The 44,762-nt window shown below is 67.7% G+C and carries 43 protein-coding genes; 31 read left to right on the forward strand and 12 right to left on the reverse strand.

What is annotated here, in order from left to right; translation table 11 throughout:
• From L810_RS15765 to L810_RS15800, 8 genes are all read left to right on the forward strand, one after another.
• A partial coding sequence (locus L810_RS15765) for a methionine ABC transporter permease (protein ID WP_042974898.1) occupies positions 1 to 470 on the forward strand: 470 nt, incomplete at its 5' end.
• A 54-nt stretch (positions 471 to 524) separates the two neighbouring features.
• Positions 525 to 1,376, forward strand: a complete 852-nt coding sequence (locus tag L810_RS15770; RefSeq protein ID WP_021159288.1) for a hypothetical protein — start codon at positions 525 to 527, stop codon at positions 1,374 to 1,376.
• Positions 1,373 to 2,584, forward strand: coding sequence for an acyl-CoA dehydrogenase family protein (locus L810_RS15775; protein WP_021159289.1), 1,212 nt, complete (start codon positions 1,373 to 1,375; stop codon positions 2,582 to 2,584). Before L810_RS15770 ends, L810_RS15775 begins: the two co-directional genes overlap by 4 nt.
• Positions 2,585 to 2,719: 135 nt before the next feature.
• On the forward strand, positions 2,720 to 3,928 hold the full coding sequence (gene zigA, locus L810_RS15780) for a zinc metallochaperone GTPase ZigA (RefSeq protein WP_060194046.1): 1,209 nt from the start codon (positions 2,720 to 2,722) through the stop codon (positions 3,926 to 3,928).
• Between the two features lie 58 nt (positions 3,929 to 3,986).
• Positions 3,987 to 4,907, forward strand: a complete 921-nt coding sequence (gene folE2, locus L810_RS15785; protein ID WP_042974922.1) for a GTP cyclohydrolase FolE2 — start codon at positions 3,987 to 3,989, stop codon at positions 4,905 to 4,907.
• Positions 4,901 to 5,479: a 6-pyruvoyl trahydropterin synthase family protein gene (locus L810_RS15790; protein WP_021159292.1), complete on the forward strand. Its 579-nt coding sequence runs from the start codon at positions 4,901 to 4,903 to the stop codon at positions 5,477 to 5,479. The genes folE2 and L810_RS15790 overlap by 7 nt, the downstream gene beginning before the upstream one ends.
• Positions 5,479 to 6,039 (forward strand): gamma carbonic anhydrase family protein, encoded by a 561-nt coding sequence (locus L810_RS15795; RefSeq protein ID WP_021159293.1) that lies wholly within the window; start codon positions 5,479 to 5,481, stop codon positions 6,037 to 6,039. Before L810_RS15790 ends, L810_RS15795 begins: the two co-directional genes overlap by 1 nt.
• A 3-nt stretch (positions 6,040 to 6,042) precedes the next feature.
• Positions 6,043 to 7,419, forward strand: coding sequence for a dihydroorotase (locus L810_RS15800; protein ID WP_042974901.1), 1,377 nt, complete (start codon positions 6,043 to 6,045; stop codon positions 7,417 to 7,419).
• Here the strand turns inward: L810_RS15800 and L810_RS15805 are convergent.
• The gene (locus L810_RS15805) at positions 7,416 to 7,880 is read right to left on the reverse strand and encodes an Lrp/AsnC family transcriptional regulator (protein WP_042974902.1); all 465 of its coding nucleotides are present in this window, start codon (positions 7,878 to 7,880) and stop codon (positions 7,416 to 7,418) included. The genes L810_RS15800 and L810_RS15805 overlap by 4 nt on opposite strands.
• 155 nt (positions 7,881 to 8,035) lie before the next feature.
• On the opposite strand from L810_RS15805, the gene L810_RS15810 reads away from it, so the two are divergent.
• Entirely contained in the window at positions 8,036 to 8,662 is a 627-nt protein-coding gene (locus L810_RS15810; protein WP_042974904.1) for a LysE family translocator, read from the forward strand.
• Positions 8,663 to 8,827: 165 nt separating this feature from the next.
• Here the strand turns inward: L810_RS15810 and L810_RS15815 are convergent, their stop codons facing one another.
• Positions 8,828 to 10,639 (reverse strand): YadA family autotransporter adhesin, encoded by a 1,812-nt coding sequence (locus L810_RS15815; RefSeq protein WP_021159294.1) that lies wholly within the window; start codon positions 10,637 to 10,639, stop codon positions 8,828 to 8,830.
• Between the two features lie 387 nt (positions 10,640 to 11,026).
• Complete coding sequence (locus L810_RS15820; RefSeq protein ID WP_021159296.1) at positions 11,027 to 11,875, reverse strand: helix-turn-helix domain-containing protein; 849 nt, start codon at positions 11,873 to 11,875, stop codon at positions 11,027 to 11,029.
• A 194-nt stretch (positions 11,876 to 12,069) separates the two neighbouring features.
• Between L810_RS15820 and L810_RS15825 the strand changes: the two genes are divergently transcribed.
• Positions 12,070 to 13,032 (forward strand): DUF2167 domain-containing protein, encoded by a 963-nt coding sequence (locus tag L810_RS15825; protein ID WP_042974906.1) that lies wholly within the window; start codon positions 12,070 to 12,072, stop codon positions 13,030 to 13,032.
• Positions 13,029 to 13,754: a site-2 protease family protein gene (locus tag L810_RS15830; protein WP_021159298.1), complete on the forward strand. Its 726-nt coding sequence runs from the start codon at positions 13,029 to 13,031 to the stop codon at positions 13,752 to 13,754. Before L810_RS15825 ends, L810_RS15830 begins: the two co-directional genes overlap by 4 nt.
• Before the next feature lie 65 nt (positions 13,755 to 13,819).
• Here the strand turns inward: L810_RS15830 and L810_RS15835 are convergent, their stop codons facing one another.
• Positions 13,820 to 15,199: an MFS transporter gene (locus L810_RS15835; protein ID WP_021159299.1), complete on the reverse strand. Its 1,380-nt coding sequence runs from the start codon at positions 15,197 to 15,199 to the stop codon at positions 13,820 to 13,822.
• Between the two features lie 245 nt (positions 15,200 to 15,444).
• On the opposite strand from L810_RS15835, the gene L810_RS15840 reads away from it, so the two are divergent.
• Together L810_RS15840 and L810_RS15845 are read left to right on the forward strand one after the other, a co-directional pair.
• Complete coding sequence (locus tag L810_RS15840; protein WP_042974907.1) at positions 15,445 to 17,022, forward strand: aldehyde dehydrogenase (NADP(+)); 1,578 nt, start codon at positions 15,445 to 15,447, stop codon at positions 17,020 to 17,022.
• 336 nt (positions 17,023 to 17,358) lie between these two features.
• Positions 17,359 to 17,910, forward strand: a complete 552-nt coding sequence (locus tag L810_RS15845) for a hypothetical protein (RefSeq protein ID WP_021159300.1) — start codon at positions 17,359 to 17,361, stop codon at positions 17,908 to 17,910.
• A 183-nt stretch (positions 17,911 to 18,093) separates the two neighbouring features.
• Here the strand turns inward: L810_RS15845 and kdgD are convergent, their stop codons facing one another.
• Positions 18,094 to 19,008, reverse strand: a complete 915-nt coding sequence (gene kdgD / locus L810_RS15850) for a 5-dehydro-4-deoxyglucarate dehydratase (protein ID WP_021159301.1) — start codon at positions 19,006 to 19,008, stop codon at positions 18,094 to 18,096.
• Between the two features lie 228 nt (positions 19,009 to 19,236).
• Here kdgD and garD point away from each other — a divergent pair, with 228 nt between their 5' ends.
• A complete protein-coding gene (garD, locus tag L810_RS15855; protein WP_021159302.1) occupies positions 19,237 to 20,790 on the forward strand; it encodes a galactarate dehydratase in 1,554 nt (517 codons plus the stop codon).
• A 66-nt stretch (positions 20,791 to 20,856) separates the two neighbouring features.
• Here garD and L810_RS15860 read toward each other — a convergent pair whose 3' ends face one another.
• A complete protein-coding gene (locus L810_RS15860) occupies positions 20,857 to 21,339 on the reverse strand; it encodes an Lrp/AsnC family transcriptional regulator (protein WP_042974910.1) in 483 nt (160 codons plus the stop codon).
• Between the two features lie 126 nt (positions 21,340 to 21,465).
• On the opposite strand from L810_RS15860, the gene L810_RS15865 reads away from it, so the two are divergent.
• The 5 genes from L810_RS15865 (at position 21,466) to L810_RS15885 (ending at position 25,833) form a co-directional block, all read left to right on the forward strand.
• The gene (locus tag L810_RS15865; RefSeq protein WP_042974912.1) at positions 21,466 to 22,617 is read left to right on the forward strand and encodes a branched-chain amino acid ABC transporter substrate-binding protein; all 1,152 of its coding nucleotides are present in this window, start codon (positions 21,466 to 21,468) and stop codon (positions 22,615 to 22,617) included.
• Positions 22,614 to 24,128 carry an aminotransferase class IV gene (locus L810_RS45230; RefSeq protein WP_021159303.1) on the forward strand — a complete coding sequence of 505 codons (1,515 nt, stop codon included), beginning with the start codon at positions 22,614 to 22,616 and terminating at the stop codon, positions 24,126 to 24,128. Before L810_RS15865 ends, L810_RS45230 begins: the two co-directional genes overlap by 4 nt.
• A 138-nt stretch (positions 24,129 to 24,266) precedes the next feature.
• The gene (locus L810_RS15875; RefSeq protein WP_021159304.1) at positions 24,267 to 24,668 is read left to right on the forward strand and encodes a nuclear transport factor 2 family protein; all 402 of its coding nucleotides are present in this window, start codon (positions 24,267 to 24,269) and stop codon (positions 24,666 to 24,668) included.
• A gap of 79 nt (positions 24,669 to 24,747) precedes the next feature.
• The gene (locus tag L810_RS15880; RefSeq protein ID WP_021159305.1) at positions 24,748 to 25,203 is read left to right on the forward strand and encodes an RbsD/FucU family protein; all 456 of its coding nucleotides are present in this window, start codon (positions 24,748 to 24,750) and stop codon (positions 25,201 to 25,203) included.
• 192 nt (positions 25,204 to 25,395) lie between these two features.
• Complete coding sequence (locus tag L810_RS15885) at positions 25,396 to 25,833, forward strand: DoxX family protein (RefSeq protein WP_021159306.1); 438 nt, start codon at positions 25,396 to 25,398, stop codon at positions 25,831 to 25,833.
• A gap of 107 nt (positions 25,834 to 25,940) precedes the next feature.
• Here the strand turns inward: L810_RS15885 and L810_RS15890 are convergent, their stop codons facing one another.
• On the reverse strand, positions 25,941 to 27,251 hold the full coding sequence (locus L810_RS15890; RefSeq protein ID WP_042974914.1) for an MFS transporter: 1,311 nt from the start codon (positions 27,249 to 27,251) through the stop codon (positions 25,941 to 25,943).
• Positions 27,252 to 27,575: 324 nt separating this feature from the next.
• The gene (locus L810_RS15895; protein WP_021159308.1) at positions 27,576 to 28,712 is read right to left on the reverse strand and encodes a branched-chain amino acid ABC transporter substrate-binding protein; all 1,137 of its coding nucleotides are present in this window, start codon (positions 28,710 to 28,712) and stop codon (positions 27,576 to 27,578) included.
• 307 nt (positions 28,713 to 29,019) lie between these two features.
• On the opposite strand from L810_RS15895, the gene L810_RS47280 reads away from it, so the two are divergent.
• Positions 29,020 to 29,232, forward strand: a complete 213-nt coding sequence (locus L810_RS47280) for a hypothetical protein (protein WP_155836278.1) — start codon at positions 29,020 to 29,022, stop codon at positions 29,230 to 29,232.
• Between the two features lie 195 nt (positions 29,233 to 29,427).
• Positions 29,428 to 30,222 (forward strand): AraC family transcriptional regulator, encoded by a 795-nt coding sequence (locus L810_RS15905; RefSeq protein ID WP_021159310.1) that lies wholly within the window; start codon positions 29,428 to 29,430, stop codon positions 30,220 to 30,222.
• 85 nt (positions 30,223 to 30,307) lie between these two features.
• Here the strand turns inward: L810_RS15905 and L810_RS15910 are convergent, their stop codons facing one another.
• Both L810_RS15910 and L810_RS15915 read right to left on the reverse strand, forming a co-directional pair.
• Positions 30,308 to 30,571 (reverse strand): hypothetical protein, encoded by a 264-nt coding sequence (locus L810_RS15910; RefSeq protein ID WP_021159311.1) that lies wholly within the window; start codon positions 30,569 to 30,571, stop codon positions 30,308 to 30,310.
• Positions 30,572 to 30,859: 288 nt separating this feature from the next.
• Positions 30,860 to 32,752: a bifunctional sugar phosphate isomerase/epimerase/4-hydroxyphenylpyruvate dioxygenase family protein gene (locus tag L810_RS15915; protein WP_021159312.1), complete on the reverse strand. Its 1,893-nt coding sequence runs from the start codon at positions 32,750 to 32,752 to the stop codon at positions 30,860 to 30,862.
• 257 nt (positions 32,753 to 33,009) lie between these two features.
• On the opposite strand from L810_RS15915, the gene aroQ reads away from it, so the two are divergent.
• From aroQ to L810_RS15930, 3 genes are read left to right on the forward strand one after another with little or no spacing between them, the layout of a single operon-like run.
• The gene (gene aroQ, locus L810_RS15920; protein WP_021159313.1) at positions 33,010 to 33,465 is read left to right on the forward strand and encodes a type II 3-dehydroquinate dehydratase; all 456 of its coding nucleotides are present in this window, start codon (positions 33,010 to 33,012) and stop codon (positions 33,463 to 33,465) included.
• Positions 33,462 to 34,316: a shikimate dehydrogenase gene (locus tag L810_RS15925; RefSeq protein ID WP_042974916.1), complete on the forward strand. Its 855-nt coding sequence runs from the start codon at positions 33,462 to 33,464 to the stop codon at positions 34,314 to 34,316. The genes aroQ and L810_RS15925 overlap by 4 nt, the downstream gene beginning before the upstream one ends.
• A 42-nt stretch (positions 34,317 to 34,358) precedes the next feature.
• Entirely contained in the window at positions 34,359 to 35,699 is a 1,341-nt protein-coding gene (locus L810_RS15930; RefSeq protein ID WP_042974918.1) for an MFS transporter, read from the forward strand.
• An 88-nt stretch (positions 35,700 to 35,787) separates the two neighbouring features.
• On the opposite strand, the gene L810_RS15935 is transcribed toward L810_RS15930, so the two are convergent.
• The gene (locus L810_RS15935) at positions 35,788 to 36,897 is read right to left on the reverse strand and encodes a 2-aminoethylphosphonate--pyruvate transaminase (RefSeq protein WP_021159314.1); all 1,110 of its coding nucleotides are present in this window, start codon (positions 36,895 to 36,897) and stop codon (positions 35,788 to 35,790) included.
• A 258-nt stretch (positions 36,898 to 37,155) separates the two neighbouring features.
• Here L810_RS15935 and phnS point away from each other — a divergent pair, with 258 nt between their 5' ends.
• Genes phnS through L810_RS15970 form a run of 7 tightly spaced genes read left to right on the forward strand, consistent with a single transcriptional unit; the run spans position 37,156 to position 44,441 of the window.
• Positions 37,156 to 38,244, forward strand: a complete 1,089-nt coding sequence (gene phnS / locus L810_RS15940) for a 2-aminoethylphosphonate ABC transporter substrate-binding protein (RefSeq protein ID WP_021159315.1) — start codon at positions 37,156 to 37,158, stop codon at positions 38,242 to 38,244.
• A 34-nt stretch (positions 38,245 to 38,278) separates the two neighbouring features.
• Entirely contained in the window at positions 38,279 to 39,382 is a 1,104-nt protein-coding gene (phnT, locus tag L810_RS15945) for a 2-aminoethylphosphonate ABC transport system ATP-binding subunit PhnT (RefSeq protein WP_042974920.1), read from the forward strand.
• Positions 39,360 to 40,280 (forward strand): 2-aminoethylphosphonate ABC transporter permease subunit, encoded by a 921-nt coding sequence (locus L810_RS15950; RefSeq protein ID WP_021159317.1) that lies wholly within the window; start codon positions 39,360 to 39,362, stop codon positions 40,278 to 40,280. Before phnT ends, L810_RS15950 begins: the two co-directional genes overlap by 23 nt.
• Positions 40,270 to 41,130: a 2-aminoethylphosphonate ABC transport system, membrane component PhnV gene (gene phnV, locus L810_RS15955; RefSeq protein ID WP_021159318.1), complete on the forward strand. Its 861-nt coding sequence runs from the start codon at positions 40,270 to 40,272 to the stop codon at positions 41,128 to 41,130. Before L810_RS15950 ends, phnV begins: the two co-directional genes overlap by 11 nt.
• Entirely contained in the window at positions 41,127 to 42,434 is a 1,308-nt protein-coding gene (phnA, locus tag L810_RS15960) for a phosphonoacetate hydrolase (RefSeq protein ID WP_021159319.1), read from the forward strand. The genes phnV and phnA overlap by 4 nt, the downstream gene beginning before the upstream one ends.
• Positions 42,431 to 43,885 carry a phosphonoacetaldehyde dehydrogenase gene (phnY, locus tag L810_RS15965; protein WP_021159320.1) on the forward strand — a complete coding sequence of 485 codons (1,455 nt, stop codon included), beginning with the start codon at positions 42,431 to 42,433 and terminating at the stop codon, positions 43,883 to 43,885. Before phnA ends, phnY begins: the two co-directional genes overlap by 4 nt.
• A gap of 4 nt (positions 43,886 to 43,889) precedes the next feature.
• On the forward strand, positions 43,890 to 44,441 hold the full coding sequence (locus tag L810_RS15970) for a phosphonate degradation HD-domain oxygenase (protein WP_021159321.1): 552 nt from the start codon (positions 43,890 to 43,892) through the stop codon (positions 44,439 to 44,441).
• Between the two features lie 102 nt (positions 44,442 to 44,543).
• Here the strand turns inward: L810_RS15970 and L810_RS48695 are convergent.
• Positions 44,544 to 44,762, reverse strand: a 219-nt coding sequence (locus L810_RS48695) for a hypothetical protein (RefSeq protein WP_218921734.1), incomplete at its 5' end; no start/stop codon positions are given.

The following is a 44,762-nucleotide window of genomic DNA, read 5'->3' on the forward strand; positions in this document are numbered from 1 at the left end:
TCCGCTCGACGCCGTTCATCATCCTGCTCGTCGCGCTGCTGCCGTTCACGCGCGTGCTGATCGGCACGACGATCGGCGTATGGGCGGCCGTCGTGCCGCTGTCGATCGCCGCGATCCCGTTCTTCGCGCGGATCGCCGAGGTGAGCCTGCGCGAAGTCGATCGCGGGCTGATCGAGGCCGCGCTCGCGATGGGCGCGAAGCGCCGCCACATCGTCTGGCACGTGCTGCTGCCCGAGGCGCTGCCCGGCATGCTCGGCGGCTTCACGATCACCGTCGTCGCGCTGATCGGCTCGACCGCGATGGCGGGTGCCGTCGGCGCGGGCGGGCTCGGCGATCTCGCGATCCGCTACGGCTATCAGCGTTTCGACACGACCGTCATGGCGACCGTGATCGTGATCCTGATCGCACTCGTTTCGGCCGTGCAAATCACGGGCGACCGCCTGGTCCGACGCGTGACCCGGCGTACCTGAGCGGCGCCACAAGCGCCGGCTCTTTTCATTGAAGACCCTGAGAGAACGATACCCATGACCTTACCCATCGGCGCGCCGCGCGAATGGAACGGACAATTCGAGGAAGCGCTGTTCCTGGACGTCGCGCGACGCCATCGTCCCGGCTTCCCGGACAAGCTGGCGACACCGCCGCGCGAGCCGCGCGGCGAAGACGAACTGGCCGCCGTCGCCGACTACTACACGAAGATGGCGTCGCACGACCTGTTCATCGTGCAGGTCGTCGCGAAGGCGATCGACACGCTGTTCCGCGACGACCCGCACTTCCAGCTGATCCTGTCGCGCCAGCTCGGCGACGACGGCGCGCACGCGGTGATCGGCCGTGAGCGCGTGACCGAACTGACGGGGCGCGATCCGCTGCCGGAAATCGACCGGCTCGTCGCCGCGCACTGGGCGCGCATCGGCGACATCGCGGTGCGCGACGTCGCGGGCTTTCTCGCGTTCGAGTGGCATTACGAGCTGCACATCCTCGCGAAGCTGTGGATCCAGCGCAAGACCGGCCGTATCGGCGACAGCGCGATGCGCGAGCATGGCGAGAACCGGATCCGGCCGGACGAGGAGTGGCATCGCGTGCAGATCGTCCAGTGGTGGTTCGACACGTTGAAGGCGCTGCCGGCGGCCGAACGCGACGCGCTGATCGATCGCGTGATCGCGGCCGACGAGGAAACGCAGGCGCGGCTCGACGGTTACCTGCACGACGAGTACGCGCACACCGCGCACGTGTTCGGTGCGGATATCGCCGAATACCGCGCGATCTACGACGACTGGCGGCGCGAGATCCTCGCGCGGTTGACCGGCAGGCGCGAACTGGGGAAACTCGTGCCGTTGTCGGAAGCTGTCTCGACCCAGGAACAGGAAGCCGTCGCATGAACGATCCCCGCGGCCCGGCGACGCTCGCCGCTGCAACGGATGTGTCAGCCGTCGATCCGGACGCACTGGCGTGCGTCATCGAAACGCTGCGCGAAACCGCCGCCGCGCGCGATCGCGCGGGCGGCCACGCCGCGCAGGAAAAGCAGTGGCTTGCCGACGCGGGCCTGCTGACGCTCGCGGTGCCGCGCGAATTCGGCGGGCAGGAAGCCGGGTGGCCGGCGATCTACGACACGATCCGGCGGATCGCGCGCGTCGACAGCGCGCTCGCGCATCTGGTCGGGTTCCAGATCCTGCAGGTGGTGAGCGTCGACGTGTGGGGCAGCGCGGCACAGCGCGAACGTTATCTGCGCGGCACGGTCGAGCATCGCTGGTGGTGGGGCAATGCGGTCAACCCGCTCGACACGCGGCTGGTCGCGACCGCGACGCCCGACGGCGGCTACCGGCTCGACGGCGTGAAGGGCTTCTGTTCGGGCACGCGCGGCTCGCAGCGCATGACGGTGTCCGCGCACGATCCGCAAGCGGGCCGCACCGTGTTCGGCGTGGTGCCGACCGATCGCGCGGGGATCACCGTCAACGAAGACTGGGACCCGATCGGCCAGCGCCAGACCGACAGCGGCAGCGTGAGCTTCGACGGCGTGACGCTCGCGCCGGACGAGGTGCTGCACCGCTCCGAGGCGCCGCCGACACCGCGCGCGACGCTGCGCACGCTCGTGTCGCAACTCGTGCTGACGAACCTGTTCGTCGGGCTCGCGGAAGGTGCGCTGGCGGAAGCGCGCGACTACGTGCTGAAGCATGGCCGCCCATGGATACAGTCGGAGGTCGCGCAGGCGAGCGACGATCCGTACACGCTGCAGCGCTTCGGCGACATGCGCGTGCGGGCGATCGCTGCGGCGGCGCTGGCCGATCGCGCGGCGGCCGCATTGCAGCGCGCGTGGGCGCGGCAGGATGCGCTGACGGCGGACGAGCGCGCCGAGGTGGCGCTCGCGGTATCGGAGGCGAAGATCGTCGCGCAGCGCGCGGCGCTCGACAACGGCGAGGCGCTGTTCGACGCATGCGGCGCGCGCGCGACGGCCGCGTCGCTCGGCCTCGACCGCTTCTGGCGCAACGCGCGCACGCATACGCTGCACGATCCGCTCGACTATCGGCTGCGTGACGTCGGCCGGTTCGCGTTGACCGGGGAATTGCCGCCGGCGTCGCTCTATACGTGACGGATTGACACCGGAGCGGGCGCGGCCTGCTCCGGACAACACCCTGCCGGCATGCTGGACGTCCGAAATGATATGTTATATCGTTGCGATACAATATATCATTCGTTCCTCAACGTCCTCTTCCGGAATCGCCCGATGAGCACCGCACTCCCTCCGTCCACGCGGCTTCCCGTGACCGTCCTGTCCGGCTTTCTCGGCGCCGGCAAGACGACGCTGCTCAACCACATCCTGAACAATCGCGAGGGCCGTCGCGTCGCGGTGATCGTCAACGACATGTCCGAGGTCAACATCGACGCCGCGCTCGTCCGCGACGGCGGCGCAGGGCTGTCGCGCACCGACGAGAAGCTGGTCGAGATGAGCAACGGCTGCATCTGCTGCACGCTGCGCGAGGATCTGCTGATCGAGGTCGACCGGCTCGCGCGCGAAGGGCGCTTCGACCAGCTCGTGATCGAATCGACCGGTATCTCGGAGCCGCTGCCGGTGGCCGAGACGTTCACGTTCGAAGGCGAGGACGGCCGCAGCCTCGGTGAAGTCGCGCGGCTCGACACGATGGTGACGGTGGTCGACGCGTTCAATTTCCTGCGCGACTACGCGTCGCGCGACAGCCTGCAGTCGCGCGGCGAATCGATGGGCGACGAGGATGCGCGCACGGTGGTCGATCTGCTGATCGACCAGATCGAGTTCTGCGACGTGATCGTGATCAACAAGATCGACCTGATCGACGACAGCGCACGCGAGCGGCTGGTCGCGCTGCTGCGCGGGCTCAACCCGCGGGCGAGGATCGAGATCGCCGAATTCGGCAAGGTGCCGCTCGAGCGCGTGCTCGACACGGGCCTGTTCGATTTCGACGCAGCATCGCGCGCGCCGGGCTGGCTGCAGGAGCTGCGCGGCACGCACACGCCGGAAACCGACGCATACGGCATCCGCAGTTTCGTCTACCGCGCGCGGCGGCCGTTCCACCCGCAGCGCTTCTTCGCGCTCGTCGAAAGCGAATGGCCGGGCGTCGTCCGCTCGAAGGGGTTCTATTGGCTGGCCACCCATCCGACCGTCGCCGGTTCGTGGTCGCAGGCCGGCGCGGTCGCGCGGCACGGGCCGGCCGGCCACTGGTGGGCGGCCGTGCCGCCCGAGCGCTGGCCGCAGGACGCGGAAGCCGTCGCGCAGATCCGCGCCCGCTGGGACGAGCGCGTCGGCGACGCGCGGCAGGAACTCGTGCTGATCGGCATGGACATGGACGAGCCCGCGCTGCGCGCGCGCTTCGACGCGTGTCTGCTGACCGACGCCGAGATGGCCACCGGCCCCGAACACTGGACCACGTGGGACAACCCGTTTCGCGACTGGCCCTGACCTGAACGCGCTTCCTGCATCGATCCGGATGGAGAAGGCGCTCCACCGGATCCCGAGCATGAATGCCCCCCTTCCCGATATCTCCCTGACCGATGCCGCGCCGGGCCGCCGCCCGCTCGAATGGGTCGGCATGCAGGGCATCGACCTGCCCGTTGCGGTGGCCGAGCCCGGCTGCCGGCGCGACGTGCATGCGCGCGCCGACGTGCAGGTCGACCTTCCCGTACCGCACGTGAAGGGCATCCACATGTCGCGGCTGTACAGGCTGCTCGACGGGCTCGGCGATGGCGACGCGCTGTCGCCGGCCGGCCTTCGGCCGGTGCTGCAGGCGATGGTCGACAGCCATCGCGACTGCGACACGCGCCGTGCGCGGCTACGGCTGCGCTTCGACCTGCTGGCGCGCCGCGCCGCGCTGGTGACCGACGGGCTTGCCGGGTGGAAGGCCTATCCGGTCCGGATCGACGCGACGCTGACCGACGCCGGGTTCGAGCTGCGCGCGCAGGTGACGGTCGTCTATTCGTCGACGTGCCCGTGCTCGGCCGCGCTGTCGCGGCACTGGGTCGAACAGGCGTTCCTGGCGGCGTTCGGCCGCGACGATCGCGTGGAACCGGCAGCGGTCGCCGCGTGGCTGAAACGGCATGCGACGGCGGCCACGCCGCACAGCCAGCGTAGCGAAGCCGTCGTCAGCGCGGGGCTGCCGGCCGATGGCGCGACGCTCGGGCTGATCGACCTGATCGATCGCGTCGAGCACGCGCTCGGCACGCCGGTGCAGACGGCCGTCAAGCGCGCGGACGAGCAGGCGTTCGCGGTGCTGAACGGCGGCAACCTGATGTTCGTCGAGGATGCCGCGCGCCGGATCCAGGCCGCGCTGGACGGCCGCCATGCGCAACCGCGCGTGCACGTGCGCCATCTGGAAAGCCTGCACCCGCACGACGCGGTGGCCTGGGCCGCGCCGGTTCGCGATGGCGCCGACGCATGCTGATCCGCAAGCTGTTCCGGTTCGAGAACGCGCACGTGGTGCGCGGCTGCAGCACGCGGCGTTGCTCGCATTCGATCCACGGCCATTCGTATCGCGTCGAGCTGCTGCTCGAGGCACACGCGCTGGACCACGGGCAGATGATCTACGACTTCGGGCTGCTCAAGGGCGACGTGCGCGACCTGATCGACGCGTTCGACCACGCGGTGACGCTGTGGTCGGATGACGATCCCTGCTACGTCGAGAGCATGCGCCGGCATTCCGAGCGCTGGGTGCTGCTGCCGGTGTCGCCGAGCGCCGAGCAGTTCTCGCGCGTGTTCTTTCGCCTCGTCGATGCGGCGCTGTCCTGCACGCGCATGTCGAACGGCGAAGCCGGCGTGCGGCTGCATTCGATCATCGTTCACGAAACCGAGACCGGTTACGCGCAGTGTTTTCGCGACGATGCGTTCAACCCGCGCATGGGCCGCATCGACCTGGACGACATCGTGTTCGCGCCGGCCATCGCCGGACAGTGGCGCGATCCGGGCCTGTTCGAGCGGATCAAGCGCGGCCGTTCGATGTCAAGACAGGAATCCTGATGATCAGAAAGAACCCGCGCGGCGACCTGCCGCAGATACACCCGAGTGCATTCGTCGATCCGACCGCCATTCTGTGCGGGCTCGTGATCGTCGAGGAGAACGTGTTCATCGGCCCGTACGCGGTGATCCGCGCCGACGAAACGGATGGCGACGGCCGGATCGCGCCGATCGTGATCGGTGCGCATTCGAACATCCAGGACGGCGTGGTGATCCATTCGAAGTCGGGCGCGAGCGTCACCATCGGCCAGCACACGTCGATCGCGCATCGCGCGATCGTCCACGGGCCGTGCAAGGTCGGCAACGGCGTGTTCGTCGGCTTCAACAGCGTGCTGTTCAACTGCACCATCGACGACGGCTGCGTGGTGCGCTACAACGCGGTCGTCGACGGCTGCCACCTGCCGCCGGGCTTCTACGTGCGCTCGACCGAGCGCATCGGGCCGGAAACCGATCTCGCCGCGTTGCCGCAGGTGACGGCCGACGCGAGCGACTTCTCCGAGGACGTCGCGCGCACGAACAATGCGCTGGTGCTGGGCTACAAGCACATCCAGAACGAATTCTGAGCCATGGATGAACCCGTTCGACGTGAAGGGGGCGCGACCGACGCGCTGAAGCGACGCCATGTCGACCTGCTCGTGCACGGCGGCACGGCGATGACACCCAACGGCGCCGAGCAGGTCGACGTCGCGTGCGTGGATGGCCGTGTCGTCGCGCTGGGTGCGTTGCATGGCACGTGGAGCGCCGACGTTCTCCTGGATGCCGGCGGCCTGCATGTGCTGCCGGGTGTCGTCGACAGTCAGGTGCATTTCCGCGAACCGGGCCTGACGCACAAGGAGACCATCGAGGCCGGCACGCGCGGCGCGGTGCTCGGCGGCGTCACGACGATCTTCGAGATGCCCAACACGCATCCGCTGACGCTGACCGCTCAGGATCTGCAGGCCAAGCTGGAACGCGCGCGCGGCCGCGCGTGGTGCGACTACGCGTTCTACATCGGCGGCTCGGCCGCGAACGCCGAACGGTTGCCGGCGCTTGAAGCGCTGCCGGGCTGCGCGGGCGTGAAGGTCTTCATGGGCAGTTCGTTCGGCGACCTGCTGGCCGACGACGAAGCCGTGTTGCGCCGGATCGTGCGCAACGGGCGGCGGCGCATGGCCGTGCACGCGGAGGACGAAGCGCGGCTGCGCGCACGCCGGGCGCTCGTCGAAGCGAGCGGCGACGTGCGCGACCATCCGCGCTGGCGCGACGTGCAAAGCGCGCTGGAGGCGACACGGCGCATCGTCGCGCTGGCGGCCGAGACGGGCCGCCGGCTGCATGTGCTGCACGTGTCCACCGCCGAGGAAATGGCGTTGCTCGCGCGGCACCGGCGGCGCGTGACCGTCGAGGTCACGCCGCATCACCTGAGCCTGCATGCGCCCGATTGCTACGAACGGCTCGGCACGCTCGCGCAGATGAATCCGCCGGTGCGTGAACGGCATCATCGGGATGCGCTGTGGCAGGCCGTTCGCGACGGCGTGGTCGACGTGATCGGCAGCGATCACGCGCCGCATACGCGCGACGAAAAGCGCCGGCCCTATCCGCAGTCGCCGAGCGGGATGACCGGCGTGCAGACGCTGCTGCCGCTGATGCTCGATCACGTGCACGCGGGCCGCGTGAGCCTCGAACGACTGGTCGACCTGACCAGCGCCGGGCCGGCGCGCATCTTCGGCATCGCGGGCAAAGGGCGGATTGCGGTGGGCTACGACGCCGATTTCAGCATCGTCGACCTGCGCGCGCGGCGGATCATCCGCGACGAATGGATCGCCAGCGTCAGCGGCTGGACGCCTTACGACGGGTGCGCGGTCACGGGCTGGCCCGTGCATACGGTCGTGCGCGGCCAGGTCGTGGTGCGAGACGGCGCGCTGAACGGGGAGCCGCAGGGGCAGGCCGTCACGTTCCTGGACGCCTAGATCGGCAGGCGAACCGTCTGCTTGATGCGCTTCAGCGGAATCTCGGTTTCGACGTTGCGCACGCCTTCGATCTGCGTGAGCGTTTCCATCTGGAAGCGCTGGTAGTCGTCGAGATCGCGGGCGATCACGCGCAGCAGATAGTCGTAGCTGCCGGCCATCAGGTGACATTCGAGCACTTCGGGCGCCTGCTCCATCTCGCGCGCGAAGCGTTCGACCGTCGTCTTGTCCTGGCGCTCCAGCGTGACGCGCACGAACGCCGTGAATCGCAGGTCGACGGCGGCCGGGTTCAGCAGCGCGACATACGCGTCGATCACGCCCTGTTCCTCGAGCAGGTGAACGCGGCGCAGGCAGGGCGTGGCGGACAGCCCGGCCTGTTGCGCGAGTTCGGCATTCGTCTGGTTCGAATTCCGTTGCAATGCACGCAGAATGCGCCGGTCGATTGCATCCAGTTTGATTGACATTTTTGACTACCCAAGCGGTGGATGCTAGAGAATAGCGCCAAAATCGATAGCCAAAGTAGCCGAATACGCATCCAATCTCCATGGGAAGGCGCCGATAATCCGACGACAGGCCGGGCGATTCCCGTCCGCCGGCAATCCCGTTCAGGAGCTATCCCATGTCGCATCCATCCTGGCTGCCGTTCATCGCAACGTCGCTGCTGATCATCGTCACGCCGGGCCAGGACATGGTGCTCGTGATGTCACGTACGCTGTCCGACGGCACGCGCGCGGGCCTCGTGACCGCGGCGGGCGTCAGCGTCGGGCTGCTCGTGCACACGATGCTCGCGACGCTCGGGCTGGGCGCGCTGCTGCAGGCATCCGAATGGCTGTTCACCGCGCTGAAGGTCGTCGGCGCGTTGTACCTGCTGTATCTCGGCATCACGCTGTTGCGCTCGTCGGGCGAACTGACGCTCGCGAGCGGCGACGGCGCGCAGGCATCGCGGCTGCGTACGTTCGCGCAAGGCGCGCTGTCGAACGTGTCGAATCCGAAGGTCGCGCTGTTCTATCTGGCGTTCCTGCCGCAGTTCGTGCCGGCGGGCGCCGCGCATCCGATGTTGTCGTTGTTCGTGCTGGGCGCGACCTTCGCGGGCCTGACGTTTCTCGTCAAGGGGCCGGTTGCGGTGTTCGCCGGCCTGCTGTCCGCATCGATCCGCCGCAACCCGCGGATCCTGACGCGCATGCACCGCGTCAGCGGGGTGGTGCTGCTGGGGCTCGGGGTGAAGCTGGCGCTCGAGCGTCGCTGATGGCGGGGCGCTCGTGCGCGTGTCGTCGCGCGCGGTCGCGCATGGCCGGTCGCGTCGGATAAACGGCGTGCCGCATGTGGCTGCCGTGCCATCGGCGCGGTCGCACCGATGGCACGCCTTCCGGCATCGAGCAAGCGCTTCTCGATGCGTCGCGCGTCGGGCCGATTACCAGCGATAACCGACGCCCGCGCCTGCGCCGATCGAGCCGTGGCCCGACACGGCCGTCGTCACCGAGCCCTTGACCAGCCATTTCGTGGTCGCGACGGAAAGACCGACCGCCATCGCGCTTTGACCGCCGTACGTGCCGCCGCCGAGTGCGACGACCTTTTCGCCGGGCAGCACGGCTTGCGGCATGTTGGCCATCGCGATCGCGCTCGCGGTGCCCGCATCCGAGTCCTTGCGGTACTTCGACATTTCCTCGCGGACGGAGTTGATTGCACCGTTCAACTGGCGCACGTTCACGCCATCCGTCGGCGCGGTGCCGTCGGCCATGTTGGTCAGCTGGCGCTCGGCGCCCGGCGCACCGATCGATACCGTGTTGTCGCGCGACGCGACCGAGTTGGCGCCCAAGGCGACCGCATTGTTTGCCGGTGCCTGGCTGTTCGCGCCGATCGCTGTCGAATTGTTGCCGGAGACATTCGAACCGGTTCCGATCGCCGTGCCGTTCGCTGCCGTGACTTTCGAATTCGCGCCGGTTGCGGTGCCGTTCGCTGCCGTGACGGTCGAGTTCGTGCCGGTTGCGGTGCCGTTCGTTGCCGTGACGGTCGCGTTCGTGCCGGTTGCCGTGCCGTTCGCTGCGGTGACGGTCGCGTTCACGCCGATACCCGTCCCGTTGTCTCCCGACACGTTCGCGCCGTTGCCGAGCGCCGTGCCGTTCGTCGCGCTGACCGATGTGTTCTTGCCGATCGCGGTGCCCGTGCTGTCCGCGACCGTGCCGCTCGGGACGCTCGACGAAATCTTGCCGACGGTGTTCGTGAGCGCGGCCAGATCCGTCGTCAGCGTGGAGACCTGATTGGCGATCGAGAAGAGCTGCGAACCGTTGACCGCGTCCGTGCTGGTCGCGCTGATCGCGCCGGCCGCGACGTTGACGATCTGGCGCTCGGCACCCGCGCTGCCCACGCTGACCACGCCGACCGGCGTACCCGCGAAGCCGCTGTAGCCGACGCCGTTCAGCGTTACGCTGCTGACGGTGGTTGCCGCACGCGTGGCCGCATTCGAACCCAGCGCCACCGAATTCGCGTCGGCCGCGTTCGCGCCTTCGCCGATGGCGACCGCATTCACCGCGGAGGCCGTCGCGCGGGCGATCGCGACGCTGCCGGTCGCGGATGCCGAACTGTCGACGCCGAGCGCGACCGCATCGCCGGCACCGGCGTTGGCCTGGAAGCCGAGCGCCGTGCCGCCGGCCGCGCTGCTGCCTTTGCCGACCGCCGTCGAGAAGGTTGCGGTGGCGCTGGCGCCCTGGCCGACTGCCGTCGATTGATCCACGGCGAACGCGCCCGAACCGAATGCCGACGCCGTGGCGCCGTTCGCGACCGCGCCCTGGCCCACCGCCGTCGCGTTGAGACCGGTCGCACCGGCAAACGCGCCAATTGCCGTCGCATGGTCGCCGTTCGCCACGGCATTGCCGCCCAGCGTCGTGGCTTGCGTACCGGTTGCGACGGACTGCCGCCCGATCGCCACGGTTTCGCTGTACGCGCCGGTCGACGAGCCAGAATCGGCGACTGCCGACGGGCCGATTGCGATGTTGTCGCAGCCCCGTGCCGTGGCCGGATACGTACTGGTGCCCGAAATCGCGATGTTGTCCGAGCAGCCTGCGACGGTATCGATCGCATTGCCGTTCTGCACATAGGAAGCCTGCGCCGGTGCGGAAGCCGCGAATGCGACGACCGCTGCGCTGACGGCGATGGCCAGCGCCGCTTTCGACTTCACCGGCGCGTGCTGCACCGGATTCCCCGACCCTCGATGATTCTTGTTCATGTTGTTCCTGGGCTTGATATGAAAATTGTGTTTTGGCTAGCGTGTCCGTCTCACGATTTCCCTGTCGCCTTGGTTCGAGTACGATCCGATTGAAAAGATGTACTAAACAAATTTGACATTTGGCGGAATGAATCCGAGCGGGAAACGGCGCAGGGGCGGCTGCGTCGTTTGACGTGTTCCGGCACGCTGGCGCGTGCCGGAACGGCAGCCTGAGATGCGACGACGCATTCTGATCGGACGCGCGGGCGCCCGGGTTTGCCGTAGCGGTCGATCTTTATGCTTCAGGGGAAATCCGGCTGCGGAAATGCGCGCCGGCGGCCGGCATGGCCGTGATGGCGCGGAAGCCGGCGTTCGTGCGCCGGCTTCCGTCACGCTCCGTTGCGCACGTTATTGCGCCGGCAACGCGTCCGCCAGCGCCCGCATTGCTTCCACCGTCTCCGGATTCGCGGGGAAAAACGCCTCGATCGCGAGTTCCGACAGCGTCACGTCGACCGGCGTGCCGAACACCGTCGTCGTGCTGAAGAACGTCAGTTCGCCGGCCGCCGTGCGCAGCCGCAACGGCACGGCGATATCCGCGAAGTCGGTGCGCGCATGCGTGTCGTCGGGCTGGCCGGCCGGTGCCGGATACGCGGCGAGTTCGTCGCGCAGCGTGTGCAGCGCGCGGTCGCCGCTTGCATCGATCTGCCGCTGCAGCCGATGCAGGATGTGCGCGCGCCACTCGTGCCAGTTGACGATCTGCGACGCGAGGCCGTCCGGGTTCAGGCTCAGCCTCAGCACGTTGACGGGCGGTTGCAGCAGCGACGGATCGGCCTGCGCGACCAGCGCGCCGAGCATCCGGTTCGCGGCGAGCAGCGTCCAGTGACGATCCACGGCGAGCGCCGGGTAGGGCTCGTGGCCGCGCAGCACGGCTTCCACCGCGTGGCGCGCGGCATCGAGCTGCGGATCCGAAAACGGCCGTTCGCGAAACAGCGGCGCGAAGCCGGCCGCGACGAGCAGCGCATTGCGTTCGCGCAGCGGCACGTCGAGACGCTCCGCGAGATGCAGCACCATCTCGCGGCTCGGCTGCGCGCGGCCCGATTCGACGAAGCTCAGGTGGCGCGCGGAAACGTCCGCGTCGAGCGCGAGCGCCATCTGGCTCAGGCGTCGGCGTTGCCGCCACGTGCGCAGCAGCGGGCCGATGCCGGACGCGCGGCCGGCGGACGGGGAGGGCGAGTGGAGGGCGGCGGTCGGGTTCATGCAGCAGATGATAGGCAATCCCGCGTGCCTTGGGCATTACCTGCGACGTAAGCATCGCGCCTCCCCGGGCGCGTCGCGGCGCTGCGTTACCATAGCCCCCGTGCCAACTGAGAGACGACGCCGGACCCGCGATTGAAAACGCAAGGGCCGACGCCGTGCATATTTACGACAAGGCATTCCAGGGGAATCCAACAATGAAAAAACTTGCCGTCCGGCTCGCCTGCGTGGCGACGCTTGCATTCACCGCGATCAGCGCCCACGCGCAAACCGAAGCCGCGCAGGTGGAAATGAGGGCCGCGGCTGCCGCCGCCAACGACGCGGTCGTGAAGGGCCCGACCGAGATCGACGTGAAACACGAAGCCGTGCTGAAGCTGAAAGCCGGCGAATCGTTCGTGCCGGCCGCCGAAGCCGGCCGCTACCTGCGCTCGATGGGCAACTCGATCGACGAAACCCGGCTGGTCGGCCTCGTGCTGCCCGACGATCCCGATGCCGACTGGATCTCGGTCGTGTCGTTCGAGCCGAGCGGTTATATCCGCGACGACGACGCGAAGGACTGGAAACCCGACGAACTGCTGAAGAGCCTGCAGGCCGGCACCGAGGAAGACAACCCCGGGCGCAAGGAACGCGGCCTGCCCGAAACCGAGGTGGTCGGCTGGGCGAAGGCGCCCGCGTATGACGCGGCCACGCACCGGCTCGTCTGGTCCGCGATCATCCGCGACAAGGGCGCCGCGCCGAACGCCGAAAATGACGGCGTGAACTACCGGACGCTCGTGCTCGGCCGCGACGGCTACCTGTCGCTGACGATGGCGTCGACGCTCGCCGACCTGCCGAAATACAAGGCGTCGGCCGACGAGCTGCTGTCGAACATCAGCTTCAATGACGGCAAGCGCTACGCCGACTTCAACAAGTCGACCGACCACGTCGCTGAGTATGGCCTCGCGGCGCTGATCGTCGGCGTCGGCGCGAAGAAGCTCGGCCTGCTCGCGCTGATCGGCGCGTTCGCGGTGAAGTTCTTCAAGGTCGGCGCGGTTGCGCTGCTGGCCGGCGGCGCCGCGCTGAAACGCTTCTTCGGGCGCAAGCCGAAGCCGGCCGCGGTGCCGGCCGTCGCCGACGCATCCGGCGTGTCCGATGCATCCGCCACGGAGCGCAAGGAATGACGAAGCTGTTGCTGCTGATCTTCGGCGGCCTCAAGCTCGGCAAGGTGCTCGTGTCCGCGGGCACCATGCTCGCGTCGATCGCGGTCTATGCGCTGTTCTACGGCTGGCGGTTCGCGGCCGGTTTCGTGGCACTGCTGCTGGTGCACGAGGCCGGCCACTACGTGGCCGCGCAGCGGCGCGGGCTCGACGTCGGGCTGCCGACTTTCATCCCGTTCGTCGGCGCGTGGATCCAGCTGAAGGAGATGCCGCACGACGCGGAAACCGAGGCGTACGTCGGGCTCGCCGGGCCGTTCGTCGGCACGCTCGGTGCGCTGGCCTGCTACGCGGCCGCGCGCCACTACGACAGCAACCTGCTGCTCGCGCTGTCGTACACGGGCTTCTTCTTGAACCTGTTCAATATGATTCCGCTGTCGCCGTTCGACGGCGGGCGGATCACCGCGGTGCTGTCGCCGCGCATCTGGTTCGCGGGCGTGCCGGTGCTGATCGCGCTGTTCGTGTACCGCCCGAGCCCGCTGCTGATCGTGATGGCGATCCTCGCGCTGCCGCAGCTCAAGCGCGCATGGCGCTACGATCCCGACGCGCCGGAGAATCGCGTGTACTACGCGACGTCGATCGAGACGAAGACGACGTACGCGCTCTGCTACGTCGGCCTGCTCGCGTTCCTCGCGCTGATGACGTCCGGCGTGCACGACATGCTGCGCGTCGCGCATTCCGCGGCCTGACGCAAAAACGGCGGCCGCTGTTACGCGGCCGCCGTCGTTTCCCTTTTCCTTCTTATCGCCGAATCTCACGCGTCGCGATGCCGCAGCTCAACGCGCCGGATGTCCTTCACGATCACGAGATAGCTGAACACCGTGACGAGCGCGTTCAGCCCGACGAACACGAGTGCGCCGTTGAACGAGCCGCTCGCGCCGACGAGATAGCCGATCGCGATCGGCGCGACGATGCCGGCCGTATTGCCGAACATGTTGAACAGGCTGCCCGACAGGCCGATCGCTTCCTTCGGCGCGGTATCCGCGACGACGGCCCAGCCGAGCGAGCCGATGCCCTTGCCGAAGAACGACACGGCCATCAGCACGATCACGAGCGCTTCGCTGTCGACGTAGTTGCAGCCGATGATGACCATCGACAGCGCCATCCCGCCGACGATCGGGATCTTGCGCGCAAGCGTGAGCGACACGCCGCGGCGGATCAGCCCGTCGGACAGCATCCCGCCGAGCACCCCGCCGAGGAACCCGCAGATCGCGGGCAGCGACGTCATGAAGCCGGCCTTCAGCAGCGACATCCCGCGTGCCTGCACGAGGTAGATCGGGAACCACGTGAGGAAGAAATAGGTGAGCACGTTCACGCAGTACTGGCCGAGATACACGCCGATCAGCATCCGGTTCGACAGCAGCTGGCGCACGTAGTACCAGCCCGCCACGCGGCGGCCTTCCGAACGCAGGCCGTCGGTGCCGCGCACGGTCGTGCGCACGAGGCCGCCCCCCAGCTCGATATGCTCGAGTTCCGCGCGGTTCACGGCCGGATGGTCGGCCGGATCCTTCACGACCCGCAGCCACAGGAACGCGAGCGCGATGCCCGTGAGGCCGAGCCACAGATACACCTGGTGCCAGCCGTACGCATGCGTGAGCCACGCCATCAGCGGCGAGAACACCACGGCCGCGAAGTATTGCGCGGCGTTGAAGATCGCGGACGCCGTGCCGCGCTCGGCGGTCGGGAACCAGCTCGCGACGACTTTCGCGTTCGCGGGAAAGGCGGGTGCCTCGGCGATGCCGACCGCGAAGCGCATCGCGAACAGCGCGGCCACTGCGAACGCGGCGCTGCCGCCGAGCCCGATCGTGCCCTGCAGCAGCGTGAACGCCGACCACAGGAAGATGCTGGCCGCATACACGCGGCGCGCGCCGAAGCGGTCGAGCAGCCAGCCGCTCGGCAGTTGCGCGAGCACGTAGGCCCAGCTGAACGCCGAGAAGATGTAGCCCATCGTCACCGGGTCGATGCCGAACGCCTTGCGGATCGGCGTGCCGGTGATCGACAGCGTCGCGCGATCCGCATAGTTGAGCGTCGTGACGACGAACAGCATCGCCAGGATCCAGTAGCGCACGGCGGTCCGGCGTGCGGTGCGCGCGAGGTCGAGCGGAAGATCGCGAGGGGTGGTCTGATTAGGCACTTTAATGTACGTCGTCGTATGACATGGTGCGGAGTTTATGTGGGTTGGCCGACCCCGGAAACCTCGGGTTTTCCCGTTGGGTACAACGCGAAACGCCCACAATTTGGGCATGAGCCGAATCAATAAGGGATTCGCACATTGTGTGGCAAGATCGACGACCCGCGTGAATCGCAAAATCATGTCGGCAGACATCGTATCTGTTGGGCTACAATGAGCCCATCATTCCCGAACCACGGAGCACACCCATGCAACTGACAGGAGAGATGCTGATCGGCGCCGAAGCGGTCGCCGGCTCGGCCGGTACCTTGCGCGCGTTCGACCCGTCGAAGGGCGCGCCGATCGACGCGCCCGCGTTCGGCATCGCGGCGCCGGCCGACATCGAGCGTGCATGCGAACTCGCGCGCGACGCGTTCGACGCGTACCGCGCACAGCCGCTCGCGGCCCGCGCGGCATTTCTCGACGCGATCGCGGATGAAATCGTCGCGCTCGGCGACGCGCTGATCGAGCGCGCGCACGCTGAAACGGGCCTGCCCGTCGCGCGGCTGCAGGGCGAGCGCGGCCGCACCGTCGGCCAGCTCCGGTTGTTCGCGCGTGTCGTGCGCGACGGTCGTTTCCTCGCCGCGTCGATCGATCCCGCGCAGCCCGCCCGCACGCCGCTGCCGCGCTCGGACCTGCGGCTGCAGAAAGTCGGGCTCGGGCCCGTCGTCGTGTTCGGTGCGAGCAATTTCCCGCTCGCGTTCTCGGTGGCCGGCGGCGATACGGCGTCGGCGCTCGCGGCCGGCTGCCCGGTGATCGTGAAGGCGCATGAGGCGCACCTCGGCACGTCCGAACTGGTCGGCCGCGCGATTCGCGCCGCCGTCGCGAAAACCGGGATGCCGGCCGGCGTGTTCTCGCTGCTGATCGGCCCCGGCCGCGTGATCGGCGCGGCGCTCGTCGGCCATCCGGCGGTCCAGGCCGTCGGCTTCACGGGGTCGCGGCAGGGCGGCATGGCGCTCGTGCAGATCGCGAATGCCCGCCCGCAGCCGATTCCCGTCTATGCGGAAATGAGCAGCATCAACCCCGTCGTGCTGTTCCCGGCGGCGCTCGCCGCGCGCGGCGACGCGATCGCGACGAGCTTCGTCGATTCGCTGACGCTCGGCGTCGGCCAGTTCTGTACCAACCCGGGCCTCGTGCTCGCGATCGACGGCCCCGATCTCGACCGCTTTGAAGCCGTCGCCGCGCAGGCGCTCGCGAAGAAGCCGGCCGGCGTGATGCTCACGCCCGGGATCGCCGATGCGTATCGCCATGGCCGCGGCAAGCTGGCCGAACTGCCGGGCGTGCGCGAAATCGGCGCGGGCGAGGCCGCGCAGACCGACTGCCAGGCCGGCGGCGCGTTGTACGAAGTCGGCGCGCAGGCGTTCCTGGCCGAGCCGGCGTTCAGCCACGAAGTGTTCGGGCCGGCGTCGCTGATCGTGCGCTGCCGCGATCTCGACGAAGTCGCGCGCGTGCTCGACGCGCTCGAGGGCCAGCTCACGGCCACGCTGCAGATGGACGCCGACGACAAGCCGCTGGCCCGCCGGCTGCTGCCGATCCTCGAACGCAAGGCCGGGCGCCTGCTCGTGAACGGTTACCCGACCGGCGTCGAGGTGTGTGACGCGATGGTGCACGGCGGCCCGTTCCCCGCGACGTCGAACCCGTCCGTCACGTCGGTCGGCGCGACGGCGATCGAGCGTTTCCTGCGCCCGGTGTGCTACCAGGATTTCCCGGACGATCTGCTGCCCGAGGGGTTGCAGGAGCAGAACCCGCTCGCGATTCCGCGGCTGCGGGACGGGAAGGCGGAGTGACGGGCGGCGACGATTGAGCGTGTGATTTCCGGCCGCCGGTGCGTCGGGGTCGGTGCCGGCACGCGGAAACCAAAAGGCGGATGTGGCCGGTGGGCCGCTTCCGCCTTTTTTGCATGAGGGGTTTCGGTGCAGACAGGTTTGTTCGAAGTGTCGACAAGAATCATGTCGGGGCAGCATGGGGGGCGGCGGTCGGAGCAGCGGCCTCGGGGTACGTGACTGCCGTGGATCTTGCCGTCTTCCCCGTCCCCCGGTTTTCTCCTACAGTAGCGAAGCCTCGGGCCAGCCGGCCCGCAGGCAAGCCTGAGAGACCGACAAAAGACAACGAGGGAACCCCCGATGAACATCAACAAGCGTGGCGATCACCTGTTCGCGGCCGGATTGTGGAAAGCGATCGGCGACGTCGCGAAATCCGTGCGCACCCAGGTCGGCCAGTACAGCGAAGGGCGCGTGCTCGCGAATGCGTTGCTGGAATTCCAGCGCGACCTGGGCGGCAGCGAATTCGACGTGACGATCAACCAGGGGCGCGTCGTCACGGGCGCCGACGCGCATTCGCTCGTGTTCGGGCAAGCCGTGCGCCGTTTCCGGCAGGACATGGAAGCACTGGTGTTCGCGCTCCAGTACCGGCGCGGCATCGACGAACGCGACCCGGGCCTGCGCACCGAAGCACTGCTGCAGGCGAACAGCCAGCTCGCGACCGCGAAGCAGTCGGCGACGATCACGGTCGGCCGGTTCTTCGATGCGGTCGTCGACCGCGACGTGCTCGGGCAGATCCTCGACGGCGAATCGAATGCGCGCGCGCGGGCGGGCACGCAGGGGCAGATCGAGGCGACGCGGGTCAGGCTCGCGAACGTGCGCCACCGGATCGTCGGAATCATCGCGCAGATGTGACGCGGCCGGACGGCCTGCAAGGCGGGGGGGCGTCACGCGAAGCGCTGCGCCGGAGGCGGCACCCGTCGCGGCGGATGCGTGCGGGGTTACTGCTGCGAACGGTCGCGATACCGTCGAACCGGCGCGCGACGCGACAACCGGCCTGCGTGGCGCCGATCAACGCACCGCGCAGGCCGCCCCCGCTTACTGCGGGCCCATCTTCTTGATCAGCACGTCGAGTTCGGCCGCTTCGGCCTCGGTGAGGTCGACGAGCGGCGCCCGCACGGGGCCCGCGTCGTGGCCGACGAGCTTCGCGCCCGCCTTCACGATGCTGACCGCATAACCCGCGCGGCGGTTGCGGATCTTCAGGTACGGCAGGAAAAACGTGTCGATCAGGTGGCCGACCGTTGCGTGGTCGTCCTTCGCGATCGCTTCGTAGAACTCCATCGCCGTCTTCGGGATGAAGTTGAACACGGCCGACGAATACACCGGCACGCCGAGCGCCTTGTACGCGGCGGCATAGACTTCGGCCGTCGGCAGGCCGCCGAGATACGCGAAGCGGTCGCCGAGGCGGCGGCGGATCGTCACCATGCTTTCGATTTCGCCGACGCCGTCCTTGAAGCCGATCAGGTTCGGGCAACGATCGGCGAGGCGCTCGAGCATGTCGGCGTTCAGCTTCGAATTCGCACGGTTGTACACCACGACACCGATCTTCAGGGCGCGGCACACCTGCTCGACGTGCTCGGCGATCCCTTCCTGGCTGGCTTCGGTCAGGTAATGCGGCATCAGCAGCACGCCGCTCGCGCCGAGGCGCTCGGCCTCCTGCGCATATTCGATCGCGACGCGCGTCGCGCCGCCCGCGCCGGCGAGGATCGGCACCTTGCCCTTGCAGGTTTCCGTCGCGACGCGGATCACGTCCGAATACTCGCGCTGCGTGAGCGAGAAGAATTCACCGGTGCCGCCGGCCGCGAACAGCGCGCTCGCACCGTACGGCGCGAGCCATTCCAGGCGCTCGGCATAGGTGGACGGGCGGAAGCTGCCGTCGGCGTCGAAGTCCGTCAGCGGAAAGGACAGCAGGCCGTGGGAGATGATCTGTTTGAGTTCTTGCGGTGAAGTCATGGTCGGGTCGTCCGTCTAGCGCGAGTGCTGGTTCGTCGGGAACGGCATACGAGCCAAATTGGCGATGTCGTTGTATGTCATCGTACAACGAGGGAAAGGACCGCGCAAGCGATTTGCTGGCGGGTAAATGATAGGGTCTTTCCGGATAAGGGTTTACGCAGCATCGCAGGCCAGAGTCGAATGTCGTATGATGACTAACAATATGGCCGACAGCCTCCAGGAATTCCGATGACTGCTTCCCCGCTCTACATCCGCGTGCATCCGGACGACAACGTCGCGATCGTCGTCAACGACGGCGGCCTGCCCGAGGGCGCGACGTTCGCCGACGGGCTGACGCTGCGCGAAGGCGTGCCGCAGGGGCACAAGGTCGCGCTGGTCGATCTCGCGGCCGGCGACCCGATCGTCCGCTACAACGTGGTGATCGGTTATGCGCTGGCCGAGCTGCGACGCGGCAGCTGGGTCAACGAGCGCACGATGCGCATGCCCGAGCCGCCGGGGCTGGACAACCTGCCGCTCGCGACGCGTGCCGCGCCGCCGCTGCCGCCGCTCGAAGGCTATACGTTCGAGGGCTTCCGCAATGCCGACGGCTCGGTCGGCACGCGCAACATCCTCGCGATCACGACGACCGTGCAGTGCGTGTCGGGCGTCGTCGAGCATGCGGTGCGGCGGATCAAGGCCGAGCTGCTGCCGCGCTACCCGAACGTCGACGACGTGGTCGGGCTCGAGCACACCTACGGTTGCGGCGTCGCGATCGACGCGCCCGACGCCGACATCCCGATCCGCACGCTGCGCAACATCAGCCTGAATCCGAACTTCGGCGGCGAGGTGATGACCGTGAGCCTCGGCTGCGAGAAGCTTCAGCCCGAGCGTCTGCTGCCGCCCGGCGCGATTCCGGTGGCGGCCGACGGCGCCGGCGACAACGGCGGTGTCGTGTGCCTGCAGGACGCCGCGCACGTCGGCTTCAACTCGATGATCGACTCGATCATGACGATGGCCGAATCGCATCTCGAGCGGCTGAACCGCCGCCGCCGCGAGACGTGCCCCGCGTCGGATCTCGTCGTCGGCGTGCAATGCGGCGGCAGCGATGCGTTCTCGGGGCTCACCGCGAATCCGGCCGTCGGCTTCGCGGCCGACCTGCTGGTGCGCGCGGGCGCGACGATCATGTTCTCCGAGGTGACGGAAGTGCGTGACGGTGTCGCGCAGCTCACGTCGCGTGCGGCGAACGAGGACGTTGCGCGCGAGATCATTCGCGAGATGGACTGGTACGACCGTTACCTGCAGCGCGGCCGCGTCGACCGCAGCGCGAACACGACGCCCGGCAACAAGAAGGGCGGCCTGTCGAACATCGTCGAGAAGGCGATGGGCTCGATCGTGAAGTCGGGCAGCGCGCCGATCGCCGGTGTCGTGCGTCCCGGCGATCGCGCGAAGCAGAAGGGGCTGCTTTATGCGGCGACGCCCGCGAGCGACTTCATCTGCGGCACGCTGCAGCTCGCGGCAGGGATGAACCTGCACATTTTCACGACCGGCCGCGGCACGCCGTACGGCCTCGCACAGGTGCCGGTGATCAAGGTCGCGACGCGCAGCGATCTCGCGCGCCGCTGGCACGACCTGATGGATCTCGACGCGGGGCGGATCGCGACCGGCGCGGCGACGATCGAGGACACCGGCTGGGAACTGTTCCGGCTGATGCTCGACGTCGCGAGCGGCAAGCGTCGCACGTGGGCGGAGCAGTGGAAGCTCGCGAATGCGCTGACGCTGTTCAATCCGGCGCCGGTGACCTGACGCGCGCGGCCGATGCCGCCGGACGATGCGGGCGCCCGACGGCGCCCGTTTTCATTGCGGCGATCGTTATGCGATGTCGATCGGCAGCGACAGCCCGACCTTGACGCGCGACATCACGACCATCGTTTCGAAGTGACGAATGTTGTGGTGCTGCCGGAATACGCGCGTGGAAAACTCCTCGTAGTGGTCGATGTCGCGCATCGCGATCATCAGCACGAAATCGGCGCGCCCCGTCACCACATAACACTGCATGACTTCCGGCAGCGACTTCAGGAACCGCTTGAATTCGTCGAGCAGGTCGACCCGTTCGCGCTCGACCTGCACGAGGACGAGCATCGTCAACGGGAGGCCGACCTTGGTCGGATCGACGACGGAAACGTCCTGCTGGATATAGCGCTCGTCGCGCAGCCGCTTCACGCGGCGCAGGCATGCGGGCGGGCTCAGGCCGATCTCGGCGGCGAGCGCCTGGTTGGTGATCTGGTTGTCGTGCTGGAGGCGGGCGAGGATCCGCAGGTCGAAGTCGTCGAGCGGTGTGGCGGCGGAATTCATCGGATTTCCTTCGGAGAGAAAAAACGAAACAAACTCGCGAATGATGCCGCCCGATGTTTATCGGATTTCGCGACGGCTGCCGATAATCGTAGCACCCGTCAACGATGAAGCCGCGAGGAAAACATCATGCGTTTCCGACATCTGCTGCTGGCACCGCTCGTGCTGCTGGCGCCACTTGTGTCGCTTGTACCGGCCGTTCCCGCGTTCGGCGCGGATACGGTCGTCGTGGGTTTTGCCGGCGCGCTCACGGGTGCGCAGGCGCATTTCGGCGAGGACAGCGCGCGCGGCATTCGGCTCGCGATCGACGAAATCAACGCGGCGCACCCAAACGTCGCCGGGCATCCGGTCACGTTCGCGCTCGACGCGCAAGACGACCAGGCCGACCCGAAGGTCGCGACGACGGTCGCGCAGCGCTTCGTCGATACGCACGTCAGCGCCGTGATCGGCCACCAGAATTCGGGGACGTCGATCGCCGTCGCGCGGCTCTACGCGACGGCGAACATCGCGGAGCTGACGCCGTCGGCCACCAACCCGGCGTTCACGCGTCTCGGCTATCGCACCACGTTCCGGATGCTCGCGAACGACGACTTCCTCGGGCAGGCGGTCGCCCGCTATGCGGTCGAGCAGTTGCACGCGCGCCGCATCGGTGTCGTCGACGATCGCACGGCCTACGGGCAGGGCATCGCGGACGTGTTCGCCGGCGGGCTCGGGAACACGGGTGCCGCCGTGGTCGCACGCGAATACACGACCGACAAGGCGTTCGACTTCGGCGCGCCGCTGACGCTGATCAAGGGCCGTGCGCCCGACGCGATCTTCTTCGGCGGCATGGACACGCAGGGCGGGCCGATGCTCAAGCAGATGAAGAAGCTGCGGATCGCCGTGCCGCTGCTGGGTGGCGACGGTCTGTGCACGCACGAGATCCTGAAACTGGCCGGCGATGCGCTCGACGGCAACCTCGTGTGCGCAGACGGCGGCCGAAGCCTCGCGAAGATGCCGGGCGGCCCCGCGTTCGCGGCGCGCTTCACGCGGAAGTACGGCGCCCCCGTGCAGCTCTACGCACCGTACGCCTATGACGCGATGATGGCCGTCTACCACGCGGTGATGCTCGCGCAGTCCGCCGATCCGGCGAAGATCGTCGACGCGCTGCATCGCGTCGACTTCCAGGGCGTGACCGGCCGGATCGCGTTCGACGCGAACGGCGAGTTGCGCAATCCGGCGGCAACGATTTCGACGTTCAAGGGAGGCAACAAGGTGACTTTGTCGGAGGTAGTGAAATGAATACGCGGATTCTTCCGGTGGGCACCGCATCGCTGCGCGACGTCGCGCGGCCGGTCGGCGACGTAACCGATCCCGCCGTGCGCGAAGCCGCCGGCGCACTGCGCGCCGCGCTGCGCGCGTTTCGCGACGAACACGGTTTCGGCCGCGCGGTCGCCGCGCCGCAGATCGGCGTCGGGCAACGGATGATCGCGCTCGCGCTGGACGGCTGGCCCGACGTGATCGTGAACCCCGAAATCGTGTGGCACAGCGACGCGCGGATGACGCTGTGGGACGACTGCATGTGCTTTCCGGACCTGTTCGTGCGTGTCGAGCGCCACGCGTCGGTGAGCGTGCAGTACACGACGCTCGACGGCGAGCTGCATCGGCGCGACGCGCTGTCGCCCGATGTGTCGGAGCTGATGCAGCACGAGATCGACCATCTCGACGGCAAGCTGTCGTTCGATCGCGCGGCGGGGCCGAATGCGGTCGTGCATCGCAGCGTGTTCGACGCCGATCGCGCGTCGTTTGTCGCGCAGGTCGACTACGCGCCGCACGCGCCCGACGAGAAACGTTCGGCGCCGGAGCGCATTCAGTCCGGCGAAGCATCCGCGTATCCGCCGGGCGCCGCGTACATGAACGGCCGCTTCGTTCCGATCGCCGACGCGCGCGTGTCGGTGCTCGACTGGGGTTTCCTGCATTCCGACGTCACGTACGACACCGTGCACGTGTGGAACGGCCGCTTCTTCCGCCTCGACCGGCACATCGCGCGGTTCAGGCGCTCGCTGGCGCGGCTGCGGCTGGACGTACCGTTGAGCGACGACGCGCTGCGCGACATCCTCGTCGAATGCGTGCGCCGCTCGGGCCTGCGCAACGCATACGTAGAAATGCTGTGCACGCGCGGCGTATCGCCCACCTTCAGCCGCGACCCGCGCGACGCGGTCAACCAGTTCATCGCGTTCGCGGTGCCGTACGGCTCGGTCGCGAACGAGCGGCAGTTGCGCGAGGGCCTGCACCTGCATCTGGTCGACGACGTGCGGCGGATTCCGCCCGAATCGGTCGATCCGCAGATCAAGAACTACCACTGGCTCGACCTCGTCGCCGGGCTGCTGAAGGGGTATGACGCGGGTGCGGAGTCGGTCGTGCTGAAGTGCACGGACGGCAGCATCGCCGAAGGGCCCGGGTTCAACGTCTTCATCGTGCGCGACGGCCGGCTTCGGACGCCCGAGCGCGGCGTGCTGCACGGCATCACGCGGCAGACCGTGTTCGAGCTGGCGGCGTCGATGGGCATCGACGCGCAGGCTGGCCGTGTCGACGATGCGCAACTGCGCGAAGCGGACGAGGTGTTCATCACGTCGACAGCCGGCGGGATCATGCCCGTCACGCGGCTGAACGGCGCACCGATCGGCGACGGCCGGCCGGGCCCGATGACGCGCCGGCTGTTCGACGCGTACTGGGCGAAGCACGAGGATCCGGCGTGGAGCCTGGCGGTCGACTACGCGGCCAACTGCGCGGCCCACTCCGCGGCCGGCTGATCGCGGCGGCGCGGGCGCGATTTCCTTACCTCGCACGTAATCGACCGCCCGCGCGAGGCCGGCGACGATGACGGCACGCGAATACGAAACACGCAACGTTCGCGACCTCGTCCCCTCATCGACACAAGGAGCCTCGCCATGAACACCGCCCAATCCGCCTCGTCCGCCTCGTCCATTCACGCCGACCTGATCGAACGCTACTTCGACGCATGGAACGAACCCGACGTCGCGCGCCGCCGCGCGCTGATCGATGCGACCTATGCGAGCGACGCGGCCTATCGCGATCCGCTGATGGCCGGCGACGGCCACGCAGGCATCGACGCGATGATCGCGGCCGTGCAGGCACGCTTCCCCGCGTTCCGCTTTCGCCGCACGACCGACGTCGACGCGTTCGGCCAGCACCTGCGGTTCTCGTGGGCGCTCGTGTCGCCCGACGGCGCGGCGATCGTGAAGGGTTCGGACTTCGGCACGGTCGACGCGTCGGGCCGCCTCGCGACGATCACCGGTTTCATCGACGAGATGCCGGCCGCGGCGTCGTGACGTGAGCGATGCATGCGCAACGGCCGCCGGGATCGGGTAACGTTATGCGATTCGTTCCTGATCCTGGAGACTAGCCGACATGCTGAAGAATCTCGACCCGCTGCTGCACGCCGACATCCTGCACACGCTGCGTGCGATGGGGCACGGTGATGAAATCGCGATCTGCGATGCGAATTTCCCGGCGGAATCCGTCGCGGAGCACACGGTGGTCGGCCGCGCGTTGCGCATCGACGGCGCCGATTCGGCGCGCGTCGTGCGCGCGGTGCTGTCCGTGCTGCCGCTCGACACGTTCGTCGACACGCCCGCATGGCGGATGGAAGTCGTCGGCGACGCAGCCGCGGTGCCGCCCGTGCAGCGCGAAGTGCAGGCCGAGATCGATCGCGCGGAAGGGCGCGCGGTGCCGCTCGCGGGTATCGACCGTTTCGCGTTCTACGAGCGCGCGCAGCAGGCCTACGCGGTGATCGTCACCGGCGAGTTGCGCGGCTATGGCTGTTTCATCTTCAAGAAAGGGGTGTTGTTGAGCGACGCGGGCTAAACGCGGTTTTCAGTGCGTCGAGCCGCCGGCGCGGCCGCCGCAGTGTAAAGATTTGCTACAACCTTTTTCTTGGACACGGCGAAAAGACCCTCTATGCTGGCCCATTTGCCGCGCCCCCTTCGGGGCCGCGCGGCGTCGAACCGCCCGGGCGCGCCCGGGGCAAGCGGCCGAATTGCATACGAGGAGAGAGGCATGACGCGTACCGTCGATTCCGGCGTCATTTTTTTCGCACGCCTGGCGCTGGCGGCGTTGTTCTTGTGGGGCGGCATCATGAAGCTGCTCGGCTACAGCGATTTCATCGCGTATCTGCACGGGATGAACGTGCCCTATCAACAGGTCGTCGCGCCGATCGTCGTCGCGATCGAGGGGCTGGGCGGCCTGCTGCTGATCGTCGGCTACAAGGTACGGCCGCTCGCGTTGCTGATGGCGGTCTACACGATCGCGACCGCGATGGTCGGGCACAATTTCTGGGACGCGACGAGCGCCGCCGTCCAGCACGACATGGTGATTCACTTCTGGAAGAACGTCGCGATCGCCGGCGGGTTCCTGCTGCTGTTCGTCACCGGCGCCGGCGGCGCGAGCATCGACGCGCTGCGCCGGCCGAGTTCGTCGTACGGCGTGCTGCGTTGAACCGGGCTGACTCGCGCCGCCAGGCCGAGTCATAACAAAAGGGCCGAATCCCGCACGCCGCGGGATTCGGCCCTTCGTTCATCCGGCCGGCGCGTGCGCGCCGACGTTCAGCGTGCGTCCTTCACGTCCTTCGCATCCTTCGAGAACTGCACGGCGATCGCGCCGAGCACGCAGATCGCCGCGACGTACACGACCGGCGCGAGCGGATTCGATTTCATCATCAGCGACACGATTACCGGCGTGAGGCCGCCGAAGATCGCATACGCGACGTTGTACGAGAACGAGATGCCCGAGAAGCGCACGACGGCCGGGAAGCTCTTGACCATCACGAACGGCACCGCGCCGATCGTGCCGACCATGAAGCCCGCGATCCCGTAGTAGAGCGGCAGCGTCGACGCATCGGCCGCGACCTGCACGAACAGCAGGTAGTAGCACGCGGCCAGCCCGAGGCCGCCGATGCCGAGCACGCGCTTCGCGCCGATCCAGCCCGCGAGCGAACCGGCGGTGATGCAGCCGGCGGTCAGGCACAGCGTCGCGACGCTGTTCGCGAACAGTGTCGTCGCGGGCGTCAGGTGGAACTGCTTCTGCAGCAGCGCGGGCGTCATCAGGATCACGACGACGATCGCGGCCGACAGCATCCACGTGAGCAGCATCGACACGATTACCGCGCGGCCGTGGTCGCGCAGCACGGCCTTCAGCGGAATCTCGGCCGCGAGCGCCTTCTTCGCTTTCATCTCGGCGAACACCGGCGTTTCATGCAGCCAGCGGCGCAGGTACACGGAGAACAGGCCGAACACGCCGCCGAGCAGGAACGGGATGCGCCATGCGAACGCACCGACTTCGGCGGTCGAGTAGCGGCTGTTGATGCCGGCGGCGACGAGCGAGCCGAGCAGGATGCCGGCCGTCAGGCCCGCGGTCAGCGTGCCGCATGCATAGCCGATATGACGCGACGGCACGTGCTCGGACACGAACACCCACGCGCCCGGCACCTCGCCGCCGACCGCCGCGCCCTGCAGCACGCGGAACAGCAGCAGCAACACCGGCGCGAGGATGCCGATCGTGTCGTAGGTCGGCAGCAGGCCCATCAGCAGCGTCGGCACGGACATCATCAGCACGCTCAGCGTGAACATCCGCTTGCGGCCGAACAGGTCGCCGAAGTGCGCCATGATCACGCCGCCGAGCGGGCGCGCGAGATAGCCGGCCGCGAAGATGCCGAACGTCTGCAACTGGCGCAGCCAGTCGGGAATGTCGTGCGGGAAGAACAGTTGCCCAATCGCCGGCGCGAAGAACACGAAGATGATGAAGTCGTAGAACTCGAGGGCGCCGCCGAGTGCGGCAAGGCCAAGGGTCTTGTAGTCGCTGCGCGTGAGCGCGCGTTCGGCGGCGCGAGGCACGCCGCTCAATTCGGAAGCTTGCATGGTCAGGACGATCGGTTTTCGAATGTTGTTGTCGGTGCTGCGTCTCCAGGGCCCGCTATCGGCATGGACTGACAAGGCGCGGCTTGCATCGTCGAAGCGTGTCGTGTGCCGGGTGAGGCGCGCAACACGCGCCGCCGCACCGGGATGGGGCACGGCAGGGACGAAGCGTCAAAGCGGGTGGGAGGATTCTACAGGAGCGCGAAATGCGCGCGCGGGTGTGCGACGGGGAATGCTTCGGAGCGCGCGGCCGGGGCCGGGGCAAAAGCGCGTGCGGCGCGGGCGGCCGGTGAGCCGCTGACGCGCCGCGCGGGGCCGGGTTGCGTATCAGTTGCCGGCGATCGTATCGACCGGCTTGAACGTGCCGCGCTCGACCTTGTAGATCGTCACCGGCGCATCCTTCAGGTCGCCCTTCGCGTCGTACGCGATGCTCGGGGCCGACACGCCCTTGACCGACACCTTGCCGAGATACGGCGTGTACACCTTCGGGTCGGTCGAGTTCGCGTCCTTCATCGCGGTGAGCAGCGCGATCGTGCCGTCATACGAGTACGGCGAGTAGGTGATCACGTCTTCGTTGAAGCGCGCCTTGTAGCGTGCCGCGTAACCGGCGAAGCCCGGCATCTTCTCCTTCGGCAGCCCGCCCATGTAGACGATCGCGCCTTCGGCCGCGTCGCCGCCGACCTTCAGGAACGTCGGCGAGCGCGACATCTCGCCCGTCACGAACGCCGACTTCATCCCGAGCTGGCGCATCTTGCGGATCATCGGCGACGATTGCGCATCGCCGCCGCCGTAGAAGATCGCGTCCGGGTTCATTCCCTTGAGGTTGGTCAGGATCGCTGAGAAATCGAGCGCCTTGTCGTTCGTGAAGTCGCGCTTGATGATCGTGCCGCCCGCCGCCTCGACGGCTTTTGCGAATTCGTCGGCGATGCCCTGGCCGTAGGCCGTGCGGTCGTCGATGATCGCGATGCGCTTGAAGCGCAGCGTCTTCACCGCGTACGTGCCGACGATGCGGCCCGCTTGCGCGTCGCTCGTCAGCAGCCGGTAGGTCGTCTTGTAGCCGCGCGCGGTGTATTGCGGCGACGTGGCCATCGAGATCTGCGGCAGCCCCGCGCGATCGTACAGGTCGGACGCGGGAATGCTCGTGCCCGAGTTGAAGTGCCCGATGATCCCGCGGACGTTGTCGTCGATCAGCCGCTGAGCGACGGTCGTGCCCGTGCGCGGGTCGGCCTGGTCGTCCTGCGAATCGAGCTGGAACGTGACGGGCTTGCCGCCGATCGTCGGACGCGTCGCGTTGAAATCGGCGATCGCGAGCTGCACGCCCTTCTGCATGTCCGTGCCGTAGTTCGACTGCGGGCCGGTCAGCGGTGCGGCGAAACCGATCTTGACGACGTCGGCGGCAATGGCGTGCGCGCCCGACAGTGCGCAGGCAGCGGCCAGCGCGACGTGCGATACCTTCAGCTTCACTTTCACTTCCCCTTGATGGCGTGGTTGGGCCGCCGCCGGCTGGCGGGCCGGCACCGGTAAACCGGGCGAGACGGTTCGGTCGGCAGGCCGATGCGAGGGCCGTGCGTGCGTGCCGCGTGCTGCCCGGGCTGTGCCGGAATCGGCGTGTGTGGTGGCCGATGCCGCAGGCCCTGCACGCCGGTCGCTGCCGCGGCGGAAGGTCGTCTCGTGACCGTGAAGCGAAGTCTAGACAGCGAAAATGCGTGCGTCTTGCGCGTTCGGTGCGCGGCCGGCGACGATATCGGCATATCGTCGATAACCCTGATATATGCCGAAATCGTCACGACGAATGCGCAAACGCGCCAAGACGCTGTACGGTTGCATTTTTATGCTGGCGGATGCGGATGCGGATGCGGATGCGGATGCGGATGCGGATGCGGATGCGGATGCGGATGCGGATGCGCGGTGCCGGTGCTCCGGCAAGCCCGTGCGCTCATGGCATGTTGGCACCGGTGCATGCATGGCTGCGGCGTTGGCATAAGCGGATTCCCGGCCGGCCGTCGCATGCGCGGCGCAGTGGTTGTGCGCGCAACGTATGTGGCGTGTCGAAGCCGGTCGGCCGACGGCCCGACGTGACGGCTGCCGCCAACTTGCCCGCCCTTGCGATCGGCGCGACGCGATCGGAGGGGCGCTTCTATAATCGACGCCATCTGCCACTCGCCTTGCGGTTGCCCGGATGACGACCTTGCCAGCCGTACCGCCCATGAGCCTGTCCGATACGTTGCGCCACCAGCCCGACAACGCCGATCTCGGCGCGATGCTCGCGCACTTCCGCCTGCTCGAACCGGTATTCGATGCGCTGCCGGACGTCGCGTTCTTCGTGAAGGACGCGAACGGCCGCTACGCGCTCGTCAACCGCACGCTGGCGATGCGCTGCGGCTACAAGGACAAGCGTGACCTGCTCGGCAAGACGGCCGACGAAGTGTTTCCGCGCCGCTTCGGCCGCAGCTATTTCGAGCAGGACATGGCGACGATCAACGCGGGCCAGCAGTTGATGGACCAGCTCGAGCTGCACCTGTATCCGGGCCGCCAGCCGGGCTGGTGCCTGACCTGCAAGGAGCCGCTGCGCGATGCCGCAGGCAGGGTGGTCGGCCTCGCGGGCATCTCGCGCGACCTGAAGGCGCACGAGGGATCGCACCCGGCGTACAGCCGGCTCGCCGACGTGGTCCAGCACATCCAGGATCACTACGTACAGCCGCTGAACCTGAAGCAGCTTGCGCAGATGGCCGGGATGTCGGTCGCGCAGCTCGAACGCTACTTCCACAAGGTGTTCCACCTGACGCCGCGCCAGGTGCTGCTGAAGACGCGGCTGGATGCGGCCACCGCGCTGCTCGTCACGCACGACAAGGTGACCGACGTCGCGGCGCTATGCGGCTATACGGATCACAGCGCGTTCACGCGACAGTTCAAGGCGACGGTCGGCGTGACGCCGACGGAATACCGGTTGATGCTGCAGGAGCGGGCGGGGTGACGCGACGCGCCGAAAGGGCCGGCGAGTCGCAGGGATCGGGGCGATGCGGGAAAAGGGGGAGAGGGGAAGCGGTGAAAACCGCGGCTCAGCGGTAGCCGAGTCCTTTCAGGACGGCGGTGCCGTTTTCGGTCAGCCGGAAGCTGGGGGCCGTATCGGCGTCGAGCTTGACCATCTCGACGAGGCCGGCTTCCTGCAGCGCAGGCAGTTCGGGTTTGGCGTTCGCGCCGATCGGTGCGTGCAGGAGCACGAGCAGCGTCGCGATTTCATGATGACTGAGCAGGCGGCGCAGCATCGTCTTCTTTGCAGGGGGCGCGGCCGGGCGGCCCGCGGGTGCTTCTACGGCGCTCATCGCTTTCCTCCTTTTCGAGATAACTGTCGGGTACTGGTTGCGGATGGTGCCGTCGAAGACTTAAGCGATTCTTAAAACCGTGGCCGAGGACCGGATGCTGCGCTGCGGTACGGGTTACGGGATGTAACGTCAGACGGCGCGCGGGTCCCGGCCCGATCGCGGCAAGCCGCGCGGGCGGGTGCGCTGCCGCGCGATTCACCACGATGGTGCGTGCGGGATGCGGCCCTTTGAGTCAGCCGCGGGGCACGAATGTGATTCGGCCCCGAAATTCTGGTTCGTCTCTTTCTCTTATTTCCTGTGCTGTGCCTGCGCGGCCAGGCGCACGGCCGCGTTTGCCGCCCCGTAGCCGTCGTATCCGCCACGCCGCTCGACGATCTCGAGCGAGAAGCGGTTGTCGACCAGTTCTGTATACGCGTGCAGGAATTCGCCGCCGTGCTCGTCGCGGTCGTACAGCAGGTGATGCGTGCTCAGCGTGTCGATCAACTCGTCCGGCAGCGCGTAGCGTGCGGCGAGATCGTCGTAGTAGTTCGGCGGAATGCGCAGGAACGGAATGCCGTCGGCCGCGAACGCGGCGATCGTTTTCACGATGTCGTCCGTGCGGAACGCCACGTGGTTCAGCCCCGTGCCGTGATAGCGGTCGAGCGATTCGGCGACCGCCGTGTGCCGGTCGACCGACGCGTTCAGCGCGATCCGCACCGAGCCGTCGGCGCTGCGCACCGCGCGGCTGCGCATCAGCCCGTACGGGTCGGGCACGAGCCAGCTGCGCTCGGCCTCGAAGCCGAAGGCCGTCTTGAAGAACAGGATCCACGTATCGAGCGCGTCGGCCGGCAGCGCCAGGCACACGTGATCGATGCCCGTCAGCGGGCCGACCTCGCTCGGGCCGTCGATGTCGGTCAGCACGAAGTCCGACTCATACAGCGTCGGCGCGTTCGGCGCTTCGTCGACGAAATACTCGAGGCTGCCGTCCGGTGCCTGCACGCTCGGCAGCACGCGTTCGTTCGGCCCGACGCGGCCGGAGAACGGCGCATAGCCGAAACCGGCCGCGCGTTCGAACGCCACTTTCGCGTCGTCGACGCGGAATGCCGAAGCACACAGCGACAGCCCGTGCTGCTGGAAGAACGCATCGGCGAACGAGTCGCGTTCCGCGTTCAGCACGATCGACGCGGCGCCGTGCTGGAACAGCGTCACATCCTTCGACCGATGCCGGCCCGCGAGCCGGAAGCGCATCCGGCCGAGCCATTCGCCGACGGTTGCCGCGGCCTGTGCGTCGACCGCGAATTCGATGAACTGGAACCCGACGTGCGCGGGCGGCGCCGGCGGCGCGAACAGCGGCTGGCTGGCGGCCGGCGCGCGGCCGTCCCGGGCGAGCCGCTCGCGTGTCAGTTCTTCCAGGTAGAGCAGCGAGCGATGGCCGTCGGCGGCCGTGATCGCGGTCGGCGCCGCGCGGAAGCCGTCGTTGAAGATCTCGAGCGACAGCGGCCCCGTGTAGCCCGATTCGATCACGCGCGCGGTGAAGCGCGCGAGGTCGAAGTCGCCCTGGCCCGGGAACGAGCGGAAATGGCGGCTCCATTCGAGTACGTCCATCGCGAGCTTCGGCGCATCGGCGATCTGCACGAACGCGATCCGGTCGCCGGGGATGTCGGCGATCGCGTCTGGAGAATCGTCGAGCGACAGCGTATGGAAGCTGTCGAGCGCAAGGCCGAGGTGCGGGCTGTTCACGGCATTCACGAGTTGCCACGCATGGCCGTACCGCTTCACGACTCGGCCCCACGCGAGCGCTTCGTACGCGGCGACCACGCCGGCTTGCCGCGCGGCTTCCGCGAGCGCGCCGAGCTGGTCGACGAGCAGCCCGTCGTCGGCGATCGTGTCGGCCGACACGTTGCTGCACACCAGGATGCGGTCGGTGCCGAGCGCGTGCATCACGTCGAACTTGCGCTTGATGCGGTCGAGGTTGCGGGCGAGCTGGGCTGCGCTCACGCCCTCGAAGTCACGAAATGGCTGGAACAGCACGATGTCGAGGCCGAGATCGGCGGCCATGCGCCGGACGTCGGCCGGCGATCCGTCGAAGTAGACGAGGTCGTTTTCGAAGATTTCGACGCCGTCGAAGCCGGCGGCCTTGATGGCGGCGAGCTTCCCGGCGAGCGTGCCGGACAGTGACACGGTGGCGATCGAGCGCTGCATGGGCGAATCCTGCGGATGAGCGGGACACGGCGCCGGTCGAATCGACCCTGAATGAACCAGTCGTTGAATTAACGAAGAACGCCATATCCCGAATTTACTGGGTAAGTGATGCGTATTGTACAAACTAACTAGGTGGTACAAATTAGCGAAAACCCGAAAAGACATTGCGCTTTCGCAAGCGCACACTAGCGCCAAATCTTGACGTCAGGGGGCGAAGTCGGCTAGCGATGCGCCCCCGTTTTAGGAGCAGAAACACCATGAGCAAGCCCAAGGTGCTGGTGCTGAACGGCCCGAACCTGAATCTGCTGGGGACGCGCGAGCCCCATATCTACGGCGCGGAAACGCTCGCCGACGTCGAGCAGCGCTGCCGAACGGCCGCTGAAGCGCTCGGGCTGGAAATCGACTTCCGCCAGTCGAACGCCGAGCACCAGTTGATCGACTGGCTGCACGCCGCGCGTCACGATACGCACGGCATCGTGATCAACCCGGCTGCCTATACGCATACGTCGGTGGCGCTGGCCGACGCGCTTTCCGCGATCGCGAAACCGGTGATCGAAGTTCATATCTCGAACGTGCATCGCCGCGAGGCGTTCCGCCACCATTCCTATGTGTCGGCGGTTGCCGAAGCCGTGATCTGCGGCTGCGGCACCGAAGGCTACGTGTTCGCGCTGCAGCGTCTGGCGACGCTGTTCGCGCAGGGAGCCGCGCGATGAGCCGCCCGTCGTTTCTGATCGGCCTGATCGGCCAGGGCATCGGCGGATCGCTGTCGCCGGCGATGCACGAGGAAGAAGGTTTCCGCCAGGGGTTCGGTTATGTCTACCGGCGGATCGACCTCGACGTGCTCGGCGTGACCGTCGACGCACTGCCGCAACTGCTCGATGCCGCGCAGCGGATGGGCTACAACGGCCTGAACATCACGCATCCGTGCAAGCAGCGCGTGATCGAGCACCTCGACGCGCTGTCGGACGATGCGCGTGCGCTCGGCGCGGTGAACACCGTGTTGTTCAAGGACGGCAAGCGGATCGGCCACAACACCGACTGGTCGGGCTTCGCGAAATCGTTCCGCCGCGGGTTGCCCGACGCGTCGCTCGAACGCGTCGTCCAGCTCGGCGCGGGCGGCGCGGGCGCGGCCGTGGCGCACGCCGCGCTGCAGATGGGCGCGGCCGAACTTACGATTTTCGATGTCGACGGCGCGCGCGCCGCCGATCTCGCGGCTGAGCTGCAGCAACGCTTCCCTGCGGCACGCGTTGTACAGGGCGGCGATCTCGCGGACGCGATGCGCGCCGCGACGGGCCTGATCCACGCGACGCCGACAGGCATGGCCAAGCATCCGGGCCTGCCACTGCCGGCCGAGCTGCTCCACGCGGGCATGTGGGTGGCCGACATCGTGTATTTCCCGCTCGAAACCGAACTGGTCCGCGCCGCGCGCGCGGCCGGCTGCGCGACGCTGCCGGGAGGCGGGATGGCCGTGTACCAGGCCGTCGATGCGTTCGAGATCTTCACCGGACGAACGCCGGACGACGAACGAATGTTCGAACACTTTCAGTCGCTGGTCGCACGCTGACCCTTCAACCGACTAGCTGAAAAAAGAGATCAGGAGACAATCATGCAGCACACCACCCACTCGAACGCCGCGACCGCGGCGGCCGGCACGGTCCGGCGCACCTCGGCGCGCTACAAGATTCTCGCGTTGCTCGCCATCGGCACGATGATCAACTATCTCGACCGCACCGTGCTGGGGGTGGCTGCACCGCAGCTCACCAAGGAGCTCGGCATCAATGCGGCCGTGATGGGCATCATGTTCTCCGCGTTTTCGTGGACGTACGTCGCGATGCAGGTGCCCGGCGGCCTGTTCCTCGACCGCTTCGGCAGCAAGATCACCTATTACTGGTCGATGACGCTGTGGTCGCTGTGCACGTTCCTGCAGGGCTTCGTGCCGGGCGTCGCGACGCTGTTCGCATGCCGGCTCGGGCTCGGCGTGACGGAGGCGCCGTGCTTCCCGACCAACAGCCGGGTCGTCGCGACGTGGTTCCCGCAGAACGAGCGCGCGATGGCGACCGGTACGTATACGGTCGGCGAGTACATCGGCCTCGCGTTCTTCAGCCCGGTGCTGTTCGCCCTGATGGGCGCGTTCGGCTGGCGCTCGCTGTTCTGGGTCGTCGGCGCGATCGGCATCGCGTTCGGCCTGGTCTGGTGGAAGTTCTATCATGAGCCGCGCAACCATCCGGGCGCCAACTCGGAGGAGCTTGCGTATATCGAGGCGGGCGGCGGTCTCGTGCACGGTGCACGCAAGGACGGCGACAAAGGCGCCAAGGGCGCGCAGAAGAAGTTCAGCTGGGCAATGGCCGGCAAGCTGCTGAAGAAGCGCCAGCTCGCGGGCATCTGCCTCGGCCAGTTCGCCGGCAATTCGACGCTGGTGTTCTTCCTGACCTGGTTCCCGACCTACCTCGCCACCGAGCGCCACATGGGCTGGCTGAAGATCGGCTTCTTCGCGGTGATGCCGTTCATTGCCGCATCGGTCGGCGTGATGTTCGGCGGGATCTTCTCCGACTGGCTGCTGCGTCGCGGCAAGTCCGCGAACCTCGCGCGCAAGCTGCCGATCATCGCGGGCCTGCTGCTCGCGTCGACGATCATTCTCGCGAACTACGTGCAGAGCAACGAGGCCGTGATCGCAATCATGTCGGTCGCGTTCTTCGCGCAAGGGATGGCCGCACTCGGCTGGACCCTCGTGTCGGACATCGCGCCGGACGGCCTGCTCGGCGTGACGGGCGGCATTTTCAACTTCGCGGCGAACCTCGCCGGCATCATCACGCCGCTCGTGGTCGGCTTCATCGTCGCGTCGACCGGCTCGTTCGTCGGCGCGCTCGTGTTCATCGGCGTGATCGCGCTGATCGGTGCGCTGTCTTACATCTTCGTCGTCGGCGACATCAAGCGGATCGAACTGTAGGCATCGCCTCCACGCGCATCCTGTGCGTTCGCCCGGCGGCCGGTTGGCCGCCGGGCTTTTTTGTTGGCGCGACGCGTTGCGTGCACCCTTATGCGTGCTGCACCGCGATACCGAGCGATTCGACCGCCTGCGCGATCGCCGCGACCGCGCGCCGGATATCGTTGGCGTCGATCGCACCGATGCAGCCGACGCGGAACGTCTCGAGCTGCGTGAGCTTGCCCGGATACAGGATGAAGCCGGCATCGCGCACGGCGTCGTAGAAGCGGCGGAAATCGTAGGCCGGATGGTCGGGCGCGTGGAACGTGACGATCACCGGCGCCTGCACGTTCGCATCGAGGAACGGCGCGAAGCCGAGCGCGCGCATCGATTCGACCAGCGTCCGGCAGTTGTCCGCGTAGCGCGCACCGCGCGCCGGCTGGCCGCCTTCGGCGAGATACTGATCGAGCGCGGCGCGCAGCGCGGCGATCACGTGCGTCGGCGGCGTGAAGCGCCACTGGCCCGTCTTGCGCAGGTATGCGTACTGATCGTGGAGATCGAGCGCGAGCGACGGCGAATTGCCTTCGCCGGCCTCGAGCGCATCGCGCCGCACGATCGCGAACCCCATCCCCGGCACGCCTTCGAGACATTTGCCGCTTGCCGAGATCAGCGCATCGATGCCGCTGCCCGCCAGCGCGATCGGCAGCGCGCCGAACGAGCTCATCGCGTCGACGATCAGCCGCTTGCCGTGGCGTCGGCACACGGCGGCGATGTCGTCGAGCGGGTTCAGGATGCCGGCGCTCGTCTCCAGATGCACCTGCGCGACGTGCGTGATGCGCGGCTCGCGCGCGAACGCGGCTTCGATCGCGGCCGGATCGACGGCCGCATCCTCGCCGAACGGCAAAGCGATCGCTTCGATTCCGAGCCGGCCCAGGATCTTCAGGATGCGCGCGCAATACGCGCCGTTGTCGGGCACCAGCACGACGCCGTCGCGCGGCACCAGCGTACCGAGCGCGGCTTCGACCGAGAACGTGCCGCTGCCCTGCATCGGTACGCACACGTACTCGTCGCCGCCATGCGCAATGGCGACGAGGTCCGCGCAGACGCTGGCCGTCAGTTGATTGAAAGCGGCATCCCACGAGCCCCAGTCATGTTGCATTGCGTGGCGGGTTGTGGCGGAGGTGGTGAGCGGGCCGGGCGTAAGAAGAATCGGATCGGACATGGTTTTTCCTTGCAAAGGTCGAAAGAAACGCCGGGCGGCATTTCTGAATGACTTGCATGATATTGGCAAAATGTGTCATTTTTTGGAAATTGTGGCATTCGTCACGGGTTTGTCATCGAACGCTGTGATCCTTCGCTTGCCGCGAGAAACCTGACCTCGGCGCGGCGGCGAGGCAGGCCGTTGATCGGCCTGCCCGGAGATAACAGGAGAGCCGGATCGTGCCCCGGCCATTTGGTGTTCCGCCTACGGAGAAGTGAGATGACACTGCAGAATTCCTCGCGCGCCGCTGCCGGCGCGTTCCGCAAGCTTGCACTGGCCGCCACCGTCGCCGGTCTGATGGGCGCCGCGTTGCCCGTGCATGCGGCGAGCGCGGTCGTGCTGTACACGGCGGACGGTCTCGAGAACCTCTATCGCGATGTGCTGCCGGCGTTCGAGAAGAAGGAAGGCGTCAAGGTCAACATCGTGACGGCGGGCAGCGGCGAAGTCGTCAACCGCGCGAACATCGAGAAGAATTCCCCGAAGGCCGACGTGATCGTCACGCTGCCGCCTTTCATTCAGCAAGCCGGCCAGATGGGCCTGCTGCAGGCGTACCAGAGCGTGAACTACAAGAACGTGCCGGCGATCGCGAAGGCGGAAGACGGCACGTGGGCGACGTTCGTGAACAACTACTTCTCGTTCGCGATCAACCCGGACGTCGTGAAGAACCAGCCGAAGACGTTCGCCGACCTGCTGTCGCCGGCCTATGCGGGCAAGGTCGCGTACTCGAACCCGGCCACGGCCGGCGACGGGATGGCCGTGCTGATCCTGACGACGTCGCTGATGGGCGAGGACAAGGCGTTCGACTACCTCGCGAAGCTGTCGCAGAGCGTGAAGTTCCACACGAAGGGCACGGGCTACCTGAACGTGCTGCTGTCGCGTAACGAGATCAGCGTCGCGAACGGCGACCTGCAGATGGACCTCGACGATGCCGAACACGGCGCGCTGTCCGTCAAGCCGATCTTCCTGGCCGCGAAGGACGGCGACCAGCCGACCACGTTCCAGCTCCCGTACGGCATCGGCCTGATCAAGAGCGGCCCGAACCAGGACGCCGGCAAGAAGCTGATCGACTATCTGATGTCGACGGAAGTGCAGTCGAAGGTGCCGGACATGTACGGCATCCCGGGCCGCACGGACGTGCCGCTGGCCGGCAAGAACGGCGAAGCGGTCAAGAAGGCGATCGCGGGCGTGAAGCTGATCCCGGTCGACTGGACCCAGGTGATGGCGAAGAAGCCGGTGTGGATCGAGCGCTGGAAGAAGGACGTGATCGGCAGCTCGGGCAAGCAGCTCGACGTCGTCAAGCCGAAGTGATCGGCGCACGCCGCCTGTATTCGTGAGCAAGAGGATGAACCCGGTGGAAACCACCCTGACCCATCCCGGCGCATTCGGCGCCGCCGAACCGCGAGCAACGCTGCGGTCCGGCGCGCCGGGCGGCGTGCAGATCGAACACCTGAGCGTGCGCTACGGCGCACGCACGGTGCTGGAAGATCTGTCGCTGTCGATCGGTGCCGGTGAATTTCTGACCGTGCTCGGCAAGAGCGGCTGCGGCAAGACCACGCTGCTGCGCTTCATCGCCGGGTTCGTGAAGGCCGACGGCCTGACCGGCACGCTGACCGTTGCCGGACGCGACCTGACCTACGCGCCGCCGCACAAGCGCAATCTCGGTCTGCTGTTCCAGAATTACGCGCTGTTCCCGCACCTGTCGGTGTTCGAGAACGTCGCCTTCGGGCTGCGCGCGCGCGGCATGGCGTCGTCGGAAGTGACGCGCCGTGTCGCCGATGCGCTGAAGCTCGTGCAACTCGGCGATGCGGGCCATCACCTGCCCGCGCAGTTGTCGGGCGGAATGCAGCAGCGCGTCGCGCTGGCGCGCGCGCTCGTGATCGAGCCGGACGTGCTGCTGCTCGACGAGCCGCTGTCGGCGCTCGACGCCAACCTGCGCGCGTCGGTGCGCAGCGAACTGAAGGCGCTGCACGAGCGCCTGCCGAACCTGACCGTCGTCTGCGTGACCCATGACCGCGACGACGCGCTCGTGCTGTCCGACCGCGCGCTGCTGATGCGCGACGGCCACATCGCGCAGCTCGGCACGCCGCAGCAGCTGTACGACGCGCCGCGGGACGGCTACGTCGCGCGTTATCTCGGCCCGGCGAACCTGCTGCCGCCGCACGTGATCTTCCCGCTCGGCGATCCGCGCCATGAAGTGCGTGGCAAGGTGGCGTGCGTGCGCCCCGAGCGCCTGACCGTGATGCCGCCCGCCGCGGGCGGGCTGCACGGCACGGTGTCGTCCGTCGAATGGCAGGGCGCGGACCTGTCGATCGCGGTCACGATCGATGCGGCGCCCGACGAGCCCGTGCGCGTCACGATGCAACGCGGCCGCGGCGCGGCTCCCGAGCGCGGTGCGCGCGTTTCCCTGCATTGCGAGGCAGACGATGTCGTCCTTATCGAGCCCTGAAGCCGGCCTGCCGCCGCACGTGCTCGCGTCGGCCGCCGCGCACGCCGCCGCCGCGCGGCGCCGCAAGCGCATGGGTGACCTGCACCTCGCCGCGCTCGCGATCGTCGTGCTGGGCCCGCTCGTCGTCTATCCGCTGGTACGGCTCGTGCTGCTGAGCGTGTCGGGCGACCACGGGCTGAGTTTCGCCGCGTACCGGACGTTCTTCGGCAACCCCGACACCCGCAACGTGCTGCTGACCACGCTCGGCGTGCTGTTCGCGAGCGCCGGCACCGCGTCGGTGCTCGGTGTACTGCTGGCCGCGCTGCTGTTCTTCAAGCCGTTTCCGGGCGCGTCGCTCGTCACGCGCTTCCTGGAGCTGTACGTCGCGTTTCCGTCGTTCCTCGTCGCGTTCACGCTGATCTTCCTGTACGGCTCGCAAGGCTCGATCAGCATCGCGCTGCAGCACCTGTTTCATCTCGAAAATGCGCCGCTCGATTTCCTGTTCGGCATCGGCGGCGTGATTCTCGCGCAGACCGTGTTCTATACGCCGTTCGTCGTGCGGCCGACGCTCGCATCGTTCGCGACGCTCGATTTGCGGCTGATCGAAGCCGCGCGCAGCCTCGGCGCGTCCGGCTGGATGCTCGCCCGCCGCGTCGTGCTGCCGATCGCGTGGCCGGGCATCGCCGCCGGCACCGTGCTGTGCTTCCTGCTGACGCTGAATGAATTCGGGATTCTGCTCGTGCTCGGCAGCGCGCGGCTCGTCACGCTGCCGGTCGCGATCTACAGCAGCGCGACCGTCGACCTCGACCTGCCGACCGCGTCGGCCGGCGCGGTGGTGATGCTCGCGCTGTCGCTGGCGCTGTATGCGGTTTATCGCCGGGTGAACCGGCGCGCGACGGGAGGGAACGATGTCCGCTGAATTCCGTATCGGGCAGGGCGTGCCGCGCCACCAGATCGGCTGGGGCGACACGGTGCTCAAGCATGCATCGCGCGCGGCGCTCGCGCTGGCCGCGTTCGCGTGCTTCTGGCTGTTCGTGTTGCCGGTCATCGTCGTCGCGCTGTCGAGCGTGTCGACGCAGTGGTCGGGCACGATCTTGCCGGCCGGTTACAGCCTGCGCTGGTTCGAGCGGCTCGGGTCGCCGGAATACGACGCGCTGCTGACGAGCCTCGAAATCGGCTTCGGCGTGTCGGCGGTCGGCACGGTCCTCGGGCTGTGGCTCGCGCTGGCGCTCGAAGGGCGCGACCGGCGCGGCCTCGGCGCGGTGGTCGATGCCCTCGTGATGGTGCCGAACGGCGTGCCGAGCGTCGTGCTCGGGCTCGCGGTGCTGATCGCGTATCACCAGAAGCCGGTCGACCTGTCGAGCTCGGCGGCGATCGTCGTGCTCGTGCAGCTCGCGCTGATCTTGCCGTTCTGCTATCGCTGCGCGGCCGCGGCGCTGCGTCCGGAGCTGACCGTGCTGCGCGAAGCGGCGGCGAGCCTCGGCGCGCCGCCCGCGATGGTGCTGCGCCGCGTGCTGCTGCCGCAGCTGGTGCCGGCGCTGCGCGCGAGCCTCGCACTCGGCTTCGCGCTGTCGCTCGGCGAGCTCGGTGCGACGCTGACGGTTTATCCGCCCGGCTTCGCGACCGTGCCGATCGTCGTGATCGGCCAGGTGGAGCGGGGGTATTACCTTCCGGCGTCGGCGCTGTCGCTGCTGATGCTGGGCGCGTCGCTCGCGGCGCTGCTGCTGATCGCCGCGCGCGTGCCGCGCGGCAAGCGGGTGGCATCATGAACGCCGCGTTCGCATTGCGCCAACCTGGCGACGCGTCGGCGGCCGGTATCCCGACGGCGCTTGCGGGTCGCTCGGTCGACGTCAACGGCCGGCACTACCGGCTGCCGGTCGAGCCGACCGTCGTCGTCTGCGTCGACGGCTGCGAGTACGACTATCTCGAACGGGCGGTGGAAGCGGGTGTCGCGCCGTTCATCGGCCGGATGATCGCGGAAGGCACGGCCTGGCGCGCCGATTGCGTCGTGCCGACCTTCACCAACCCGAACAACCTGTCGATCGTCTGCGGCGTGCCGCCGTCGGTTCACGGAATCTGCGGCAACTATTTCTGGGACCCGGCCGCCGACGGCGGGCGTGGCGCCGAAGTCATGATGAACGACCCGGCCTACCTGCGGGCCGGCACGTTGCTCGCGGCGGCGTCCGACGCCGGTGCGCGGGTGGCCGTCGTGACGGCGAAGGACAAGCTGCGCCGGCTGCTCGGCTGGCAGATGAACGGCATCTGCTTTTCGGCCGAGAAGGCCGCGCAGGCGAATCTCGCCGAAAACGGGATCGTCGACGTGCTCGACTGGGTCGGCCTGCCGTCGCCGGACGTCTACAGTGCGGCGCTGTCCGAATTCGTGTTCGCGGCCGGCGTGCGGCTTGCGCAGACGCGCCAGGTCGACCTGATGTACCTGTCGACCACCGATTACGTGCAGCACAAGTGCGCGCCGGGCAGTGCCGGCGCGAACGCGTTCTACGCGATGATGGACGGTTATCTGGCGCAGCTCGACGCGCTCGGCTGGGCGATCGGGCTGACGGCCGACCACGGGATGAACGCGAAGCACGATCCCGCGACGGGCCGGCCGAACGTCATCTATCTGCAGGATGCCTTCGACGGGTGGTACGGCGCGCAGGCTGCGCGCGTGATCCTGCCGATCACGGATCCGTACGTCGTGCACCACGGCGCGCTCGGCTCGTTTGCCACGGTCTATCTGGCGCAGGGCGTCGACCGGGCCGAGGCGATGTGGCGCGTCGGCGGCCTCGACGGCGTCGAGCTCGTGCTCGACAACGCGGAAGCCGCGGCACGTTTCGAGCTGCCGGCCGACCGGATCGGCGATCTCGTCGTGATCGGCCGCCGCGACATGACGCTCGGCACGCGCGAGCGCGAACACGATCTGTCGGGCCTCACGGTGCCGCTGCGTTCGCATGGCGGCGTGTCGGAGCAGGAAGTACCGCTGCTGTTCAATCGCCGTATCGAGCCGGTCGATCCTGCGCGTCGCCCGCGCAATTTCGACGTGTTCGATTTCGTGCTGAACCGGGTCGCGACATGATGGCTCACCCCCGACACGATCACCCGGCGTTTCGCGCGGAGGCGCTGCGCTGGTGCGGCACGCGCGCGACGCGCGAACGCACGCTCGACGTCATGGACCCTTACACGGGCACGCGCGTCGGTACGGTGCCGCTCGCGAGCGTCGACGACGTGCGAGCGGCATTCGACTACGCGATGGCGTACCGGCCGACGCTCACGCGTTACGAGCGTTCGGAGATCCTCGAACGCGCGGCTGCGCTGTTGCGCGAGCGTACCGAGGAAGCGTCCGACCTGATCACGCTCGAGTCGGGGCTGTCGAAACAGGACTCCCGCTACGAGATCGGCCGTGTGGCCGACGTGTTGAAGTTCGCGGCGGTCGAGGCGCTGCGCGACGATGCGCAGAGTTTCTCGTGCGACCTGACGCCTCATGGCAAGGCCCGCCGCGTGTTTTCGCAGCGGCAGCCGCTCGATGGCGTGATCGTTGCGATCACGCCGTTCAATCATCCGATGAACCAGGTGGCGCACAAGATCGCGCCGGCGATCGCGACCAACAACCGCGTGATCGTGAAGCCGTCGGAGAAGGTGCCGCTGTCGGCGCTCTATCTGGCCGACCTGCTGGTTGAAGCCGGTCTGCCGGAGCCGATGCTGCAGGTGCTGACCGGCGATCCGCGCGAGATCGCGGACGAGCTTGTCACGCACCCGCATGCGTCGCTGATTACCTTCACGGGCGGCGTGGCGATCGGCAAGGCGATTGCCGCGCGGGCCGGCTACCGCCGCATCGTGCTGGAACTGGGTGGCAACGATCCGTTGATCGTCCTCGACGATGCCGATCTCGAACGCGCGGCGTCGCTGGCGGTGCTCGGGTCGTACCGGAATTCGGGCCAGCGCTGCACGGCCGTCAAGCGGATGCTGGTGCAGCGCTCGATCGCGCCCGCCTTCACCGAATTGCTCGTCGAGAAGACGCGCGCATGGAAGTACGGCGATCCGTTTGATCCCGCGAACGAAATGGGCACGGTGATCGACGAGGACGCGGCGCGGCTGTTCGAGGCGCGGGTCGGGGAGGCGGTCGCGCAAGGCGCGAGGCTGTTGACGGGCAACGTGCGGCGCGGCGCGCTGTATGCGCCGACCGTGCTCGACAACGTCGATCCATCGATGACGATCGTGCGCGAGGAGACCTTCGGCCCGGTATCGCCGGTGATTGCGTTCGACACGATCGACGACGCGATCCGTATCAGCAACGGGACGGCGTTCGGGCTGTCGTCGGGTGTCTGTACGGACAGCACGGCGGCGGTGGTGCGGTTCGTGAACGAGCTGAACGTCGGCACGGTGAATGTATGGGAAGTGCCCGGATACAGGATCGAGCTGTCGCCGTTCGGCGGGATCAAGGACTCGGGGCTCGGATACAAGGAGGGCGTTCAGGAGGCGATGAAAAGCTTCACGAACCTGAAGACGTTTTCGCTGCCTTGGGAGTGAATGAATGGCATTGACGGTGGAAGATATCCACGGGTTGTATCGCGAGCATGGTCATGTGGCCTATAGCGGTGAACCGGTCACGCAGCTCGAGCATGCATTGCAGAGCGGATTGCTGGCGGAAGAGGCGGGGGCTGATGAAGCGCTGGTTGCGGCGGCGTTCCTGCACGATCTCGGGCACCTGCTGAATCGCCAGGGCGAGACGCCGAGTGCGCGCGGGATCGACGATCTGCACCAGTATTACGTGCTGCCGTTCCTGCGTCCGCTGTTTTCCGACGCGGTGCTGGAGCCGATCCGGCTGCACGTCGACGCAAAGCGCTGCCTGTGCCGCACGGACGCCGGCTACTTCGAGAGCCTGTCGCCGGACTCGGTGCGCAGTCTCGCGCTGCAGGGCGGCATCTTCAGTGAGGAGGAGACGGCGGCGTTCCTGCAGCGCCCGTTCGCGGAGGATGCGCTGCGTCTGCGCCGCTGGGACGATACGGCAAAGGAAGAGGGCAAGGTGACGCCTGATCTCGATCACTATATGGAGATCGTCGCGCGCCAGGCGCGCGCAGGGTGACCGGTTGAGTTGCTTCTATATATAAGACCCCGCACGCGACAGCGTGCGGGGTCTTATATTTTTTGAGAAACCCCTTGCGCAGTTCGAAGAGGGTGCTTAGAATCACGCCTCTTTCGCGCTAACGGAAACGCAGCGCGGGAGAGGGAAGCGAAGCTGGTGGTGTGCTGCAGTGATGGGCGCGCGGCTGGCTTGGAAGTTGAACCCCGCAGTCGCAACGATGCAGTGTAAAAAGTTGTTGACGAGCTGCGAAACACGGTTCATAATCTCGTTTCTCTGCTGCTGAAAACGCAGCGCTGCCAGGAAACACGAAGTTCCTCGCAG

The organism is Burkholderia sp. AU4i (genome assembly GCF_000466765.1).
GTDB lineage: Bacteria > Pseudomonadota > Gammaproteobacteria > Burkholderiales > Burkholderiaceae > Burkholderia > Burkholderia cepacia.

Coding starts and splice junctions, on each gene's coding strand:
- L810_RS15770 (WP_021159288.1), top strand. CDS start 525: ATGACCTTACCCATCGGCGCGCCGCGCGAATGGAACGGACAATTCGAG.
- L810_RS15775 (WP_021159289.1), top strand. CDS start 1,373: ATGAACGATCCCCGCGGCCCGGCGACGCTCGCCGCTGCAACGGATGTG.
- zigA (WP_060194046.1), top strand. CDS start 2,720: ATGAGCACCGCACTCCCTCCGTCCACGCGGCTTCCCGTGACCGTCCTG.
- folE2 (WP_042974922.1), top strand. CDS start 3,987: ATGAATGCCCCCCTTCCCGATATCTCCCTGACCGATGCCGCGCCGGGC.
- L810_RS15790 (WP_021159292.1), top strand. CDS start 4,901: ATGCTGATCCGCAAGCTGTTCCGGTTCGAGAACGCGCACGTGGTGCGC.
- L810_RS15795 (WP_021159293.1), top strand. CDS start 5,479: ATGATCAGAAAGAACCCGCGCGGCGACCTGCCGCAGATACACCCGAGT.
- L810_RS15800 (WP_042974901.1), top strand. CDS start 6,043: ATGGATGAACCCGTTCGACGTGAAGGGGGCGCGACCGACGCGCTGAAG.
- L810_RS15805 (WP_042974902.1), bottom strand. CDS start 7,880: ATGTCAATCAAACTGGATGCAATCGACCGGCGCATTCTGCGTGCATTG.
- L810_RS15810 (WP_042974904.1), top strand. CDS start 8,036: ATGTCGCATCCATCCTGGCTGCCGTTCATCGCAACGTCGCTGCTGATC.
- L810_RS15815 (WP_021159294.1), bottom strand. CDS start 10,639: ATGAACAAGAATCATCGAGGGTCGGGGAATCCGGTGCAGCACGCGCCG.
- L810_RS15820 (WP_021159296.1), bottom strand. CDS start 11,875: ATGAACCCGACCGCCGCCCTCCACTCGCCCTCCCCGTCCGCCGGCCGC.
- L810_RS15825 (WP_042974906.1), top strand. CDS start 12,070: ATGAAAAAACTTGCCGTCCGGCTCGCCTGCGTGGCGACGCTTGCATTC.
- L810_RS15830 (WP_021159298.1), top strand. CDS start 13,029: ATGACGAAGCTGTTGCTGCTGATCTTCGGCGGCCTCAAGCTCGGCAAG.
- L810_RS15840 (WP_042974907.1), top strand. CDS start 15,445: ATGCAACTGACAGGAGAGATGCTGATCGGCGCCGAAGCGGTCGCCGGC.
- L810_RS15845 (WP_021159300.1), top strand. CDS start 17,359: ATGAACATCAACAAGCGTGGCGATCACCTGTTCGCGGCCGGATTGTGG.
- kdgD (WP_021159301.1), bottom strand. CDS start 19,008: ATGACTTCACCGCAAGAACTCAAACAGATCATCTCCCACGGCCTGCTG.
- garD (WP_021159302.1), top strand. CDS start 19,237: ATGACTGCTTCCCCGCTCTACATCCGCGTGCATCCGGACGACAACGTC.
- L810_RS15860 (WP_042974910.1), bottom strand. CDS start 21,339: ATGAATTCCGCCGCCACACCGCTCGACGACTTCGACCTGCGGATCCTC.
- L810_RS15865 (WP_042974912.1), top strand. CDS start 21,466: ATGCGTTTCCGACATCTGCTGCTGGCACCGCTCGTGCTGCTGGCGCCA.
- L810_RS45230 (WP_021159303.1), top strand. CDS start 22,614: ATGAATACGCGGATTCTTCCGGTGGGCACCGCATCGCTGCGCGACGTC.
- L810_RS15875 (WP_021159304.1), top strand. CDS start 24,267: ATGAACACCGCCCAATCCGCCTCGTCCGCCTCGTCCATTCACGCCGAC.
- L810_RS15880 (WP_021159305.1), top strand. CDS start 24,748: ATGCTGAAGAATCTCGACCCGCTGCTGCACGCCGACATCCTGCACACG.
- L810_RS15885 (WP_021159306.1), top strand. CDS start 25,396: ATGACGCGTACCGTCGATTCCGGCGTCATTTTTTTCGCACGCCTGGCG.
- L810_RS15890 (WP_042974914.1), bottom strand. CDS start 27,251: ATGCAAGCTTCCGAATTGAGCGGCGTGCCTCGCGCCGCCGAACGCGCG.
- L810_RS47280 (WP_155836278.1), top strand. CDS start 29,020: ATGCCGAAATCGTCACGACGAATGCGCAAACGCGCCAAGACGCTGTAC.
- L810_RS15905 (WP_021159310.1), top strand. CDS start 29,428: ATGACGACCTTGCCAGCCGTACCGCCCATGAGCCTGTCCGATACGTTG.
- L810_RS15910 (WP_021159311.1), bottom strand. CDS start 30,571: ATGAGCGCCGTAGAAGCACCCGCGGGCCGCCCGGCCGCGCCCCCTGCA.
- L810_RS15915 (WP_021159312.1), bottom strand. CDS start 32,752: ATGCAGCGCTCGATCGCCACCGTGTCACTGTCCGGCACGCTCGCCGGG.
- aroQ (WP_021159313.1), top strand. CDS start 33,010: ATGAGCAAGCCCAAGGTGCTGGTGCTGAACGGCCCGAACCTGAATCTG.
- L810_RS15925 (WP_042974916.1), top strand. CDS start 33,462: ATGAGCCGCCCGTCGTTTCTGATCGGCCTGATCGGCCAGGGCATCGGC.
- L810_RS15930 (WP_042974918.1), top strand. CDS start 34,359: ATGCAGCACACCACCCACTCGAACGCCGCGACCGCGGCGGCCGGCACG.
- L810_RS15935 (WP_021159314.1), bottom strand. CDS start 36,897: ATGTCCGATCCGATTCTTCTTACGCCCGGCCCGCTCACCACCTCCGCC.
- phnS (WP_021159315.1), top strand. CDS start 37,156: ATGACACTGCAGAATTCCTCGCGCGCCGCTGCCGGCGCGTTCCGCAAG.
- phnT (WP_042974920.1), top strand. CDS start 38,279: ATGAACCCGGTGGAAACCACCCTGACCCATCCCGGCGCATTCGGCGCC.
- L810_RS15950 (WP_021159317.1), top strand. CDS start 39,360: ATGTCGTCCTTATCGAGCCCTGAAGCCGGCCTGCCGCCGCACGTGCTC.
- phnV (WP_021159318.1), top strand. CDS start 40,270: ATGTCCGCTGAATTCCGTATCGGGCAGGGCGTGCCGCGCCACCAGATC.
- phnA (WP_021159319.1), top strand. CDS start 41,127: ATGAACGCCGCGTTCGCATTGCGCCAACCTGGCGACGCGTCGGCGGCC.
- phnY (WP_021159320.1), top strand. CDS start 42,431: ATGATGGCTCACCCCCGACACGATCACCCGGCGTTTCGCGCGGAGGCG.
- L810_RS15970 (WP_021159321.1), top strand. CDS start 43,890: ATGGCATTGACGGTGGAAGATATCCACGGGTTGTATCGCGAGCATGGT.